This window comes from Heliomarina sp. (assembly GCF_052826185.1).
On the sequence record NZ_JBRBUI010000054.1, the window covers coordinates 901,114 to 958,784 of the forward strand.

At 60.8% G+C, this 57,671-nt stretch carries 51 protein-coding genes (2 of these 51 only partly in view); 32 read left to right on the forward strand and 19 right to left on the reverse strand.

All coding sequences use genetic code 11. The annotated features are described in order from the left end of the window. The 3 genes in view from ACU0FH_RS22430 to ccmI are tightly spaced (each overlapping or abutting the next) and all read right to left on the reverse strand, a layout consistent with a single transcriptional unit that may run on beyond the window. A protein-coding gene (locus ACU0FH_RS22430) for a DUF1289 domain-containing protein (RefSeq protein WP_420485426.1) crosses the window boundary here: on the reverse strand, positions 1-190 show its 5' portion. The gene continues 44 nt to the left of window position 1, outside the view; only the first 190 of its 234 coding nucleotides appear in the window; it begins with the start codon at positions 188-190; its stop codon lies beyond the left edge, outside the window. Next, complete coding sequence (gene ruvX / locus ACU0FH_RS22435) at positions 184-666, reverse strand: Holliday junction resolvase RuvX (protein ID WP_088632703.1); 483 nt, start codon at positions 664-666, stop codon at positions 184-186. The genes ACU0FH_RS22430 and ruvX overlap by 7 nt, the downstream gene beginning before the upstream one ends. Beyond that, positions 663-1,910, reverse strand: a complete 1,248-nt coding sequence (ccmI, locus tag ACU0FH_RS22440; protein WP_446196894.1) for a c-type cytochrome biogenesis protein CcmI — start codon at positions 1,908-1,910, stop codon at positions 663-665. The genes ruvX and ccmI overlap by 4 nt, the downstream gene beginning before the upstream one ends. 204 nt (positions 1,911-2,114) lie before the next feature. Between ccmI and ACU0FH_RS22445 the strand changes: the two genes are divergently transcribed. The 9 genes from ACU0FH_RS22445 to rarD all read left to right on the forward strand — a co-directional run bounded on the left by ACU0FH_RS22445 (position 2,115) and on the right by rarD (position 12,960). Continuing rightward, positions 2,115-3,359, forward strand: a complete 1,245-nt coding sequence (locus tag ACU0FH_RS22445) for a sarcosine oxidase subunit beta family protein (RefSeq protein ID WP_446196895.1) — start codon at positions 2,115-2,117, stop codon at positions 3,357-3,359. Between the two features lie 442 nt (positions 3,360-3,801). Continuing rightward, the gene (locus ACU0FH_RS22450; protein WP_238370417.1) at positions 3,802-3,993 is read left to right on the forward strand and encodes a hypothetical protein; all 192 of its coding nucleotides are present in this window, start codon (positions 3,802-3,804) and stop codon (positions 3,991-3,993) included. A gap of 369 nt (positions 3,994-4,362) precedes the next feature. Beyond that, positions 4,363-4,692, forward strand: coding sequence for a sarcosine oxidase subunit delta (locus ACU0FH_RS22455; protein ID WP_446196896.1), 330 nt, complete (start codon positions 4,363-4,365; stop codon positions 4,690-4,692). 40 nt (positions 4,693-4,732) lie between these two features. Then, the gene (locus ACU0FH_RS22460; protein ID WP_446196897.1) at positions 4,733-7,744 is read left to right on the forward strand and encodes a sarcosine oxidase subunit alpha family protein; all 3,012 of its coding nucleotides are present in this window, start codon (positions 4,733-4,735) and stop codon (positions 7,742-7,744) included. After that, positions 7,737-8,321: a sarcosine oxidase subunit gamma gene (locus ACU0FH_RS22465; protein WP_446196898.1), complete on the forward strand. Its 585-nt coding sequence runs from the start codon at positions 7,737-7,739 to the stop codon at positions 8,319-8,321. Before ACU0FH_RS22460 ends, ACU0FH_RS22465 begins: the two co-directional genes overlap by 8 nt. A gap of 193 nt (positions 8,322-8,514) precedes the next feature. Beyond that, positions 8,515-9,114: a superoxide dismutase gene (locus tag ACU0FH_RS22470; protein ID WP_088632696.1), complete on the forward strand. Its 600-nt coding sequence runs from the start codon at positions 8,515-8,517 to the stop codon at positions 9,112-9,114. A gap of 366 nt (positions 9,115-9,480) precedes the next feature. Then, positions 9,481-10,824: a sensor histidine kinase gene (locus ACU0FH_RS22475; protein ID WP_446196899.1), complete on the forward strand. Its 1,344-nt coding sequence runs from the start codon at positions 9,481-9,483 to the stop codon at positions 10,822-10,824. Positions 10,825-11,037: 213 nt separating this feature from the next. Continuing rightward, complete coding sequence (locus ACU0FH_RS22480; RefSeq protein WP_446196900.1) at positions 11,038-11,877, forward strand: bestrophin-like domain; 840 nt, start codon at positions 11,038-11,040, stop codon at positions 11,875-11,877. Between the two features lie 162 nt (positions 11,878-12,039). After that, positions 12,040-12,960 carry an EamA family transporter RarD gene (rarD, locus tag ACU0FH_RS22485; RefSeq protein ID WP_446196901.1) on the forward strand — a complete coding sequence of 307 codons (921 nt, stop codon included), beginning with the start codon at positions 12,040-12,042 and terminating at the stop codon, positions 12,958-12,960. On the opposite strand, the gene ACU0FH_RS22490 is transcribed toward rarD, so the two are convergent. After that, positions 12,897-13,448 (reverse strand): LOG family protein, encoded by a 552-nt coding sequence (locus ACU0FH_RS22490; protein ID WP_446196902.1) that lies wholly within the window; start codon positions 13,446-13,448, stop codon positions 12,897-12,899. The two genes, rarD and ACU0FH_RS22490, sit on opposite strands and share 64 nt — an antisense overlap. A gap of 138 nt (positions 13,449-13,586) precedes the next feature. On the opposite strand from ACU0FH_RS22490, the gene ACU0FH_RS22495 reads away from it, so the two are divergent. After that, positions 13,587-15,380 (forward strand): LysM peptidoglycan-binding domain-containing protein, encoded by a 1,794-nt coding sequence (locus tag ACU0FH_RS22495; RefSeq protein WP_446196903.1) that lies wholly within the window; start codon positions 13,587-13,589, stop codon positions 15,378-15,380. 299 nt (positions 15,381-15,679) lie between these two features. After that, positions 15,680-17,488: an ABCB family ABC transporter ATP-binding protein/permease gene (locus ACU0FH_RS22500; RefSeq protein WP_446196904.1), complete on the forward strand. Its 1,809-nt coding sequence runs from the start codon at positions 15,680-15,682 to the stop codon at positions 17,486-17,488. A gap of 9 nt (positions 17,489-17,497) precedes the next feature. On the opposite strand, the gene ACU0FH_RS22505 is transcribed toward ACU0FH_RS22500, so the two are convergent. Both ACU0FH_RS22505 and ACU0FH_RS22510 read right to left on the reverse strand, forming a co-directional pair. Next, positions 17,498-21,289, reverse strand: a complete 3,792-nt coding sequence (locus tag ACU0FH_RS22505) for an efflux RND transporter permease subunit (protein WP_446196905.1) — start codon at positions 21,287-21,289, stop codon at positions 17,498-17,500. Beyond that, positions 21,289-22,536, reverse strand: a complete 1,248-nt coding sequence (locus ACU0FH_RS22510) for an efflux RND transporter periplasmic adaptor subunit (RefSeq protein ID WP_446196906.1) — start codon at positions 22,534-22,536, stop codon at positions 21,289-21,291. Before ACU0FH_RS22510 ends, ACU0FH_RS22505 begins: the two co-directional genes overlap by 1 nt. A 310-nt stretch (positions 22,537-22,846) precedes the next feature. On the opposite strand from ACU0FH_RS22510, the gene ACU0FH_RS22515 reads away from it, so the two are divergent. The 3 genes from ACU0FH_RS22515 (at position 22,847) to der (ending at position 26,512) form a co-directional block, all read left to right on the forward strand. Continuing rightward, complete coding sequence (locus ACU0FH_RS22515) at positions 22,847-23,521, forward strand: tetratricopeptide repeat protein (protein ID WP_238370429.1); 675 nt, start codon at positions 22,847-22,849, stop codon at positions 23,519-23,521. 74 nt (positions 23,522-23,595) lie between these two features. Further along, the gene (locus ACU0FH_RS22520) at positions 23,596-24,993 is read left to right on the forward strand and encodes an outer membrane protein assembly factor BamB family protein (protein WP_446196907.1); all 1,398 of its coding nucleotides are present in this window, start codon (positions 23,596-23,598) and stop codon (positions 24,991-24,993) included. A gap of 52 nt (positions 24,994-25,045) precedes the next feature. Next, complete coding sequence (gene der, locus ACU0FH_RS22525) at positions 25,046-26,512, forward strand: ribosome biogenesis GTPase Der (protein ID WP_446196908.1); 1,467 nt, start codon at positions 25,046-25,048, stop codon at positions 26,510-26,512. Between the two features lie 148 nt (positions 26,513-26,660). Here the strand turns inward: der and ACU0FH_RS22530 are convergent, their stop codons facing one another. Next, complete coding sequence (locus tag ACU0FH_RS22530; protein WP_446196909.1) at positions 26,661-27,110, reverse strand: MarR family winged helix-turn-helix transcriptional regulator; 450 nt, start codon at positions 27,108-27,110, stop codon at positions 26,661-26,663. Positions 27,111-27,175: 65 nt separating this feature from the next. Between ACU0FH_RS22530 and ACU0FH_RS22535 the strand changes: the two genes are divergently transcribed. The 5 genes from ACU0FH_RS22535 (at position 27,176) to ACU0FH_RS22555 (ending at position 30,871) form a co-directional block, all read left to right on the forward strand. Further along, positions 27,176-27,550 carry a VOC family protein gene (locus ACU0FH_RS22535; protein ID WP_446196910.1) on the forward strand — a complete coding sequence of 125 codons (375 nt, stop codon included), beginning with the start codon at positions 27,176-27,178 and terminating at the stop codon, positions 27,548-27,550. A gap of 4 nt (positions 27,551-27,554) precedes the next feature. Beyond that, entirely contained in the window at positions 27,555-28,001 is a 447-nt protein-coding gene (locus ACU0FH_RS22540) for an EVE domain-containing protein (protein ID WP_446196911.1), read from the forward strand. 212 nt (positions 28,002-28,213) lie between these two features. Beyond that, complete coding sequence (locus ACU0FH_RS22545; RefSeq protein ID WP_446196912.1) at positions 28,214-28,843, forward strand: MarC family protein; 630 nt, start codon at positions 28,214-28,216, stop codon at positions 28,841-28,843. A 121-nt stretch (positions 28,844-28,964) separates the two neighbouring features. After that, the gene (locus tag ACU0FH_RS22550; protein ID WP_446196913.1) at positions 28,965-29,945 is read left to right on the forward strand and encodes a fatty acid desaturase; all 981 of its coding nucleotides are present in this window, start codon (positions 28,965-28,967) and stop codon (positions 29,943-29,945) included. Positions 29,946-30,205: 260 nt separating this feature from the next. Then, positions 30,206-30,871: a helix-hairpin-helix domain-containing protein gene (locus ACU0FH_RS22555; protein WP_446196914.1), complete on the forward strand. Its 666-nt coding sequence runs from the start codon at positions 30,206-30,208 to the stop codon at positions 30,869-30,871. A gap of 48 nt (positions 30,872-30,919) precedes the next feature. On the opposite strand, the gene ACU0FH_RS22560 is transcribed toward ACU0FH_RS22555, so the two are convergent. From ACU0FH_RS22560 to ACU0FH_RS22580, 5 genes are all read right to left on the reverse strand, one after another. Beyond that, positions 30,920-31,276 carry a VOC family protein gene (locus ACU0FH_RS22560; RefSeq protein WP_446196915.1) on the reverse strand — a complete coding sequence of 119 codons (357 nt, stop codon included), beginning with the start codon at positions 31,274-31,276 and terminating at the stop codon, positions 30,920-30,922. A gap of 4 nt (positions 31,277-31,280) precedes the next feature. Beyond that, on the reverse strand, positions 31,281-31,991 hold the full coding sequence (locus ACU0FH_RS22565) for a hypothetical protein (protein WP_446196916.1): 711 nt from the start codon (positions 31,989-31,991) through the stop codon (positions 31,281-31,283). Continuing rightward, positions 31,988-33,280 (reverse strand): serine--tRNA ligase, encoded by a 1,293-nt coding sequence (gene serS, locus ACU0FH_RS22570; RefSeq protein ID WP_446196917.1) that lies wholly within the window; start codon positions 33,278-33,280, stop codon positions 31,988-31,990. The genes ACU0FH_RS22565 and serS overlap by 4 nt, the downstream gene beginning before the upstream one ends. Before the next feature lie 73 nt (positions 33,281-33,353). Further along, positions 33,354-35,126: a pentapeptide repeat-containing protein gene (locus ACU0FH_RS22575; RefSeq protein ID WP_446196918.1), complete on the reverse strand. Its 1,773-nt coding sequence runs from the start codon at positions 35,124-35,126 to the stop codon at positions 33,354-33,356. Between the two features lie 81 nt (positions 35,127-35,207). Then, the gene (locus ACU0FH_RS22580; RefSeq protein ID WP_446196919.1) at positions 35,208-36,482 is read right to left on the reverse strand and encodes an arylsulfotransferase family protein; all 1,275 of its coding nucleotides are present in this window, start codon (positions 36,480-36,482) and stop codon (positions 35,208-35,210) included. 437 nt (positions 36,483-36,919) lie between these two features. Here ACU0FH_RS22580 and yajC point away from each other — a divergent pair, with 437 nt between their 5' ends. From yajC to ACU0FH_RS22630, 10 genes are read left to right on the forward strand one after another with little or no spacing between them, the layout of a single operon-like run. Further along, on the forward strand, positions 36,920-37,204 hold the full coding sequence (yajC, locus tag ACU0FH_RS22585) for a preprotein translocase subunit YajC (protein ID WP_088632677.1): 285 nt from the start codon (positions 36,920-36,922) through the stop codon (positions 37,202-37,204). A 33-nt stretch (positions 37,205-37,237) separates the two neighbouring features. Next, complete coding sequence (gene secD / locus ACU0FH_RS22590; protein ID WP_446196920.1) at positions 37,238-38,899, forward strand: protein translocase subunit SecD; 1,662 nt, start codon at positions 37,238-37,240, stop codon at positions 38,897-38,899. Between the two features lies 1 nt (position 38,900). Continuing rightward, positions 38,901-39,869, forward strand: a complete 969-nt coding sequence (secF, locus tag ACU0FH_RS22595; RefSeq protein ID WP_446196921.1) for a protein translocase subunit SecF — start codon at positions 38,901-38,903, stop codon at positions 39,867-39,869. After that, a complete protein-coding gene (locus tag ACU0FH_RS22600; protein WP_446196922.1) occupies positions 39,862-40,614 on the forward strand; it encodes a sulfite exporter TauE/SafE family protein in 753 nt (250 codons plus the stop codon). Before secF ends, ACU0FH_RS22600 begins: the two co-directional genes overlap by 8 nt. Before the next feature lie 28 nt (positions 40,615-40,642). Further along, positions 40,643-40,996 (forward strand): Mth938-like domain-containing protein, encoded by a 354-nt coding sequence (locus ACU0FH_RS22605; protein ID WP_446196923.1) that lies wholly within the window; start codon positions 40,643-40,645, stop codon positions 40,994-40,996. Between the two features lie 46 nt (positions 40,997-41,042). Further along, positions 41,043-41,657 (forward strand): heme ABC exporter ATP-binding protein CcmA, encoded by a 615-nt coding sequence (gene ccmA, locus ACU0FH_RS22610; RefSeq protein WP_446196924.1) that lies wholly within the window; start codon positions 41,043-41,045, stop codon positions 41,655-41,657. Beyond that, positions 41,654-42,310 (forward strand): heme exporter protein CcmB, encoded by a 657-nt coding sequence (ccmB, locus tag ACU0FH_RS22615; protein WP_446196925.1) that lies wholly within the window; start codon positions 41,654-41,656, stop codon positions 42,308-42,310. Before ccmA ends, ccmB begins: the two co-directional genes overlap by 4 nt. A 45-nt stretch (positions 42,311-42,355) precedes the next feature. Beyond that, positions 42,356-43,108, forward strand: coding sequence for a heme ABC transporter permease (locus ACU0FH_RS22620; protein ID WP_446196926.1), 753 nt, complete (start codon positions 42,356-42,358; stop codon positions 43,106-43,108). Beyond that, positions 43,105-43,275, forward strand: a complete 171-nt coding sequence (ccmD, locus tag ACU0FH_RS22625; protein WP_198952229.1) for a heme exporter protein CcmD — start codon at positions 43,105-43,107, stop codon at positions 43,273-43,275. Before ACU0FH_RS22620 ends, ccmD begins: the two co-directional genes overlap by 4 nt. Next, entirely contained in the window at positions 43,268-43,801 is a 534-nt protein-coding gene (locus tag ACU0FH_RS22630) for a DsbE family thiol:disulfide interchange protein (protein ID WP_446196927.1), read from the forward strand. The genes ccmD and ACU0FH_RS22630 overlap by 8 nt, the downstream gene beginning before the upstream one ends. Before the next feature lie 3 nt (positions 43,802-43,804). Here ACU0FH_RS22630 and ACU0FH_RS22635 read toward each other — a convergent pair whose 3' ends face one another. Continuing rightward, positions 43,805-45,835 (reverse strand): oxidoreductase, encoded by a 2,031-nt coding sequence (locus ACU0FH_RS22635; RefSeq protein ID WP_446196928.1) that lies wholly within the window; start codon positions 45,833-45,835, stop codon positions 43,805-43,807. Between the two features lie 228 nt (positions 45,836-46,063). Between ACU0FH_RS22635 and ACU0FH_RS22640 the strand changes: the two genes are divergently transcribed. After that, positions 46,064-46,585, forward strand: coding sequence for a winged helix DNA-binding protein (locus ACU0FH_RS22640; RefSeq protein WP_088632667.1), 522 nt, complete (start codon positions 46,064-46,066; stop codon positions 46,583-46,585). Here ACU0FH_RS22640 and ACU0FH_RS22645 read toward each other — a convergent pair. The 3 genes from ACU0FH_RS22645 to ACU0FH_RS22655 form a co-directional block, all read right to left on the reverse strand. After that, positions 46,582-47,883, reverse strand: a complete 1,302-nt coding sequence (locus ACU0FH_RS22645; RefSeq protein ID WP_446196929.1) for a TRAP transporter large permease — start codon at positions 47,881-47,883, stop codon at positions 46,582-46,584. The genes ACU0FH_RS22640 and ACU0FH_RS22645 overlap by 4 nt on opposite strands. 3 nt (positions 47,884-47,886) lie before the next feature. Beyond that, on the reverse strand, positions 47,887-48,411 hold the full coding sequence (locus ACU0FH_RS22650; RefSeq protein ID WP_446196930.1) for a TRAP transporter small permease: 525 nt from the start codon (positions 48,409-48,411) through the stop codon (positions 47,887-47,889). Between the two features lie 84 nt (positions 48,412-48,495). Continuing rightward, a complete protein-coding gene (locus ACU0FH_RS22655) occupies positions 48,496-49,461 on the reverse strand; it encodes a TRAP transporter substrate-binding protein (RefSeq protein WP_446196931.1) in 966 nt (321 codons plus the stop codon). A 120-nt stretch (positions 49,462-49,581) separates the two neighbouring features. On the opposite strand from ACU0FH_RS22655, the gene ACU0FH_RS22660 reads away from it, so the two are divergent. Continuing rightward, positions 49,582-53,178 carry a hydantoinase B/oxoprolinase family protein gene (locus ACU0FH_RS22660; protein WP_446196932.1) on the forward strand — a complete coding sequence of 1,199 codons (3,597 nt, stop codon included), beginning with the start codon at positions 49,582-49,584 and terminating at the stop codon, positions 53,176-53,178. Between the two features lie 41 nt (positions 53,179-53,219). On the opposite strand, the gene ACU0FH_RS22665 is transcribed toward ACU0FH_RS22660, so the two are convergent. Then, positions 53,220-54,077 carry an SDR family oxidoreductase gene (locus ACU0FH_RS22665; protein ID WP_446196933.1) on the reverse strand — a complete coding sequence of 286 codons (858 nt, stop codon included), beginning with the start codon at positions 54,075-54,077 and terminating at the stop codon, positions 53,220-53,222. Positions 54,078-54,186: 109 nt separating this feature from the next. On the opposite strand from ACU0FH_RS22665, the gene ACU0FH_RS22670 reads away from it, so the two are divergent. Next, entirely contained in the window at positions 54,187-54,576 is a 390-nt protein-coding gene (locus tag ACU0FH_RS22670; protein WP_446196934.1) for a winged helix-turn-helix transcriptional regulator, read from the forward strand. Between the two features lie 73 nt (positions 54,577-54,649). On the opposite strand, the gene katG is transcribed toward ACU0FH_RS22670, so the two are convergent. Both katG and ACU0FH_RS22680 read right to left on the reverse strand, forming a co-directional pair. Beyond that, the gene (katG, locus tag ACU0FH_RS22675; RefSeq protein ID WP_446196935.1) at positions 54,650-56,839 is read right to left on the reverse strand and encodes a catalase/peroxidase HPI; all 2,190 of its coding nucleotides are present in this window, start codon (positions 56,837-56,839) and stop codon (positions 54,650-54,652) included. Positions 56,840-57,171: 332 nt separating this feature from the next. Then, positions 57,172-57,671, reverse strand: partial view of a glycosyltransferase family 87 protein gene (locus tag ACU0FH_RS22680; RefSeq protein ID WP_446196936.1) — the end only. Its footprint extends 715 nt past the window's final position; only the last 500 of its 1,215 coding nucleotides appear in the window; the start codon falls outside the window, past its right edge — the gene reads right to left on this strand; the stop codon is at positions 57,172-57,174.

Genomic DNA, 57,671 nt, shown 5'->3' on the forward strand with positions numbered 1-57,671 from the left:
GCTTTGGCGCGCGTGACGGCAATTCCTGCATGATCGTCCGGCGTTCTTCCGGTTCCATCCGCGACCAGCGAGCGATTTCGTCAATCGTGCGATAGCAGCCGGTGCAAATCCGCTCTGCCGGATGGATGACGCAGATCTGCACGCAGGGGCTTTCGATCTCGTTGCGTGTCCAGACCGGCGGTTTCACGATGCATTCTCCCGCTTCAGATGCCCGATCCGGTCCAGCGCGCCCTGCAGGATATAGCTGGCGGCGACGTGATCGATAACCTCGGCCCGGCGCTTTCGAGACGTATCCGCCTCGAGCAGCGCGCGCTCGGCTGCCACTGTGCTCAGACGTTCATCCCAAAAGCCGATGGGCATCTCGATCAACCGCACGAGGTTGCGGGCAAAGGCGCGGGTCGACTGGCAGCGCGGCCCCTCGGTGCCATCCATGTTGCGGGGTAGGCCAAGCACGATGGCGCCTATCTGCCGTGCCTCGACCAGTTCGACAAGCCGGGCGGCGTCCAGCGTGAACTTGCGCCGCTTCACCGTCTCAAGCGGCGTCGCGACGGAGCCGAACAGATCGGACACCGCAACACCGATGGTCTTGTCGCCAAGGTCCAGACCCATCAGCCCGCGCATCTGCGGGCAGGCGGCAGCGAATTCCTCGAACTCGTCATAGATCATTCGGCAATCCCCGCTCTTTCCGCCGCAGCTTCGATCTGTGCAAGCGCCGCATCTTCTCCGGCAAAGGCCGACCGGGCATTATCATAGATCGCCCGCGCCTGATCGAGATCGCCCAGAACGCCAAGGGCTGAAATCAGCCGCGCCCATTCCTCGGGCGGTCCGCCCTCATCGGCAAGCCGCGTGGCCAGACCCTGCACCATGCCTTCGATCATCGCCTGACGGTCTTCGGGCGTCATATCTTTTGTCGCCTCGACATCTTCCGCGCTGGGGCCGCGCAGTTGGGTGCCGCCTGTCTGCGGCTCGGGCGGCAGGGTAAAGTTCACACCCGCTTCTCGCGCAACGCGGGTGATCTGCTCGCGGATCGGCGGGATCCAAGGCGCATCTGACGGGCTCTGTGTGAGCAGGTTGTTCCAGATACGGAAGGCCTGATCGGGACGGCCGGTCTGCACCATCATCAGACCCCAGTAATACTGAGCCGCGCCATTTCGCGGGGCAAGCGAGAGCGCCTTTTTCAACGCGTCTTCCGCCTCGGGTGACACGTAACCGCCCGCCGCGAGGATCAGCATATCCGCAAGATAGGTGAAATCCTCCGACCTGGCATCTTCGCCTTTAAGCGCGATGACACGCTTTTGCGCCGCATAGGCTGCTTCAAAATTTCCGCTGGCGGCCTCGTGACGCGCCAAAAGGGACTGCCCGGTCAGGTCGTCGGGGCGGGTCGCAACGGTTTCGCGCAGCTCTGCCACAAGGTTCTTGTATTCCTCGGTCAGGTTCGCAGGCGCAGGCTGGTCGGGCACACTCGCTTCGGCGGTGGCCTGATCGGGCCGCGATGCGCGCAACTCCTCGGCCATGGCAACGCGGCGCTCAAGGCTCAGGTCTCCATATCCCGGCGCGCCAAGATCGCTGTAAAGGAAAAAGCTCCCCGCCACGACAACCGCCACCAGCACCGCCGCCATGGCCCACGACAGGGTCGGCGCGGCCTCGCTTTCCGCAGGCTCGCCCCGTTTCTCGGCATCGGCAGCAAGAATGCGCCGGGATACCTCGGTGCGGACGCGCTCTGCATCCTCGGGACCGATCACGCCGCGCGCCAGGTCGCGTTCCACCTCGGCCAGCTGATCGCGATAGACCTGCACGTCATAGCCTTCGCTCTCCGCGGCCGACCGTATCCGCGATCCGCGCAGCAAGGCCAAAGCCAGTAAAAGCGAGACGCTCAGCGCCAGCAACAAGGTGATGATCCAGAATGTCATGCGTTCTCCTGCTCTGACGTCTATCTAGACCCCTGACGACCGGCGAAAAAGGGACAAAGCGGCACATGTTCCAATTGATCACGCCGAATTATGCTTGGCAAAGTGTCGCTCCGGCAAATTTGCGTGACCTCGGGTCTTTCGTTCCCGGCCCGCAGACGCAAGAATGGAGCGACCAGCATTCGAATCCAGTCCGGGAGCTTCTGAATGAAACGTTACTCTGCTTTTGCCATCGCCCGCGAAGCTCTTCGATTTCATTCCGGTTGGGAACGCGCCTGGAAAAGCCCGGAACCTCGCCGCCGGTACGATGTGGTCATCATCGGGGCAGGGGGACACGGGCTGGCAACGGCCTATTATCTTGGCAAGAATTTCGGCATCACCAATGTCGCGGTGATTGAAAAGGGCTGGCTCGGCGGCGGTAACACCGGGCGCAACACGACGATCATCCGCTCGAATTACCTTCAGGATCCTTCGGCTGCGATCTATGAAAAGTCGCGCAGCCTCTATGAAACGCTCAGCCAGGATCTGAACTACAACGTCATGTTCAGCCCGCGCGGCGTGATGATGCTGGCGCAGACCCAGCACGAGATACGCGGCTACCAAAGAACCGCCCACGCCAACGCGCTGCAAGGCGTGGATACGCGGTTTATCTCCGCCCGCGAGGTTAAAGAGCTCTGCCCGATCATGAATATCGACGGGCCGCGCTATCCTGTTCTGGGCGCGCTCTGGCAGCCGCGCGGGGGGACCGCGCGCCACGACGCGGTCGCCTGGGGATATGCCCGCGCCTGTTCCGACATGGGCATGGACATCATCCAGAAATGTGAAGTGACCGGCATCCGTCAGGAAGAAGGGCAGGTGCGCGGGGTCGACACATCGAAAGGCCCCATCGACTGTTCCAAGCTGGGCATCGTCGTCGCGGGCCATTCCGGTCGTCTGGCGGACATGGCCGGTTTCAGACTGCCGCTGGAATCCGTCGCCCTTCAGGCGCTGGTCTCCGAACCGATTAAGCCCTGCATGGACGTGGTTGTAATGGCCAACACCGTGCATGGCTACATGAGCCAGTCCGACAAGGGCGAAATGGTGATCGGCGGCGGCACCGACAGTTTCAACAACTACACGCAGCGCGGCAGTTTCCATCATATCGAGGAAACCGTCCGTGCCCTCATCGAAACCTTCCCCATGATCTCCCGGCTCAAGATGCTGCGCCAGTGGGGCGGGATCGTTGATGTGACCGGCGACCGTTCTCCGATCATTTCCAAAACACCGCTTCACGGATGTTTCATCAATTGCGGATGGGGCACCGGGGGATTCAAAGCCATTCCCGGCTCCGGCTGGGCCATGGCTGAACTCATGGCTGCAGGACAGTCCACGCTGGCGGAAGAATTCTCTCTCGACAGGTTCCGCGTCGGGAAGTTCATTGACGAAAGCGTTGCCGCCGGAGTGGCCCATTGATGCCTCAGCACGCATATTCCGCCTGCGGGATTGGCGCTTCTGATGCGGAACAATGGAACTTTGCTATCGAAACTCACGTTAGCTCGTCGGGGCGAAGCAATAGGACAAGCAAATGTTTGGACCGATACTGCTCAAAAAGGTCAATCCGTACCGTCGCGGACCCCAGTGGAGAGCGCGACAGTACAGTCGTTCGATCGCCAACAAGGCTATGTGGCTACTCCTGTCAGAATTCGTGTTCGTCGCGGTCCTCGCATACCTCTTGCACACGTTCTGAAAACGGGGAAATCCCTCAACTCGCGAATTTCGCCAAGTGCCGCATCCAACAGAGGCACTCGGCGCCGCACTTTTCCGCCAAGCACGGCCGCATAAATTTTGAAGCTTCCGGGAACCGGACGAATTCAAAAATCGTTATGCTAGCGAAAACAAGCACAGGAGGGCCGAAATGGCTCATTCATCAGAAACGGGACGGTCGTCGAACGGCGCGCTCGCATTCATTCTTGGCGGCGTCGTGGTGGCGCTGGGTGTTCTCGGCTGGATCGTATTTGGCGGCGGTATTCCTACCGCGGATCAGCCCGACGTCCGGATCGAACTGCCCAACGGGCAAGCGATCGAAGGAGAGGTCTCAGGAGACTGAGTACTGCCGCGCTGATGCGGCTCTGGTAATATTAAAGAGTTTAAGATGGGCTTGCCTCGTGCCCATCTTTTTTCATGTCAGGGGTGCAGAAGCCGACGCCCGACACAGCTTAGGGTGGCATTTCGCCGGGTTTCTGCGTCTGTGGATAAAATTTCGCAGCTTCGTTAACTTCTCGTTTCAAACGGTTGACAAATCAATCGAAACCGGAGTTTTTCCCGTTTCCATTTTGAAACGTTGGGCCTTGTTCGGCCCCTTTCCCCATTCCTACCCGTACAAGGTACCCACTGATCGCTGCTGGTTCTCCGGATCAGCATTCAGTCGCGCTATCGGTTCTCTTGTCCGCGGCCGTCAAAGTCAGGAGATACGCCTATGCTGATCCTTCAATGTCCCTATTGCGGCGTTCAGGCCGATGAGACGGAACTGAGTGCTGGCGGCGAGACGCATATTGAACGGCACGGTCCCGGTTCTTCGGACGAGGCGTTTGAAGAATATCTGTTCGCGCGGGAGAATCCCTTTGGCGTACACTTCGAGCGCTGGCGGCACTCCTATGGCTGCGGCAAGTGGTTTCATGCCGCGCGCAATACCGTGACGCTTGAAGTCTATGGTACCTATCCCGCGCAGACCACCGAACCCCCGGCGGACATCCGCAAGCGGATTTCCGGGGTCGCGCCGGGCTGGACATGGAGGTTCCTGGGATGAACCGGACCGTCAAAATATCTGAACCGGAAAGGAGTTCCTCATGAGTCACCGCCACTCCAAATCCGGTCGCCTGATTGACGAGAACAGGGAAATATCCTTTACTTTCAATGGTAAGACCCTGCGCGGCTTTAAGGGCGACACGCTCGCCTCGGCCTTGCTTGCCAATGACCAGATGTTGGTCGGACGGTCGTTTAAATATCATCGTCCGCGCGGCATCGTGGCCAGCGGGACCGAGGAACCCAACGCTCTTGTAAACATGGGCGAGGGCACCCGGTTCGAGCCGAACCAGCGCGCCACGACGACCGAACTTTTCGACGGGCTGGTGGCACGTTCGCAGAACCATTGGCCGACGCTCGACTTTGACGTGGGCGGGATCAATGCCAGCCTTTCGCGGCTGCTCCCGGCGGGGTTCTACTATAAGATGTTCATGTATCCACGGGCCTTCTGGAAACATGTCTACGAACCCTTCATCCGCCAGTCGGCCGGTCTGGGTCAGGCCCCCAAAGAGGCCGACGCGGATACATACGAGCATTTCCACGCCTTCACCGATGTACTGGTGATCGGCGGCGGTGTGGCGGGCTTGGTCGCGGCCCGCGCAGCTGCCGAAACCGGCGCCCGGGTGCTGGTTCTGGAACAATCCGCTCATTGGGGGGGCAGGGGCCCGGTTGACGGCGGCCGTATCGACGACCGTCCTGTGGATAACTTCGTGGAAACTTTGGTAAGCGATCTAAGCGCGCGCGCCAATGTCACGCTGCGCACGCGCTGTATGGGCGCGGGCGTCTACGATCACGGCTATGCACTGGGATATGAGCGGCTCAGCGATCATGCGCCCGACAGCAACGGACCGCGTCACCGGCTTTGGCGGATCCGCGCCAAGCAGATCATCACCGCAACCGGGGCCATCGAACGCCCCCTTGCCTTTGCGGGAAATGACGTGCCAGGCGTGATGCTCGCCTCAGCGATGCGCGACTATCTCGTGAATTACGGCGTCGCCCCCGGCCAGCGCATCATCGTCGCCACCAATAACGACGATGCGTATCGCACAGCCATCGAACTGAAAAAGGCCGGGATGGATGTGCTGCGTATCCTCGATGCACGCGAAACAGGCGGCGGCGCCCTTATGAATCAGGCCCGTCAGCTTGGTATCCGCATTGATTGCGGACGCGCGATTGCCAAGGTGTCCGGCGGCAAACGGGTCCGCAAGGTGCAGATATGCGCCCAGATCGGCGCAGGCGGCGCGCTAGAAGAGGTCGGCTGTGATGCGGTCGCGATGTCCGGTGGCTGGTCTCCCGCGGTTCATCTCTGGTCCCATTGTGGCGGCAAGCTGCTGTGGGATGATACCCATGCACATTTCCGCCCCGATCCCGAGCGTCCGCCGACCGGCGCGGATGGCAAGGGGTTCGTCCTGCCTGCAGGCAGTGCCAATGGCATCCTGTCCCTCGACGGTATCGTGCCGGATGCGATCCAGACCGGGCGCGAGGCCGCCAAAGCGGCCGGGTTCCGGCTCCGCAAAGCGCCGGAGTTTTCCGTTGTTCAAAACTCCGAAGCCCCGCTCGAACCGGTCTGGCTTATGCCGCAAGAGGCCCGCGTCGGTCTGAGAACAAAAGCGTGGTTGGATTTCCAGAACGACGTCAAGGTCAGCGATGTGCAACTGGCCGCGCAGGAAGGTTATGAAAGCGTCGAACATACCAAGCGCTACACGACCCTTGGCATGGCGACAGATCAGGGCAAGCTGAGCAATATCAACGGTCTCGCCACGCTGGCCAATGCGCTCGGCGCGCCGATCCCGGCCGTCGGAACGACCACCTTTCGCCCGCCCTATGCGCCGATCTCCATGGGCGCCATCGCGGGCGAGGCGCGCGGATCGGTCTTCCAGCCCCTGCGCCGCACGCCGATGCATGAATGGCACCGCCAACATAACGCCGAATGGGAACCGGTCGGCCACTGGCGTCGTCCCTATGCCTATCCGCGCACGGGCGAGACGACCCATGACGCGGTGATGCGCGAGGTCAGCAATACCCGGCAGAATGTCGGCCTGCTCGATGCGTCGACGCTTGGCAAGATCCTCGTCAAGGGGCCGGACGCGGGCAAATTCCTCGACATGCTCTACACGAACATGATCTCGACCCTGAAACCGGGCAAATGCCGATATGGGCTGATGTGCTCCGAAAACGGCTTTCTCATAGACGACGGCGTGGTTGCCCGCATCGACGATGACACATTCCTCTGCCATACGACCACCGGCGGCGCCGATCGCATCCACGCGCATATGGAGGAATGGCTGCAGACCGAATGGTGGGACTGGAAAGTCTATACCGCGAACCTGACCGAACAATTCGCACAAATCGCCGTGGTAGGCCCCAAGGCGCGCGAGCTTCTCGACAAGATGGGCGGCATGGATCTCTCTGCGGATAGCCTCAAGTTCATGGAATGGCAGGATGGCCAGATCGGCGATTTCAGCGCGCGCGTCTACCGTATCTCCTTCTCGGGCGAGCTGAGTTTCGAAATTGCCGTTCCGGCCTCGCAGGGGCTGGCCTTCTGGTCGGAACTCATGAAAGCGGGGCAGGGGCTTGGTGTCATGCCTTATGGCACTGAGGCGTTGCATATCATGCGGGCCGAAAAGGGATTTATCATGATCGGCGACGAAACCGACGGCACCGTGATTCCGCAAGATCTTGGCCTGAACTGGGCGATATCCAAGAAGAAAGAGGACTATCTTGGCAAACGCGCACAGCAGCGCGACCATATGACGGACCCGACGCGATGGAAGCTCGTCGGTCTCGAAACGCTCGACGGATCGGTGCTGCCCGACGGGGCCTATGCCGTGGCCGAGGGCACGAATGCCAACGGCCAGCGCAACACGCAGGGCCGGGTGACCTCGACCTATCATTCGCCAACCCTGTCCAAGGGCATCGCGATGGGGCTGGTCCTGCACGGGCCAGACCGCATGGACGAGGTGCTGGAATTCCCCGGCACCGACGGCAAGACCTATCAGGCCCGGATCGTCGATCCAGTCTTCTATGACAAGGACGGGGAGAAGCAGAATGTCTGAGACGATCAGCGCCCTGAACAACGCGGGCTATTCCGGACTCGTCCGCATCGATGAAACCGGCCTGCAGGGCATGATAACCCTGCGCGGGGACCTGTCGCTGACCACCGTCAAGAAGGTGGCGACAACCGCTTCCGGCGCGACCTTCCCGGGACAGCGCCAGATCACCGTCTCCGACACCGGTGCGCTCGCATGGATGTCGCCGGATGAGCTGCTCATTCTCTGCCCGTATGAGGAAGTCTCCGACCGGCTGGCCAAGATGACCAAGTCTCTTGGCAATACGAATGCACTGGCGGTCGATGTTTCGGACGCCCGGGCGATATTCGCAATCTCGGGCGAGGATGCCCGCGACGTGATGGCCAAGCTCTGCCCGGTCGATCTCCACCCCGAGGTGTTCAAACCCGGAGAGATCCGCCGCACCCGACTTGCACAGATCGCTGCCGCTATCTGGATGGAGGATGACGACACCTTCCGCCTGATCTGTTTCCGCTCGGTCGCGCAATATGCCTATGACGTGCTCAAGGTGGCCGCAGCCGCCGGTTCCGCTGTCGGGTTTCATAAGGCCGATGATCCGGCTTGATACCAACACCTCCGGCGCGCACCCATTCGGGCTGACTTCCATTTGGCCGGAACATTAAATGCGCGTATTGCAAGGGCTTGGCGCGAATCCGGAACCTAGAGGGTTGCCTCGCGTTTTAGATTGAGCCTTGACGATAGGGGCCAACGCGCTCAGTTACGTCTCAGGACATTCACCATGACCAAGGGAGGCCGAAATGGCTTTTGAACTACCTGATCTTCCATATGCTCACGACGCACTTGCATCGAACGGCATGTCCGCTGAAACCCTCGAATTCCACCACGACATCCACCACAAGGCCTATGTCGACAACGGCAACAAGGCGATTGCCGGGACCGAGTGGGAAGGCAAGAGCCTCGAAGAGATCATCAAGGGCACCTATGACAGCTCTGCCGTGGCTCAGTCGGGTATCTTCAACAACATCAGCCAGCTCTGGAACCACAACCAGTTCTGGGAAATGATGGGCCCGGGCGAAAGCAAGATGCCGGGCGACCTTGAAAAAGCGCTCACCGAAGCGTTTGGCTCGGTCGACAAGTTCAAGGAAGACTTCTCGGCAGCCGGTGCCGGTCAGTTCGGCTCAGGCTGGGCATGGCTCGTCAAGGACACCGACGGTTCGCTCAAGGTCACCAAGACCGAAAACGGCGTGAACCCCGTCTGCTTCGGCCAGACCGCGTTGCTGGGCTGCGACGTGTGGGAACATTCCTACTACATCGACTTCCGCAACAAGCGTCCGGCCTACCTGACCAACTTCCTCGACAACTTGGTCAACTGGGAAAACGTCGCTTCGCGCATGTGATCCGCTACGGATATCTCGTAAGAAGGCGTCCCTCGGGGCGCCTTTTTTCATGGGTGGAGTTTGCGGCTCAATCAGGCGAAATTTGATTGCCAGTGTAAAACAGACCGGATTGTTCTGGAAAACTGCTGCAAAGGTCGAACTGAGCCCAATATATCGACCTTCCACGGGCACGCGACTGTCCGGAATCGATAAGGTGGACCACAAAGGTAGTGGTGCCCCTTAACTACTTAGGTTGCTTTTGATAGGTGTGGCTATCTGATGCGGGACGTCGAAACGTTTCGCCCTTAAGGAGCGAGTATCATTCACGTTGACACGCTAGGCCAGATTGATCCTGCAGAAATTGTTGCGAGCCTGAGAGAAAGCCTTTTGGTTCTGACCGAGGATTTGGTGGTTGAGTACGCCAATGACCGGTTCTTCGCTACCTTCGAGGTCGACCGCGATGAAACGATCGGAGCAAACCTGTCGTCGCTTGGCAATGGGCAGTGGAATATTCCGACGCTGATCGGCGCGCTGGACCGCATTCTGGACGAAGGTCACAAAGTTGAAGATGTTGAGGTGGATCACGTCTTCCCGCACATCGGTCGTCGTGTCATGCGGCTCAACGCGCGCAAGACGATCCGTCCCGGCAATGGGTCGCGGCGTATTCTCCTGGCCATAGAGGACGTGACGGCCGAAAGCGACGCGGCCGCAGCGCTCGAGCGGGAGCGATTGTTATCCAAGGGTATTGTCGATACTGTCCGCGAACCTCTCTTGGTTCTTGATGAGCAGCTCGGAATTATCAGTGCCAGTCGAGCTTTTTACGCCACGTTTCATGTAGAACCTGGTGAAACCGTCGGGCGCAAATTGGACGATTTGGGCAACGGACAATGGGCAATCCCCGCTCTCCTTGAACTGCTCACCGACGTCGTGCCACGAAATACCTCCGTCGAAGACTTCGAGGTCAAGCACGTCTTTCCCAAGATCGGCGAAAGGAACATTCTGCTAAACGCGCGCAAAGTCCATCGTGAGGGCAACCACACCCATATGTTGCTGCTGGCCATGCAGGACATTACCGAACGTCGCCGCCTGGAGGCAGAGCGTGCAGCGGCACTGGATCACGCTGAACGCCTTCTGGAAGAGCTCAACCACCGTGTCATGAACAGCTTGTCCATGATCGGGGGCATCATAGCGATGGAAGCGCGCAACCTTAGCGATGAGGATTGCAAAGCAGCCTTCACACGCATGAGAGCACGAGTGGACGCTGTTGGTAAGCTCTACAAGACGTTATCCCGTGCCGGAGCCGTCGATCAGGTGAATACGCGGCAATATCTATCTTCGCTGATTGAGGACCTTATCATATCCTCGGGTCATGCGAAGCCGCCGGAATTAAAGGTCGACATTGTTGAACTGCCCCTGTCAACACGGGTCGCCATTCCCTTGGGGCTTATCGTGAACGAGCTTGCCACGAATAGCCTGAAATATGCATTCAGCGAAGAGGGGGGTGGTCATTTGTCCGTTCTCCTTGGGGTCGAAAACGACATGTTCCAGCTGTCAATCTCTGACAACGGTGGCGGCATTGATCCCAACGCACGCGTGGATTCCGGGTTGGGCCAGAAACTCACCGAAGCCTTTACCACTCAGCTTGGTGGAAAGATGACAACGCATAGTGATGAAACGGGCACCCGCCACAGGCTGGTTTTTCCGCATAATTTCGCGGAAGCAAAAACTTAGGTGCCGTTCTTCCCAGTGGTTCGGATTGGAAAACGCTGTCCTCCCTGCTCGGGCCGTGAATGTCGGGAAAGGTCCGCAAGGGACTAACACGGTTTGCCGACCCCCAAAAAATGGGTCTATCCTGCTAAGACTTGTTCGAAAATTGGTGCAAGTACATAATTTCTGGTCTTAACTGGAGCATCAGTTCTCGTTTTCCCTTTGCGGTACAAAGCGATGCAACCCACAGCGGCAGCGGAATACACCGACGTCACCCTCGCGACGTTCAGCCTCACCAGCATCGCGATTATTGTCGTCATCGGTCTACCTATTGCGCTTGTCGGGGGATACTGGCTTGGCGTTACCGGGCGGCGTCGTCTGATGGCAAAGGGACAGCAGGTGGAAAGCCACCTTGGCGAAACCACGCAGGGCGCGTTCCTGGCGCTCCTTGGCCTTCTGCTTGCCTTCACCTTTGGCAACGCGCTGTCCATATCGCAATCGATGAAAGCCGCCGCCACCGACGAAGCCGCCGCCATCGGCACCGCTTTTCTCAGGGCGGACTATCTGGCTGACCCCGGCCGGACAGAGCTGAAGACCGCGATTTTCGACTATGCAAATACGCGCATCGTGCCTGCCCATCAGCAGATCGACACCCGCGAAAAATTCGATACGTGGCTCGAGGCCAGCCTGATCGCGCAGTCCCGGCTCTGGCCCGCCACCCTCGAGGCCACGAAAGAACCGACGCCACCACCCATTCAGGCATTCGTGGCAAGCGCGGTCAACGACGCGCTCGATGCGCATCTCTACCGCGTCGCGACACAGGCTGTACCCATCGCGCCGTTTTCACAGATGGTTGTGCTGATCGCGACGATCACGGCGGTGTTCCTGCTTGCCAACCGCACTGGCATGCTGGGGCGGTCCCTGACATGGCGCACTTTCGCCTTTTCAATGCTGACGGGGCTCGTGCTCTACATGGTTGCAGACATCCGCAGGGGCTATCAGGGCTTTATCAGGGTCGAACAAAGCGAGCTGTTCGCAACGATCTTTGAGATGGAGCAGGCGCTGCGGGCAGAATAACCTGACAGCGGAAACGGTCGCCTCCGACTGGCTGAACTCATGCCGTCTCCCCGGTCAGTAACCGGATCATCATTAACTTGATATGTATTTTCCCACATCGTTCCGCCCGCCTCTTGCAACCGTCCCGGTTCAAGCGCAGGAGTGTCGGACGAGGGGATCGGGATGAGCGAGACATACAAGGGACTTCTGGCGATGGTCGCCGCCTGCTCCATCTGGGGGCTGTCTCCGATTTATTACAAACCCCTGAGCCACGTGCCCGCGACCGAGGTGCTCTGTCACCGCCTGTTATGGTCGCTGGTGTTCTTCGTCGGCATTCTCGCGATACAGGGACGGCTGCGCGCTATACCAGAGGCGCTGAGTTCACCGCGCCGGGTGGGGATCATCGCCATCGCCTCGGGGATGATCTCGGTCAACTGGTTCCTCTTCATCTACGCCACCCAGATCAACCGCAACGCCGAAACCAGCCTTGGCTATTACATGTTCCCGCTGATGGCTGTCCTCTGCGGGCGGTTCGTGTTCGGAGAAAAGCTCGGTAGATCGCAGATCGTCGCCATCGCGATGGCGATACTGGCGGTCTCGATCCTGACATGGGCGCTGGGCGCGGTGCCGTGGATCTCGCTTGCGCTGGCGATTTCCTTTGCGATCTACGGTGCGATCAAGAAAACACTACCGGTCGGCCCGATGGTATCGGTCACCTGCGAAGTGTTACTCTTCATGCCCATCGTGATCGCGATCCTGTTGTCCATCTACACTCAGCGTCCGGGCGCGTTCGGGCAGTCGTGGCAGGATACTCTTCTGCTAATTTTCGCAGGCCCGCTTACCGGCATGCCGCTGATCTTTTTCAGCTACGCGGCCCGGCGCATCTCGATGTCGACTGTGGGCGTGATGCAATACATCAACCCGACGCTCCAGTTCATCTGCGCCTTCGTGCTCTTCAGTGAACCGTTCACATCGGTGCACGCGGTCGCTTTCGCGCTGATCTGGTCGGCGCTCATCATCTATTCGGTCGCGGCTATCCGTCAGGACAGGGCAGCGCGCAGGTCTTCCATGGCTGCCGCCGGAGAATCCACGACCCTGATGTGATCGCGCAGCGAGGAATCGGCAAATCCCTGTTCGATCACATGGTCGATCAGCACCAGCAGCGGGTCCCAATACCCGGCGGTGTTCAGCAGCAGGATCGGTTTCTCGTGCAACCCAAGCTGCGCCCAGGTGAGCACCTCGAACAGCTCGTCCAGCGACCCGGCACCGCCCGGCAGCACAACCACCGCATTGGCGTTCATGAACATGACCTTCTTGCGCTCGTGCATCGTCTCGGTGACGATATAGCGGGTCAGATCGGTTTTGCCGACTTCCCATGCCACAAGATGGGTAGGAATAACGCCAAAGGTATCGCCCCCCGCGCTTTGCGTGGCGCGGGCCACTTCACCCATCAGCCCCACGTCCCCGGCGCCATAAACCAGCCGCCAATCAGCCGCTGCAATGGCGGTTCCCAGCTCGCGCGCGTGCTCGGCATACACGGGAATTGCGCCGGAGCGTGATCCGCAATACACACAAACTGACTTTACCGACATGAATGAACCTTTCAGGAGGGGAACCGATATTCGGGTTTTGACCCCTGATATCCCGGTTGCTAGGCTTGCTCAATGCAGCGGCGCAATTTGCCGCATCTGGGACGATGGCGTGCGGGGGCACGCTTTTGGGGATACAAGATGACTGAAACGAGCGGGCCGACCGGCCGCAGGGTAATGATCGTGCTGGGCTGCGTTCTGATCGCCGCCTGTGGCGGTGGCTTGTACTATCTGCTTTTTGAACAGCCACGCCGTGGTGAATTTGCAGCGGTTGTCGGAACCTCCGAACCCGCGGACCAAGCCGACCCCAAAACGACAACTGCCGTTCAGACGCAACCTGATACCGGTGAGAGCACTGACGCAGCCGCAGCGCCGGAAACCGCGTCGGCAGAGCCTGCCACTCCTGATCCAAATCAGGACACAGCAGAACGCGATAACGCTGAAACCACAGAGACCGCCACGGTCGAAGAGGCTCCATCCACACCGGAACCAACCGCGCCCGCCGTCGATATCGCCCGTGTCGAACCCGATGGCAGCGCCCTGATTGCCGGATCAGCAGAGCCGGGGGCCGAAGTAATCGTTCGTCTCGATGGAGAAGAGGTAGGGCGAACCACCGCCGGGGCAGATGGCAAATTCGCGGCCTTTCTCGATCTCGACCTCGGTAGCGCACCGCGCCTGCTGACCCTGATGTCCGAAGTCGACGAGCAGGAGGTCGCATCTACCGACCGCCTGATCCTCGCCCCGACCACCCTAGCAACAAACGAAACAGACAAAACGCCGGAATCCGGCAACGCAGCTCCGGAAGCAGGAGATGCGCAGGTTTCGTCGGGCGAAAACGGGTCCGATGACGGAGAGGCAACCACCACAACCGCAGAGGCCGAAACTTCCCGAGACACACCAGCCGATGACGCCGCTTCGACCGAGGTGGCAATTGCGGAGAATGCGCAGACCAACAACCCGGCAAGCGAACCAACGGCAAGTGAGGAAGCACCCTCTGCCGCCGGGCAACCGGACGCGAGCGCAGCGCCGGGCGAAGGCGCCTCGCAGGATACTACGCAGCAGGTCGCAACGGCACACCCGACCCCTTCCGAAACGGCCTCGACCGAAACGGGCGGAACGCAAACCGCTGCGCCAGCCACCGCGGACGTAAATCCGGCCCCCGAGGCAATCCCAACGACCACGACTGATACGGTCACCGCAGAGACTGTCCCGGCGGTAGAGCCAAGGGTCGAAGAGCAAACCGCTAGTGTCGATGCCAGCACCGTGTCAGAATCCGCCACGGCAAGCACCAGCACGACTAAGCAGAGCGCCGCAGTGGACACTGAGAATGCGGAAGGCAACCCGGTATCGGCGGTCCCGGTGGTGGAAGCTCCATCAGGCGCAGTGGCGGTTCTGCGGGCGGGGAGTGACGGGATCGAACTGCTGCAACCGGCAATCCCGGACCGGTCCGATGCCATGACAACCATGGCACTGGATACGATCAGCTATTCCGCAGCGGGGGATGTACAGCTGAGCGGGCGTGCCCGCGATTCCTCCGTCGTCCGGGTCTATCTCGACAACCGAGCGGTCGCCGATATCGATACCGACACACAAGGGGCGTGGCGCGGCGAATTGCAGGACATCCGTCCGGGGGTCTACACGTTGCGCCTTGACGAACTGACCCGCGAAGGTCGTGTGCTCAGCCGCGTGGAGACGCCGTTCAAGCGGGAACCGCCTGCCGTGCTCAACCCGCCCGCGCGCGACAGTTCTGAAACCGGCGCCCCGCAGCCGCCGATCCGCGCGGTTACCGTTCAGCAGGGCGATACCCTCTGGGCGATTTCCGAGGACCGCTATGGCGAGGGTACGCTCTATGTGCGGGTTTTCGAGGCAAACCGCGACTCGATCCGTGATCCTGATCTCATCTATCCGGGGCAGATTTTTACCATTCCAGACTAGGGCACGGGACGAAAACCTGATCGTTGGGGTGTGGTGACCGCCGTGGAGAAAGGGGGCCAGCCCCCTCTTGGCCCTTCGGGCCAATTCACCCCCGGGATATTTTTGACCCAAAGAAGATATTCTGACCCGAAGAAGGTGATAAGCGATTTCCTGTCGCTGGGCGGCGTCTGTTGATCGCTTTGCGGTCTGCTTTCTGCGAAAGCTGTGAACCTCTGTGGCGGGACCAAGCGTAATTGGTAGACGCTATGGTCATTTACGGCCCGAGATCCTATTTTCGGGCCAGCTGACAAGGATCGTTCATGTCTCAAGCCAATTCGGGTGCGCCCAACGAAACCCGGCGTTCGGGAATTCGCATCATCCGGGCCGTCGCCCCTTATCTCTGGCCCGCGGATGACCGGACCCTGCGCATCCGGGTTGTGCTGGCGATGGTCATGCTGGTCAGTGCCAAGCTGATCGCCGTGTCCACGCCGGTTCTGTACAAAGGAGCCGTGGATGCGCTTGCAGGGGAAGGTGTGCCACCGCTTGCGCTTGGGGCGGTCGGTCTGACCGTTGCCTATGGCGTCGCGCGGGCGTTGAATGTCGGGTTTCAGCAGCTGCGGGATGCGCTTTTCGCGCCGGTTGCCCAGCGGGCCCTGCGGCGGCTGGCGCTCGAGACATTCCGGCATATGCACCAGCTCTCGCTGCGCTATCACCTGACGCGCAAGACCGGGGGGCTTTCTCGGATCATCGAGCGCGGGGTCAAGGGCGTCGATTTCCTGCTGCGTTTTCTGTTGTTCAGCATCGGGCCCTTGCTTCTTGAGCTGATCCTGATCGCCATCATCCTGACGGTAATGTTCGACTGGTGGTATCTGGTGATCGTCGTCGGGGTGCTGGTATCCTATGTCTGGTTCACCTTTGCCGTCACCGAATGGCGCGTCAAACTGCGCCGCGAGATGAACACGCAGGATACGGATGCCAACCAGAAGGCCATCGACAGCCTGCTGAATTTCGAGACCGTCAAATATTTCGGCGCCGAAGAGCGCGAGGCGCAGCGCTATGACGGGGCGATGCGGGGGTACGAGCGGGCGGCGCTCAAGACCTCTTACTCTTTGTCCTTCCTGAATTTCGGCCAGTCGGTCCTGATCACTTCTGGTCTGGTCGGTGTCATGGTGCTTGCGGCCATCGGGGTGCAGGCCGGTACCCTGACCGTGGGCGATTTCGTCATGGTGAACGCCTATATGATTCAGATCACCGTGCCCCTGAATTTCCTTGGCACTGTCTATCGCGAGATCCGGCAGGCGCTGATTGATATGGGAGAGATGTTCGACCTGTTGGAACAGCCGCCCGAGGTGGAGGACAAGCCCGGCGCGTCCGATTTGCAGGTTTCCGGTGGCGAGATCACCTTTGACAAGGTGAGTTTCAGCTATGACCCGGCGCGCGAGATCCTGCGCGGCGTGTCGCTGAGCGTCGGTGCGGGGCAGCGTGTTGCCATTGTCGGGGCGACCGGATCGGGCAAATCTACCGTGGGGCGGTTGTTGTTCCGGTTCTACGATGTGACCGGCGGGGCGATCCGGATCGACGGTCAGGATATCCGCGAGGTCACGCAGGAAAGCCTGCACAGCGCCATTGGCGTGGTGCCGCAGGATACGGTGCTGTTCAACGACACGATCCGCTACAACATTGCCTACGGGCTGGACGACGCGACGCAGGAGCAGATCGAAGAGGTCGCCCGCGCTGCCCAGATCCACGACTTCATCCGCTCGCTGCCGGAAGGATATGAGACGCAGGTGGGGGAACGGGGGCTCAAGCTCTCGGGCGGTGAGAAACAGCGCGTTGGCATTGCGCGTACCCTGTTGAAAGACCCGCCGATCCTGCTGCTGGACGAGGCCACAAGCGCGCTGGATACGGATACCGAGCAGGAAATCAAATACGCGCTCGACCGGGCCGGGCAGGGGCGCACGGTGATTACCATCGCGCACCGGCTCTCGACCATCGCTGAATCCGACCTGATCGTGGTGCTCGAGGCGGGCGAGATCGTCGAGCAGGGCAGCCATGCTATGCTGCTGGCGCGTCGCGGTCGCTATGCGCAGCTCTGGAACCGGCAACTGGCAGACGAAAGCGCGGCCTGAGAGGCCGCGCTATTCGGCGGCCCGCATCGGCTTGCTCAGATCGGGGGGCGCGCGCTCGGCATCATCGGAGACCGGGGCAAAGTTGCTTTTCATATCGTCCCAGATCAGGTCGCCCACCGGCATCTTGCGGGCGGTCTTGCGTAGCCGCATGTCGCGGGCGATCCGGCTTGACCGGCCAAGGGTAAGCCGCGCCAGCAACTGGCCGATCCAGCGCGCATAGGTCGAAATCCAGACTCGCAGCGCAAGGAAGGACGGGGTGACCACCAGCGTCAGCACCGTGGCGATCCCAAGGCCGAACACCACCGCGGTCGCGAGCTGCTTCCACCAGAGCGAGGTTGGCGAGTTGATCGAATAGCCGCCACCGATGAAATCGAGGCTGAGACCGAACATCATCGGTGCCAGACCCGCCATTGTCGTGATGGTGGTCAGCAGAACCGGTCGAATGCGATCCTCGGCCGTGCGGATGATCGCCTCTACACGGGGCATGAACTGCGCGTATTCCTGATAGGTATCGATCAGGACGATGTTGTTGTTCACCACGATCCCGGCCAGCGCGACGATCCCGGTCCCGGTCATGATGATCGAGAACGGCTGGTTCATAACCATCATCCCGATCAGCACGCCGGTGGTGGAGAGCACCACCGCCAAGAGCACCAGTACCGAGTTGTAAAAGCTGTTGAACTGCGCCAGCAGGATGATGAACATCAGCCCCAGTGCACCCAGAAAGGCGTTTTGCAGGAAGGCACCAGATTCCGCCTGTTCTTCCTGATCGCCGGTCCACTGGGTGCTGACCGAAGAGGGCAGCGGATTGGTCTCCAGCCATTCGGTCAGCGCCGCGATCCGTTCGTTGGGATTGATCGGTACAAAGCGGGCCTCACCCGAGGCCAGCGCTTCGCGCACCGCGTCCAGACTGCCTGCCTCGCCCAGCGACACCAGCGTAAAGCTGTTGCCACCGGCATTTTCGAGAGTGGGGCGGTCGGTCGTGGTGCCTTCGGGAACCTCGTGTACCACCGCCAGCACGGCATTGTCCGTGCCGGTAATCCGCGACAGACCCGGCGCGACATCGGCTTTGACATCGAAATAGCGCTGCTGGTCAAAACGGCTGATCGAGGCCAGCTTGGCCACCGGTTTGCGCGTGATAAAGTTCGACAGCGGCACAAGACCGTCGCTGGTACGCACCTTGAGCGTATCCAGCGTGGACAGCACCCGGTCCTGCTGGGGCAGGCGCAGGCGGATCTCGATCTCTTCGTCCGAGGTGTCGCTTGGCATCGTGTCAAGCAGCAGACCCCGCGTGATCAGCTGTACCATCGCGCCCACGGTCGCCACGTCGGCGCCGAACCGGCCTGCCTTTTCCACGTCCACGTCGATCTGCCAGTCGATACCGGGCAGGGGCAGCGTGTCTTCGATCTGGATCAGGCCGGGCGTGCCCTCAAACTGCGCCCGCGCCATCTTGGCCGCTTCGGTCAGCTCGTCCCAATTATCGCCCATCAGGCGCAGATGCACCGGCTTGCCCGAGCCCGGACCCTGTTCCAGCGGTTTGATCTCGGCCTCGAACCCCGGCAGCTTGGCCAGTTGCGCGTTCAACTCTTCGATCACGGTGTTGCCGTCAAATTCGGGCGCGGTGACATGTTTCTCGAACCGCCCGCCAAGGATCGGTTCGTTGACGGTGGGGCGGTCTTCCCACGGGACGATCTCGAACTGGACCTGACCCACGGTGTCCGCAGGCTGCTGGCCCGCCGCCGGTCCGCCCACGTTCAACCCGCCATCCCCGGCAAAGGAAAACACGTTGGTGACCGCCGGATGCGCCTTGATGACGTCCTCGACCTGCCGCACCAGCGCGTCCGATTCCGACAGCGAGATATTGCCGCGCGCGCGGACATAAACCGAGGCCTGCTCCGGCTCGGTTTCGACAAAGAACTCGACGCCGCGCGAATTGGCCGGGAACAGCACGAAGGCGACATAGATCACCCCCGCAAATACCGATCCGATGGCGACGATCGGCATGATCGGGTTGCCCGCGATCAGCTTGATGACCCAGCCGAAGGGCGAAAGCCGGTGACCCGAGCGCACGCGTTTCTCGCGCCGCTCTATCCGCGCCGCCCCCAGCGTGACCGAGGCCGCGAACGCTCCGAACAGGAAGACCGCGGCGCCGAAAAGCGACCCCGCCACATCTGGCGTACCGGCAGGCAAAAGATAGGTGGGGTTCAGCACCTGCATCGCGCCCAGGAACATCAGGTAAAGCGAGGGCGGCACCAGCAGCGCCCGCACGACCCAAGGCAGTTTCGCCCGAAGAAACTCGGATATACCGTTGAAAACACGCGACATCCGCCCCGTGACGCCCCCCATCACCGGCAGATAGATCAGCGCCACGATCAGCGAGGCAGACAGGACGAATATCAGTGTCACCGGCAACATGCCCATGAACTCTCCCGGTACACCGGGCCAGAACAGCATCGGCAGAAAGGCGCAAAGCGTCGTCGCGGTCGAGGACACCACCGGCCAGAACATCCGCTGCGCCGCCTCGACATAGGCATGCATCGGGCCGATCCCGTCCTTGATGCGCTTGTCCGCGTATTCGACGATCACGATGGCCCCGTCGACCAGCATCCCCACCGCAAGGATCAGGCCGAACATCACGATGTTCGAAATCGACACGCCCATCACGGCAAGGAAGGCAAAGCAGAGCAGGAACGACGTGGGGATCGCGAACCCGACTAGCAGCGCCGCCCGGCTGCCAAGCGCGGCGAGCACCACGATCATCACCAGCGCGACCGCCGTCAGAACCGAACCTTCCAGCTGCGCGACCATGGACCCGACTACGCGGCTCTGGTCGTTCGATGTGCCGATGTCGATGGCTGCCTGCAATTCCGCCGGCCATTTCGCCCGTGACGCCTCCAGCGTTTCCTTCACCAGATCCACCGTGTCGATCAGGTTGAACCCCTTGCGCTTTACCACCTGCAACGCAACTGTGCTCTCGCCGTCGAAACGCGCCGTGCCAATGCGGTCCTCGAAGGTGAAATTGATCTCGGCCAGATCGCCCAGCGTCACAACTCGGTTGCCATTCGTCTTGACTGGCAGCGCATAAACATCGCGCGGCTCATCGAAGGAAGATGGGATCTTGACGCTGAAAGTACCTTGCGCGGTTTCGACCTCGCCGGCCGCGATCAGCTGGTTGTTGTTCTGCACCGTGTTGATCAGCTCGATGGCCGTCACATTGTAGGATTCCAGCCGCAGCGGATCGATGATGACCTCGAGCATCTCGTCACGGTTGCCCGCGATCCCGGCCTCAAGCACCGGCTCGAGCGCTTCAAGGTCGTCTTGCAACTCCTTGGCGACACGCGCCATCGTGCGTTCCGGCACTTCGCCCGTCAGGCTGACGATGACGATGGGGAATTCGGAAAAGTTGATCTCGGCGATGGAATACTGCTCGGCGCCTTCGGGGAACTTGGCCTGCGCCGCGTTCATCGCATCGCGCACGTCGGCCATGATCGCCGTCTTGTCCCAGCCGAACTCGAACTCCATGACGACGTTGGCGTAATTCTCCGCCGCGGTGGATGTCATCTTGTCGAGCCCGTCCAGATCGGCCAGCTCGGTCTCCATCGGCTTGACCAGCATCTTCTCGCTGTCTTCCGCCGAGATGCCCGGGAACTGCACCGACACGATCAGCGCAGGGATTTCGATATCGGGCTCGCCCTCCTTGGGCAGGCTCCAATAGGCAAACCCGCCGATTACCAGCGACAGGACGATAAAGGCGATGACCATGCGGGCACGGTCAGCCGCCCAGTTGACGACCCCGATCATCAAAGCGGCTCCTGAAAGCTCGGCTGCACGTGAACACCATCCGTGACAAAATCCGTTCCCACGGTGATCACGTCGGTCTCCTCCGGCAGGCCCGACACCCAGGCGCCGCCGGTTTCGTCGCGCAACAACTTTACAGGCACAAAGGCGACAATATCGCCCTCGTTCACAACGCGCACACCAAGCTGGCCGTCATTGTTCAGCGTCAGTGCCGATTGCGGCAGCTTGTGTGCCTTTGCCCCCTTTGCGGCAATGGCGATGGTCGCCGTTTGACCGTCACGAATGCTCAGCTCTTCGTTGGGCAGGGTGATCTCGGTCAGAAAGGTCCGAGTCGTCGGATCGGCGGAACGGCTCAGAAAGGTGACCTTGCCGGTCACCTGCCGTCCGTCGATCAGCTCGGCCCCGGCCTGCGCGCCAACCGACACCCGGTCGACCTCGGTTTCGGGCACGTATCCGACCAGCTTGATCGGGTCGAGCTGGATGACGCTCGCACAAAGCGACCCGGCCTGCATCAAGCTGCCCAGCTCTGCGGTATCCGATTCCAGCACACCGGCAAAGGGCGCCTTGATCGTCAGCCGATCAATCTCGCGTTCCGCTGCGGCAACCGCGGCGGCCGCGGATTCGATACCCGCCTGCGTGGTTTCCTGCGCCGTGGTGGCACTTGCGATTCCCGCTTCGGCCGACCGGACTGAGGCACGGGCGGATTTCAGTTTCGTTTCAGACGCATATCCCTCGGTGCTGAGCTTTTCTGACGCGCGATAGTTGATCATCGCCTCGTCCAGCCGGGCGCGGGCTTCTTCCAACCGCGCATCGGTTTCGGGCACTCTTGCGCGGGCCTCCTTCAACCGGGCGCGCGCCTCACCAAGCGCCGCCTCCCGCGTGCCGGGATCAAGCTCGCAAAGCACATCTCCCGCCTCGACAAACGTCCCCTTGCGCAGAGGTTCCGAAATCACCGTCGCGGCGGTTTCCGCACGCACCTCGACCTCGCGTACCGCCGCCGTCTCGCCACGCAGAATCACCGCGTTGTCGATGGTCTTGGCTGTGGAATGCTGAACCACAACCCGGATACGCTTTTCTTGTGTCTCGGACGCGGCCTCGCTCTCTGCTGCCGTTTTCTCTCCGGCTTCCGGGCTCGCGGCCTCAGTCGATTCCGATCCGCGCGCAAAAGCCAGCAGCGCGTCCCGCTCGAATACGATCGCATAAAGCGCAAAGGTCACCAGCAGCGCTGTAAGAACCGGAATGAGGCGCATCTAGGTCTTCCTCAAGATACTTGCGCGACAGAGGCTCTTCCTGTGACGCGGCTATGATTGCTTTTAAGAGATATACGGCGGACTAAACTGATCGGTTCACTTTACGATTTTTCCCTTACGTTCGCAAGGGCAGGCACGCCCGTTGCCCCGCATGCACTTGGCTTGCGCGTTCATGCAGGTTAATAGGGGGCAATCTGCTCGGAGCATAGGCACTTTCTGCGGCCGCCGGGATTGGGAAAACAAGGGGTTGGCCGCCATTGTCGCAGCTTTGACAGCGGCGGGATGAACGGCACAGGAAAAGCGAACAGGCATGAGCGATACCGACAGTTTCATCGACGAAGTGAACGAAGAGGTCCGCCGCGACCGTCTTTATGCGTATTTCCGCCGCTATGGCTGGATTGCGCTGGTCGTGATCATCGCCGTCGTCGGGGGCGCCGCCTGGAACGAATACCGCAAGAACGAAGCCGAAGCGCAGGCACAGGCGCTTGGCGATGACCTGCTGAACGCGATGCGCCAGAACGAGGCCGAGCAACGCGCCGCCGACCTGTCGCTGATTACCGCCGACACGCCCGGTGGCAACGCGATCGTGGAATTCTCGCTGGCGGCGGCCCAAGCCGAGTCGGGCCAGACCGATGCGGCCGTTGCCGCGCTCAACAATATCGCGACGCAGGGCGATCTTCCCGAAATCTACCGCCAGATCGCGGCCTTCAAGGCGCTGACGCTGCAGACGGAAACGCTCCCGGTCGAAGAACGCCGGATCGGATTCGAAGCTCTCGCCGTGGCCGGTGCGCCGCTGCGGCTTCTCGCCGAGGAACAACTGGCGCTACTCTCGGTTGAATCCGGGGATGCGCAGGCCGCAATTGACCGGTTCCAGTCGATTCTTCAGGACGCCGAGGCGACTGCCGACTTGCAACAACGCGCCGCGCAAGCAATTGTGGCGCTCGGCGGCACGCCGGAACGCCGCCCCGAGACGCAACAGGGTTAACGCACATTGAAGGCAGACGCCCGGGTCAGACTGACCCTATCGGCGGATGGAAGTGACAGGACAGGCAAGACGTTATGATTGGACCGTTTAATTTCTCGCGGGCGCTGCATTCTTCCATCGCGATTCCGCCTCGCCAGAACCGCAGGCTCGCGCAGCGCGGTCTTGGTCTCTGTGCGGTTGCCCTGCTGACCCTGTCGGCTTGCGGCGAAAAGGAAGTCATCCTGCCCGGTGAGCGTGAAACCATCCGCCCCGAGGTTCAGGACGGTCCGCTCACCCCGAAGCCCGATGAAATCGACAATGTTTCGCGTGCCATCTCCATTCCGGGGCAGGTGGGCAATGCAAGCTGGCAGCAGGCGGTCGGCACCCAGTCGAACCGAGTTTCCAACGCGCGTCTGCGCGTTGCGCCGCAGCAGGTCTGGTCTACCAGCATCGGCTCGGGTGACGGTCGTCGCGTGCGCATCACCGCCGACCCTGTGGTCGCGGGCGGTCTGATCTACACGCTCGACAGCGGCGCGCTGGTTTCCGGCGTGACGCCCTCGGGGCAGGTGGCATGGCAGACCAACCTGATTCCTGCCACCGACAAGGAAGAGCAGGGCACTGGCGGCGGCATCGCTTATGACAACGGTACACTCTATGTTTCTTCCGGCTATGGCCGCCTGACCGCGCTCGATGCCAAAACGGGCGCGATCCGCTGGCAGCAGAAACTCGGCGCCACCGGCAGCGGCACGCCGCTGATCGACGGTGGGCTGATCTATCTGGTGGCAGGCGACGACACCGGCATGGCAATCCGTACCTCGGATGGCAGAATTGCATGGGAAATCAAGGCCGTGCCCAGCGTGGCGAACGTTCTCGGCGCCCCCGCACCCGTCATAGCGGGGCCCTACGTGGTCTTCGGGTTCGGCTCGGGCGAACTGATCGCCGCCTTCCGCAAGGGTGGCACCCAGCGCTGGAGCGCCACCGTCGCCGGGAAACGCATCGGCAGCGCCGCGAGCCGTATCGGCGACATCACCGGTGCGCCGGTCGTTTCGGGCAACACACTTTACGCGGGCAACAAATCGGGCCGTACCGCAGCCATCGACATTAACAGCGGCGCGATCCGCTGGACTGCCCGTCAGGGCGCGATGAGCCCGGTCTGGCCGGTAGGTGGCAGCGTCTTCGCGGTGACCGACCTCAACCAGCTTGCGCGGCTCGACGCCAACAGCGGCGACACGATCTGGGTCCGTGACCTGCCTGCCAACGTCAAGGAAAGACCCAAGAAACGCGGCCCCGTCTACGGCAACTACGGCCCCGTCCTCGCGGGCGGACGGCTTGTCGTGGCCTCGGGTGACGGCTACCTGCGCTTCTACGCACCCGACAACGGCGCGCTTGTCGCAACCGTGCCGATCGAAGGCGGGGCCACCACCGGACCGGTCGTTGCGGGCAATACGCTCTACGTGGTCAGCTCCGACGGAAAATTGCACGCTTTCCGTTAGGCTCGATATGCGCTAAAGGGCGCATTCGTCTTACTCGAAAGTGCTCAAGGCCATGTCCTTTACTCTCGCCATCGTGGGCCGTCCCAACGTGGGCAAGTCCACCCTTTTCAACCGCCTCGTCGGCAAGCGTCTTGCGCTGGTCGATGACCAGCCCGGTGTGACCCGCGACCTGCGCGAAGGCGCGGCGCGTCTTGGTGACCTCAAGTTCACGGTGATCGACACCGCCGGTCTTGAAGAGGTCAACGACGACAGTCTTCAGGGCCGGATGCGCCGTCTGACCGAACGCGCGGTTGATATGGCCGATATCTGCCTTTTCATGATCGACGCCCGCGCCGGGGTGACGCCGACCGACCAGATGTTCGCGGAAATCCTGCGCAAGCGCTCGGCCCACGTCATTCTTGCCGCCAACAAGGCCGAAGGGTCCGCCGCCGACGCGGGCGTTATCGACGCCTGGGGCCTTGGCCTTGGCGAACCGATCCGGCTCTCCGCCGAGCATAACGAAGGTCTGAACGACCTCTATGCCCAGTTGATGCCGCTGGCCGACGCCTTCGAGGAACAGGCCGAGCAGGACGCGCCCGAAACCGACGTGACCCTCTCGGACGAAGTGGACGAGGACGAGGCCGCCATCGGCGCGCCCAAGCCCACCAAGACCAAGCCGCTGCAAGTGGCCGTAGTGGGACGTCCCAACGCGGGTAAATCCACGCTCATCAACAAGATCATCGGCGAAGATCGCCTGCTCACAGGTCCCGAGGCGGGCATCACCCGCGACTCGATCTCGCTTCAGGTCGACTGGAACGGCACCCACATCCGCCTGTTCGACACGGCTGGCATGCGCCGCAAGGCCAAGGTGCAGGAAAAGCTCGAAAAACTCTCCGTCTCCGATGGTCTGCGCGCAGTGAAATTCGCCGAAGTCGTCGTGGTTCTCCTTGACGCCGCGATCCCCTTCGAACAGCAGGATCTCCGCATCGCCGACCTTGCCGAGCGCGAAGGCCGCGCGGTGATCATCGCCGTCAACAAATGGGACATCGAAGAGGAAAAGCAGGAAAAACTGCGCGACCTCAAGGAAAGCTTCGAACGCCTGCTGCCGCAGCTGCGCGGTGCCCCGCTGATCACGGTCTCGGCCAAGACGGGCAGGGGGCTCGACCGCCTGCACGATGCGATCCTGCGCGCCTATGATGTCTGGAACCGCCGCGTGACCACCGCACAGCTAAACCGCTGGCTAACGGGTATGCTCGAGCAGCACCCGCCCCCGGCCCCGCAAGGCAAACGGATCAAGCTGCGCTACATGACACAGGCCAAGACAAGGCCACCGGGATTCGTTGTCATGTGCTCGCACCCAGACAAGATGCCGGAAAGCTATTCGCGCTATCTGGTCAACGGGTTGCGGCAGGACTTTGACATGCCGGGCACCCCGATCCGCCTGCACATCCGCTCGCAGAACGACAAGAACCCCTACAAAGGCCGCAAAAAAGCCGCGCCCAGCAAGCTGCGCAAGCATACCGAAGGGCGGCGCAAGTAGCGCTGCGCCTGATACTTTGCTTGCCATGTGTTGGTAATCGCGGCTGACTTTGCCGCGATCACCAACGATGAACCTTGGCCGCCATAAATTCGGTCAAGCCACCGGTTTGCGGCTGAAATTAACTGCGATGCAGCCCGGTATCCATGATCTAGGATAGCGCATCGGCGATCCTCAGCAGCATCGCGGCGGCGTCCGGCGATGCCGCTTCGCGGGCGATCTTCTCCGTTTCAAGAACCGAGCGATGCGCCTTTGACAGCACGTCCTGTCCTTTTTCCGTAAGCTGCGTGCGCTGGATACGGCCATGCTCCGCATCCGGGCTCCGCTCGATAAGGCCCGATCTGTCAAGTTTGACCAGCATCGATTGCATGGTCTGCGGAGTAACGAAAGCCCGCCGCGCCAGACGCGCGTTCGAGGCGCCCGGCTCGTCCTCGAGGCTGCACAGAACATTATATTGCGGCGCCGTGAGACCAAAACCCTTTAGCTGCCGGTCCATATGCAGGCGCAGCGCCTGTTGCGCCCGCTTGATCGCATAGCCGAGCGACTCCTGTGGTACGAATGGGGTGTCTTCTGGCGATGTTGGTGTTTTGGCGCTTTTCATATCAGCAGGCTTATATTATATCAGGTCCCTGATACTAGCGTTCCCCCCCGAGAAAGACAATCCACATGCCCCATCTCATCGGCCCTGACTTCATCGGCTTGCAGGTCGCAGATCTCGACTCCGCTCGCGCCTTTTACACCGATACTGTCGGTCTCACTCCCGCATCTTTCGCGCCTCCGGGTGCGGTTGTGTTCGACACCAGGCCGATCCCTTTCGCCGTCCGCACCCCGGTGGTTGAACTCGAGGCAACGCGCCCTCTCGGTCACGGGATTTCCCTGTGGTTCGGCTGCGATGACGCCGATACGCTGCATGATCATCTCGAGGCAAAGGGCGTGACAATTGCCTTCGCGCCCAAGGACGGTCCCTTTGGTCGCTACTTCGCGTTCGAGGATCCGTTCGGATATACGATCACTGCCCACACCGTTGCGCAGGAAGGTTGAACCCATGACCTGCTGGATCGGTGTTGCCTCCGCGGATCACGTCAGCGCAGGTGTCGAAGGTGGCTTTGCGCAACTGGGACACGGCAGGCACGATGCCGTCAAGGCGCTGCACCGGGGCGACTGGCTCGTCTACTATTCTCCGCGCGAGGGCATGCGAAAAGGCGCGCCTGTCCAGGCGTTCACGGCCATCGGCCGCGTCACATCGGACGAGCCCTATCACGCGGCTCAGTCAATGGACTTCAACCCTTATCGAGTGAATGTCGATTACTTCCCCGGCGTGACGCCCGCCCCGATCCGCCCCCTGCTTGGTGTCCTGAGCCTGACGCGCGATCATATCGATAACTGGGGGCTTCTGATGCGCGGCCCCAAGCGGAAGATCACACCCGAGGACATGCGCTGCATTGCGAAAGCCATGGGCCTCCCGCCCGATAATCTGGCCCGTATCGAGTAATCGCTATTCCCCAATGGGTGGCGTCTGGGATCACAGCGCCGCAAGCCACCCCACTCGAAACTCAGGCAACCAAGCACGCTTCGCCGTGCCAAAACGCCGCGACCAACCCCGGTCTCGACTGTTCCGCGCCTGTGCCGCCTTGCATCCAGCACAAACCCTTGGCAAGACAGGGTCAACGTCCCCTAAACTATTATGTCAGGCACAAAAATCCGGTGAACTGGACCGATATCATACGCGAATTCATCACGCTTTTCGTGGTCATCGACCCCATCGGGTCGATTCCGGTCTTTCTCTACGCCACCGCCAATGTGCCCCATCGGCTGCATCGTGCCTATGCGCTGCGCGCCATCCTGATCGCCATGCTGGTACTGCTCGGCTTCCTCGTCGGCGGGCAGTTCCTGTTCGAGGCGCTTGGCCTGCGGCTTGGCACGTTCCAGATCGCGGGCGGCATCGTGCTGATGCTCTTCGCGCTGACCATGATCTTTGGCGAGTCCAAGGCCGCGCGGGAAATCGACGAGGCGGCCCATGACGACCTGTCCGGCGCGGTATTCCCGCTCGCCATTCCCTCGATCGCCTCGCCCGGCGCCATGCTCGCCGTCGTGATCCTGACCGACAATCACCGTCAGCCGCTCGAGGATCAGGCAATCACTGCCGGTCTGCTGATCCTCATTCTCGCCTTCACCTTCGTGCTGTTGCTTTTGGCCACCAGAATCCAGAAACTGATCGGCTCCACCGGCTCCAGCGTCATAAGCCGCGTGATGGGCATTATCCTTGCCACGGTGGCCGTCGATTCAATCCTGAGCGGGCTCGAAACCATGGGTGTCCTGAATCTAAGCGCCTGATCGCCGCGCCACGCAATTTTAAGTCCGATCAAATTGAAAAATATTAAGAAAGTGTTAAGTTGCGCGCATAGGTATAGTCGCGGCAAATTTCTGCGCGCAGATGCGACAGGCAAAGCAAGACATGAATCTCCGAGAGCACACCCGCAAGTATTGTGACAAGGACAACCGGCTGGCATCGCTAAGCTATTTCGGCACATTCGCGGTCTATTTCACCTCGCTCTATTTCGCGATCACGCAGATCGAGGTCTGGTATATCGCCGCGCCGATGATCCTGATCCATGCGTTTTCGGCCGTGCGGCTTTACGTTTTGCAGCATGACTGCGGCCACCATTCCCTGTTCGAAACCCGCCAGCAAAACGAATGGGCCGGGCACAGCCTGTCGCCGTTTACCTTTGCGCCGTTCGAAGTGATGAAGCAGAACCACAACCTGCACCATGCCAATATCGGCAATCTCGAACATCGCGAAACCGGGGAAATCCACACGATGACCTTGCGTGAATGGAACGACGCCGGGTTCTGGCAACGCCTGCAATATCGGCTCTATCGCAATCCCTTCGTGCTGGTGCCGCTGGGCTCGCTCTTTACCTATTTCATCCGCTACCGCTGGCCCAAGAACACCACCCTTTTCGGTGTCCAAGGTGTGCTGCTTCATAACCTCGTCATCGCGGCCTATATCGGCTCGCTCTACGCTCTTTTCGGGTGGACCGGCGTGCTGGTCTGGCTGGGGGCGAGCTTTCTTGGTGGCATGATCGGCGTCTTCCTCGTCTATCTCCAGCATAATTTCGAGGACACCTATTGGGATCGCCGTCCTGATCTCGACCCGCAAGTCGCGGCGTTACAGGGGTCTTCCTGTCTCGATTTCGGCTGGGCCTTTGACCATATCGTCGCCTGCATCACGCTGCACGATATCCACCACTTCAACGCGCGGATCCCCAGCTATCGCCTGCGCGCCTGCCACTATGCCTTGCCTAACGACATCGCGCCCCGCCGCATCAAGTTCCCCGAGGCGGTGCGTGCGCTCAACCTCAAGCTATGGGACGAGGATCAGCAGCGCCTGGTGCCTTTCCCGTCCTCGGGTCAGGCCGCGCCGCTGAACGCCTGAGGAGCGGGGCTCAGAAATCCGCTCAGAAAAGTATAACTTTTGTATATACAATAGATAGCTTTGTGATACATGTGCCTTTGCCGCACAGCAGATGGCTGTTGGCATGAAACTGAAATTTAAGGAACATACGCATGGCGAAGAAAGCTAAGATCAAGGAACTGAAGGCCGAGGTCAAAAAGCGCGAGAAGAAGGTTGCCCGCCAAGAGAGCAAGCTCAAGTCCGCCAAGAAAGCGCTTAAGAAAGCGGCCTGATCGGCGCGATTGCGGGGCGGCGCAGGGCTCACTTGTCCGCCCCACAGAAAAGGACTGAACATGACAGCATTGAATGAAGTTAACGGAATTGGCCCCTCTCTTGCGGAGGCACTGGTAAAGCACGGCTTTGACAGCGCCGAAAGCATCGCCGCCGCCACGCCCGAAGCACTGGTCGCTGTACCGGGCATCGGCGCCGCCAGCGCGCCACGTCTGATCGAAGCCGCCAAAGAGGTTGCAGGTGGCACCGACGCCCCCGCGCTCGATCCCGCACCCGAGCCGGAACTCGTGACGCCCGTTCCCGATCCTGTCGTTCTTGCCGAACCGGCCAAAGACAATGGCGAGCCAAAGGCCGAGCCGGAACCGGAGATTCCGACAGCAGCGAAACCCGCGAAAAAGAAACCGGTCAAAAAGTCGAAAAAGACCGACGACAAGAAAAGCAAAAAGACCAAGTCGGACAAGAAATCGAAGCCAGAACCCAAAAAGTCTGACGTAAAGAAGTCTGACGTAAAGAAGTCGGAAAAGAAGAAGTCGGAGAAAGAAAAATCCGACAATAAAAAAGACGCCAAGAAGAAACTGGAAAAAGCGGCGAAAAGGATGTCGGACAAGCTCAAGGCTCTTAAAAAGAAACTCTCAAAGAAATCCAAACCGTCGAAGAAGAAAAAAACCTCGAAGTAATCGGGCAAATGGCACTGGTCCGTTCGTCAGGACGCACGGACCGCTTCTCTACCGAAACGCCCGTCCGGAAATCGACAGAGCATTGCCGCTCGGGTCTTTCAGATTGGCAAAGACGTAACCATTCGCATGGTGCAGAGGCCCGACCTCGACACCGCTCTCAATAAGTGTAGCGCGCATCGCCGACACGTCCGCTACGTCAAAGACCAGCTTGAGTTGCACCTGACCCTGTTTTTGCCCCTTGCCAGCGGGGTGCAAGAGCAGAACCAACCCATCGCCGGGAGGGCGCAATTCCACGATCCGATCCGTCGGATCGTTCAACACCTGATACCCGAAATGGCTCTCGTAAAAGGCAGCGGTCTTCTCAACCTGACGGCAATAAAGAATTGCGCGGTCCAATGTCGTCACCGGCTCAGCCCGTCAGCCGCCAGAGCGTTGGCACAGCGATCACCAGCGCGCCAATAGCCGCCAGCCAGAACACCGCCGGATTGCCGCCCCAGTTCGACACCGCCACCCCGATCAGCGCCCAGACCACGGCGACCCCGTAGGCGGGTGAACTTCCCGTGCGCCGCAGCACAAAGATGGCGATGACCAACGCCAGCAGGAGGGCGACAATCGCCGCCTCCCGCTCGCTCGTCAGTCCATAGCCCGCCAGCACGATCCCCAGCGCCACGCAGGACGCGGCAGTCAGCCATCCTGCGTAAAGCCCAAGCGGCGCACGCGCCCAGCCGATATCAAGCAGCGGCGCCCGGCGCAGCGCCACCAGCGCGGTGCCCAGCATGATCCAGATCAGCACCGTCGCGGGCAGGGGAGCGACCTCTGCCACCGGTAGCCAGACGGCACCCACCCCGACCGAGGCTGCGAGGGCAGGCCGCATCGCCAGCCAGTCCGGCGCATTGCCGCGCCAGATCAGCCCAAAGACCGCGCTGATCAGCAGCCAGGCATAGATCACGCCCCAGATCGAAAACGCATAGCCCGAGGGCTGCACCATCGGATCGACCTGCGGCACCGGGAACTGCCCGGACTCGAACCCGCGAAACCCGGGCGTCAGCAGCGGCGAGGCGACAAATGCCAGCGTGGCCGCCGCGACCACCCATGCCATCGGCTCGGGCAGGCGTCTCATGACAGGGTGCCCTCGGCGCTCAGCATGGTCTTGCCGCCCAGATAGGGCGCAAGAACCTCGGGCAGCTTGACCGAGCCATCCGCCTGCTGGCCGTTTTCCAGCACCGCGATCAGGCAGCGCCCGACGGCAAGGCCGGACCCGTTCAGTGTATGCACGAACTCGGGCTTGCCACCGCCCTCGGGACGGAACCGCGCGTTCATCCGCCGCGCCTGGAAATCGCCCGTCGTCGAGACCGAGGAGATCTCGCGATAGGCATCCTGACCCGGCAGCCACGCCTCGATATCATAGGTCCGCTTGGCGCCGAACCCCATGTCGCCGGTGCAGAGGATCACCGTGCGGTAAGGAATGCCAAGCTTCTCCAGCAGACCCTCGGCACAGCCCAGCATCCGCTTCTGCTCGGCGTCACTCTCGTCTGGATGGGTCACCGACACCATCTCGACCTTCTCGAACTGGTGCTGGCGCAGCATCCCCGCCGTATCCTTGCCCGCGCTCCCCGCCTCAGACCGGAAGCACAGCGTATGCGCCGTCATCCGTACCGGCAGCGCGCCAGCATCGACGATATCGCCCGCCACGGTATAGGTCAGCGGCACCTCGGAGGTCGGCACCAGCCACCAGCCATTCGTCGTCTGATAGCTGTCCTCCCCGAATTTTGGCAGCTTGTCCGTGCCATACATCGCCTCGTCGCGCACCAGCACGGGCGAGTTCATCTCGACCAGCCCGTTCTCATCCACATGCGTGTCGATCATGAACTGCGCAAGCGCCCGGTGAATCCGCGCCACCGCCCCCTTGAGCATCACGAAACGCGAGCCGGAAATCTTCGCCGCCAGCTCGAAATCCATCGAGGCCGCGACGCCCGCGATCTCGTAATGCTCCTTGGGCGTGAAATCGAACGCAGGCTGGTCGCCCCAGCGCTTTACCTCGACATTATCCTCTTCGCCGCCGCCATCGGGCACATCGCTCGCGGGGAGGTTGGCGATGCGCGCCAGCATATCGCTCAGCCTGGCATCCAGCTCCTTGGCCTCGGCCTGCATCTCCGCCACTTGCGATTTCTTCTCGGAGACCAGCGCGCGCAGCCGCTCGAACTCGGCCTCGTCCCCCTTGGCCTTGGCCGCCCCTACCAGTTTCGAGGCCCGGTTCTGCTCGGCCTGCGCCTCTTCGGCCGCCTGTATCCGCGCCCGGCGCTCGCCATCAAGCGCAAGCAGCTCCGACGACACCCCCGCATCCCCCCGCCGCGCCAGAGCGGCGTCGAAAGCTTCGGGGTTTTCGCGAATGGCACGAATGTCATGCATGTCTTGGTCCTCGGATCCATGAGTCGGTTCGCCGCCTTATGCCTCATGTTGAAAGAGGAGGGTAGGGGGAGGCTCAGTCCTTGCGCTTGTCCCATGTAGACGGGTCGTCCGGGTCAAACCCAATCTCTTTCTGGAAGGCGTGCCAGGCGGCTATGAATTCTTTTTCGGTTTTGTAAGAGCGATGGAAATGCTCTGGCACTTCGACGCCTTCCGGAAATTTTACGGTTGAGTCACCAAAAACCTCGCTGAGGTCGACCGTAAAATCAGGTATCATGGTAAAATCAACATCTCTTAACGACGCTCCTCGGAGATTGGCGGCTTTGAAAGATGATGATTTGTTGAATTGTGCTCCGCTGAGGTCAGCACCACTGAGTTGTGTCTCACTTAAGTTTGCGCCTTGCAATTGTGCTTCTCTGAGATCTGTGTTCTGCATTCCAGCGCCAGTGAGGTTCGCTCCTTGCAACTGAGTTTCCCAAAGACGCGCGCCTTGTAACTGCGCCCACTTGAGATCTGCTCCCTGCATCTGAGCAAGCAACAGATCAGCTCCCTGTAGTTGCGCCTCTCTCATGTAGCTTCGCTGCAGATGGGCGAAAATAATGCTAGCACCCTGTAGTTCTGCTTCCCTGAAATCGACTCTTTGCAGTTGCGATGACCGAAGGTTTGCATACTTCAAATCTGCAGATGCAAAGTTGAACGGCGAAATATGGTTGAGTTTTATATCCCATTGCTTTTGCCAATTGGATGCGAACTCTTCTTCTTGTTCTCTAAAAAAAGTGTAGCAATCTACACCCTGAGTTCTGCCAATTTCCATGTTTTCGCAATACTGTTTGCGTTCAATCGTCAGAACTAAAGAAGTCTCGTTGTCGTCTGAAGTAGCCTCACCGCAGACACTTGGGTTCATGCTTCTACTGCCGCACCATCGGGAGCGATAGGAAATTCGATCTAATTCTGGAGTCAGCCAAGTTGACGGCACATTTGAGAAATTTGCGCCTTCTAAGTTGGCAGTACTTACGAGCCAGGGAAAGGGTTTTTGAAATAGTTTCTGGGAGTTTATTTTCTGATTTAATGCGCCGATAGAGAATGCGTATTGGGTCAGTGTATCATCCGTTCGCAACCATCCCCACAATGGGAACGCGAGCAGCGCGATAATATTTAGGAGTTTTAGTAAAGATATCGAAACGCTATAGGCGGTGCTACGGCGTTTCATAAGATGGACAAATCGCATCCAGCTCACTAACCCAAACTGTATTGAAAAAATAAGAGGAATTAAATTGCAGAGGTGAGTAAGAGTTCCAGAATGAAACACCGCAGAGCGATACCAAAAAACGAACAATATCGCTGGTGTGCCGAAAAACGCGAGGATAATATTAACCCAATTACATAAAATATGTAACCGGTCTTGCGGCAGGTGTGTTGTTTTAGGTTTTGCCAACGCAAAATCGCTAACTAGCCAGGGTGTTATGCGGTCAGAAGCCGAATCGCCTTCATATCTATGCGGTAATTTTGCCAACGCTTCCCAATGTTTCATGAGGTGCATATGAAGATACACATAAATAAGCGCTCCCAGACATGGCGCGATTGCCATGAATAGAAATGTCGGCACAGTGACGTTTACTAATGGTAGAGTAGTCTGGCGCTCGGGGACGAAGAAATCAACGTCCTCGATACCCACCAATGTGACACCAACAAACGCCATGTAGGCGAGCAACCCAACCCAGATACCTCTTGAGGCGCGTGTCGTTTCATTGACCCGCTTGATGCTGATTTCTTGCCGAGAGTGGTCTAATCGGTGCGAATCCAAACGAACGCGAAGCCTCTCCCTTTGTTTTTCGAGCGCCTTTGACATTTAACGATAATTCCCCCTAACTAGTAACATGACGCCAAGCCGCATCACTGCCAAGCCCGGAATGTCAGGAGTCCGCCCCGTTCACTCTGCTACACAATTCGGTACCGTTTCGTAATAATCCTCCGGCAGCCACACCGCGTTGAACACGCTCGCGTTCACCCCGTCGCCCGCGATATTGTTGAACTCGAACACGATCTCCCCGTTCTTGGAAATCTCCACCACACGGCCCTGCGTCGGGACGGTGATCAGGTGCGCGCCCGAGGGGAGGCGCTGCTGTTTTCCCTGCCACGGGCTGTACCACGCGGAATCCGGCGGCGTATGGAAACGCCGGATATCGCCGCTTGCCGGGTCGACCGAGATGATCCCCGACCGCCCGCGCCCGGTCGCATTGTCATAGACCTCGATCCGGCCTAAGGCGGTGAAATCCGGATCGTGCTGGCGGATCCACGGCCCGTAGGCGGCCCATTTGAAGGCAAGGCTTTCGGGGTCGAGCACGGCGACGAGGTCCAGCTCGCGCAGGCTGATCAGCAGATCGCCCGGGCTGAAATCCGGGAAGGCCGGTGCAAATTCACGGCGCAGCGGCTCGACGTCATTGGGGTGAAAAATATCGTCCTCCAGCCCGCGCCGGATCTCACGGACCGGAGACAGCCTGTAACCGTCGGGCAGGGCGAGCATGACCGCGTTGCGCTGGGACGCGGCCTGTACCTCCTCCATCGAAATCTCGCTCAAGTGTTCGCCGGTGTCCGCGTCCATCTGCAGAATGCTCTGCAGCGGGCTGCTGACGGTATCCGGGCTGAACCATGTCCAGAGAGTCCCGTCATCGTCGATGTCGATGGAATGATGATAGACCCCCTCGCGCGTCCAGAGCGGTTCTCCGCAGGCATCGATCCGCGCCATCAGGGGCCCACCCTTGGCGAAATTCACCACGATGCTGCCATCGGGCATCATCTGCATGCCATGCGGGTTGATTTCATGCGTGGCTTCGGTGTCGCCCGAAAGCGCGCGGTAGCTCGTCGGCCAGACATGGACCTGTTCTCCGGACGGGTCGAGCAGCCGCACGGAATAGGTATCAAGCGCGACGTCAAAACCCATGATTGCGCGATAGCCCGGCATGACCTCACCGGCGTCCTTGATGACGGCCCGGGGATCGCCGCTGGTGACATTCGCTTTCATGAACTGGTTCTCGCGGCCCCAATGTCCGAAGCGGCGGTAAAACTCCACCTGCTGGCGCAGCAAAAGAAGATCACGGGTGGGCCAGATGTGGTAATGGCGAAAGGCGAACCCGCTCAAAAAGACCAATAACGTAACGAGGAGCGCAAGGCTCGCTAGAGGGATGATCTTCTCCCGTTTGGACACTGTTCAATTCCTTTCCGGATCAGGGCAGGGCCAAGTGCACCGCCGGTCAAATTCTTGCGCAGGGAAATCGTTCAATATGTAACAGGTGTAGGGCCTGCCTTTGCCTCCCATCAAGGTTTTTCGAGATCGCACAAGCGCTCGGACAGCCGTTGCGCGATGAAAAGCGTCAATCCGTCGGGACTTGCTGAGGCGGGTTTTATGCAGAGAAATGGAGTCGCGTTCTGGGCTGGCGAATGATGTTCCCCCAGGTCAAAAGGGGACGTAATCGCGCGTATTTCGCCGCACCGCGGCGGTGTACAGGGGGTGTACGGGGTGTGTACAGTTGTCACCCCTCTGTTTTCCCGGTTTCCCCGCCTTGCATTGCCCCCCCTCAACGCATAGGTTCCGGCCAAATTCGCGGGGGGAGTCCCCGGCCCAGACAACAAAAGGAAGACCCCATGGAAGGTGGCGCAATCGCCCAGTTTCTCCCGCTGATCCTGATTTTCGCGATCATGTATTTCCTGCTGATCCGTCCTCAGCAGAAGAAGGTGAAAGAGCATCAGGCCATGGTCGAAGCCGTGCGCCGGGGCGACCAGATCATCACGCAAGGTGGGATCATCGGCAAGGTCACCAAGGTCAAGGAAGACGGTGAAGTCGAAGTCGAAATCGCCGAGGGCGTGAAAGTGCGCGTGGTGAAATCGACCATCGCCAACGTGACCTCCAAGACCGAACCGGCGAAGTAACGCGGCTCTGTAACCATCTGAAAAGGCAGGGCAATGCTCTACATCGATCTCTGGAAGCGGGTACTGATCTGGCTGGTCTGTGCCGCCGGTCTGATATTCGCTCTGCCCAACGCGTTCTATACGCGCGTCGAAACCCATAATGACGCGGTTGCCGCCATCGAGGTGCGCGGCGAGAACCCCGATCTGCTTGCGGCAGAGGCCCAGTGGCCGTCATGGGCGCCGACGGACCTAGTGAACCTCGGGCTCGACCTGCGCGGCGGTGCGCATCTGCTTGCCGAGGTTCAGGTCGCCGAAGTTTACGCAACCCGGCTTGAAGGGTTCTGGCCCAGCCTGCGCGATGCCCTGCGCCCGGAACGCGATACGGTGGGCGGTGTGCGTCGTGTGCCATCGCCGCCGGAAGAGCTTCGCGTGCGCATCGGCAACCCTGACGGGATGGCCCGTGCGCTTGAAGTCGTTCGTGGACTTACCCAGCCTATTCAGTCGCTTAGCGGTGTCGGGTCGACAGATTACGTGGTCAGCGGGCAGGGCGATATCATGGTCGTGACCCTGTCCGAGGCCGAACAGCGCGCCTCGGACGACCGCACCGTGCGTCAGGCACTGGAAATCATTCGCCGCCGGATCGACGCGGTTGGCACCCGCGAGCCCACGATCCAGCGGCAGGGCGCGGACCGGATCCTGATCCAGGTGCCCGGCATCGGCAGCGCGAGCGAGCTGAAAGAGATCATCGGTACAACCGCACGCCTGACCTTTAACCCGGTTATTTCGCGGGGCGGAGACCCGGAGGCCAATGCCAGCCCCGGTGAGATGGTCGTGCCTTCGCTTGACGAGGAGGGCCAGTATTACACGATCGAAACCGCGCCCGTCGTTTCCGGCGACGAACTGGTCGACGCGCAGCCGTCGTTCGATCAGAACGGCCGCCCGGCGGTGAATTTCCGTTTCAATACGACTGGCGCACGCAAATTCGGTGACTACACGCTTGAAAACATCGGCCAGCCCTTTGCCATCGTCCTCGATGATGAGGTGATCAGCGCCCCGGTCATTCAAAGCCATATCCCCGGCGGTTCGGGTATCATCACCGGTCGCTTTACGGTCGAGGAAAGCACCAATCTTGCCGTGCTGCTGCGCGCCGGTGCCCTGCCGGCCGAGCTGACCTTCCTCGAAGAGCGGACCATCGGCCCGGAACTCGGGCAGGACAGCATCGACGCGGGCAAGATCGCCACGGCGGTCGCCTTTGCTGCCGTGCTTGTCTTCATGGTGCTCAGCTACGGGCTTTTCGGGATTTTTGCCAATATTGCGCTGATCCTCAACATCGTGATCCTTTTCGCGGCGCTGTCGCTCATGGGGGCCACGCTGACCCTGCCGGGCATCGCCGGGATCGTGCTGACGGTGGGTATGGCGGTGGACGCCAACGTGCTGATTTTCGAGCGTATCCGCGAAGAACTCAAGACCGCGCGCGGTCCGGCTCGAGCCATCGAGCTGGGCTATGAAAAGGCGCTGTCGGCGATCCTTGACGCGAACATCACCACCTTCATCACGGCCGTGATCCTTTTCGTCATGGGCTCGGGCCCGGTGCGGGGATTCGCGATCACACTGGGCCTTGGCATCCTGACCTCGGTCTTTACGGCGATCTTTGTCACGCGGCTGCTGATCGTCATGTGGTTCGAACGCCGCCGTCCCAAGACAATCGAGGTTTGATATGCGGCTAAGACTGATCCCCGACGATACGCAGATCGATTTCTTCAAACGCTGGAAACTCTGGTTCGGCATCTCGATGGTGCTGATCGTACTGGCGGCTGTCTCCTTTGGTGTGCGTGGCCTTAACTACGGCATCGACTTTCGCGGTGGCACGACCATCCGGACCGAAAGCAGCACCGATCTTGATATTGCCAGCTATCGGGAAGCGCTGAACGCGCTGAACCTTGGCGACATCACCATCTCCGAGGTGTTCGACCCGACCTTTGACGCCGATCAGCACGTGGCGATGATCCGTATCCAGGCGCAGGACGATCAGGAAGCGGTCAGCGCCGAGCTGATCCAGTCGGTCGAGGACGCGCTCTCGGCCATCGTGCCGGATATCGAATTCGTGTCGGTCGAATCCGTTGGTCCGAAAGTCTCTGGAGAGCTGATCTGGACGGCGGTTCAGGCGGTGACGCTGGCGATCGGGGCGGTGCTTATCTATGTCTGGCTGCGGTTCGAATGGCAGTTCGCGGTCGGGGCGGTGATTGCGCTGATCCATGACGTCATCCTGACCATTGGTGTGTTTTCGGAACTTCAGATCAAGTTCGATCTGGCAATCATCGCGGCGCTGCTGACCATCGTCGGCTATTCGCTGAACGACACGGTGGTGGTCTTTGACCGGGTTCGTGAAAACCTGCGCAAGTACAAGAACCGTCCGCTGAAAGAGGTCCTGAATATCTCGATCAACGAAACGCTCAGCCGTACGATGATGACCTCGCTGACCACGCTTCTGGCGCTATTTGCGCTGATTGCGCTTGGCGGTGACGTGATCCGCGGATTCGTTTTCGCGATGATCTGGGGCATTGTCGTCGGGACCTATTCCTCGATTTTCATCGCGGCGGCGATACTGCTGTACATCGGGGTCAAGCGCGACTGGACCAAGCCGGACAACAACACCGGCAATCAATACGCCAATATCGATGCCTGACTGGATCTCCGGCGTTCTCGCAACGCCGGGGCTTGGCTGGCTCTTCCTGACCGTGGTGGTCGGGGGGCTGGTGCGCGGATTTGCCGGGTTCGGCACGGCGCTCATCATCATGCCGGTGGCCAGCTCGGTGCTGACCCCGGCCGGGGCGCTCACCGTGCTGGTGGTCGTCGATCTGCTGGGACCGATCCCGAACCTGCCGGGGGCCTATCGCACCTGCAACAGAACCGATGTGATGCGCCTTGGGCTTGGCACGCTGATCGCGCTGCCCGTCGGGCTGTATGGCCTGTCCCATATGCCCGAAGAAGTCTTTGGTTGGCTGGTGTCGGTCCTAGTGCTCGCGACCCTGATGGCGCTGATGATCGGCTGGCGCTATCACGGCAAACTGACCCCGCCGCTGATCCTTGGCACCGGCGCGACCGCCGGTGTGCTGGGCGGGGCCACCGGGCTGGCCGGTCCGCCAGTCATCATGCTCTACATGGCCAGCACGCTGCCGGGGGCGGTGGTACGCGCGACATTGCTGCTTTACCTCTTTGTCCTCGATTCCATGATGATCCTTATGCTAGCGGCCTTTGGCATGTTGGATCCCGCAATGGTTCTCATCGGCCTAGTGTTGCTGCTCCCCTTTGTTGCGGCAAACGTAATCGGCGGGCAGCTTTTTAAATTCGGGAGCGAGCGTCAATTCCGCGCGGTGGCCTACACAATCATTGCCGGATCGGCCATTCTGGGACTGCCGCTCTGGCACTGACGGCCAGAGAGAGGCGAAAGGAGAACCCATGCGTCTGAACGAAGTCACTTTCAACGACTCCAAGCCCGTCGACGGCTATGGGCCGGGCTTTTTCCGCATCGGCGGCGAAGTTTATCATGGCACCGTGCTGACCGGTCCCGAGGGTACCGGGTTGTGGGGGGGATATGCCGACCCCGAACCGCTGCTGGCGCTGGCCGGGAAGGTCGATGTGCTCTTTGTCGGGACCGGCGCGGAAATCGCGCATCTGCCCCGCGAGCTGCGCAGCACGCTGGACGAGGCCGGTCTCGGGGTCGAGGTGATGAACTCACCCGCTGCCTGCCGGACCTACAATGTTCTGCTCTCGGAAGGGCGCCGCGTCGCGATGGCGCTGGTCCCGGTCTGACCGCTTTGCTCTTTTGTGCGGCGGGTCAATCGGTTATCGCACATTCATGACGCTGACAGTATCCGATCTTTCGATTGCGCGGGGCGGCCTTCCGGTGCTGCAGGGGGTCTCCTTTGCCCTTGTCCGCGGTGAGGCGCTGGTCTTGCGCGGCCCGAACGGGATCGGAAAGACGACACTGTTGCGCACGCTGGCCGGACTGCAGCCGCCGGTTACCGGTCAGATCGACGGAAACGACGAAACCATCGCCTATGCGGGCCATGCGGACGGGTTGAAACCCACGCTCTCCGTCGAAGAGAACCTGCATTTCTGGGCCGAGATATTTGGCACCAGGGGAATCGAAACGGCGATTGACGCCTATGAGCTGAACAACCTCCGCTCACGCCCCGCTGGTGCTCTTTCCGCCGGACAGAAACGCCGTCTGGGGCTGGCGCGGATGCTGGTCACCGGGCGACCGATCTGGGTGCTGGACGAACCGACCGTGTCGCTCGACACCGGGGCGGTGGCCATGTTCGCGGATGCCGTGCGGGCCCATCTGGGGCAGGGCGGCTCGGCCCTGATCGCCACCCATATCGAGCTTGGTCTCGACGCGCGGGTGCTTGACCTTGGGACCTATCGCGCCAGCCTTCCGGCGCTGGACGATTTCGACGGGTCCTTCGTATGAAGGCGCTGCTGATCAGGGATCTGAAACTCGCGATGCGGGCAGGCGGCGGTTTTGGCCTTGGCCTTGCGTTTTTTCTGATCGTCACCGTTCTGATCCCGTTCAGCGTCGGGCCGCAATCGGTGCTGCTTGCGACCATCGCGCCGGGGGTGCTCTGGCTTGGGGCGTTGTTGGCCTGCCTGCTGTCACTCGACCGGCTGCTGGCGCTCGACTGGGAGGACGGCACGCTCGACCTGCTTGCCACCGCACCGCTGCCGCTCGAATCCGTCGTGACGATCAAGGCACTGGCGCATTGGCTCACGACCGGCCTGCCGCTGGTGCTGATCGCGCCCGGCCTTGGCGTGCTGCTGAGCCTGCCTGCGCCGGGCTACTTCTGGTTGGTGATCTCGCTGCTGGTGGGCACCCCGGCGCTCTCGGTCATCGGCACCTTTGGCGCTGCGCTGACCGTGGGGCTGAAACGCGGCGGTCTGTTATTGTCGCTGCTGGTGCTGCCGCTTTACGTGCCGACGCTGATCTTTGGGGCCGAGGTCGCACGGCGTGGCGCGACGGACATGGAAGCCACCACGCCGCTTTTGCTTCTGGCCGGGATCACCGCCGGCGTTACCGCGCTATTGCCCTTTGCAAGCGCCGCCGTGCTGCGCGTCAATCTGCGCTAGGTTATGTGAATTGTCCCCCTTGCAAAGAGTGGATAGATAAGAGCCATGTCACTGTGGGAATACGCCAATCCTAAGAAATTCCTGACAACGTCAGAGCGGGTTCTGCCCGTGTTCTGGTGGTTGTCGGGGGCCTGTATCGTGATCGGGCTGATCTGGGGATTTTTCTTTACGCCCGACGATTACCGGCAGGGATCGACGGTCAAGATCATCTACCTTCACGTGCCTTCGGCGCTGATGGCGATCAACGCCTGGCTGATGATGCTGGTGGCCGCGCTGATCTGGCTGATCCGCCGCCACCACGTCAGCGCGCTTGCCGCCCGTGCCGCTGCGCCCGTGGGCGCGACGATGACTATTATCGCGCTGGTGACCGGGGCGATCTGGGGCCAGCCGATGTGGGGCACATGGTGGGCCTGGGATCCGCGCCTGACCTCGTTTCTGATCCTGTTCCTGTTCTACCTTGGCTATATCGCGCTCTGGTCCGCGATCGAGGATCCGGATACCGCCGCCGACCTGACTAGCGTGCTCTGTCTAGTGGGCTCGGTCTTTGCGATCCTGTCGCGCTATGCGGTGAACTTCTGGAACCAAGGGCTGCATCAGGGCGCGTCGGTCATGCGGGCTGGGGCGATCACCGGCACCGATACCGAGGAGAAGGTCAGCAATATCTTCTTCTTCCCGCTGCTGGTCTGCATGGTCGGGTTCGTGCTGCTTTTCATCGCGCTTGTACTTTACCGCACCGGCACGGAAATCCGCGCCCGGCGCATCCGTGCCCTGCTGGCGCGCGAAAGGATGGCGGCATGATCCCCGATCTTGGCAAATACGCCGCGACGGTCCTGTCGTCCTATGGCGCGTCGCTTGTTCTGCTGGCGCTGCTGGTTGCAGTGACGCTGTGGCGCGGCCGCAAGGTGCGCGCCGACATGGCCGAGCTTGAAAACCGCCTGAAAACAAAGGCCAATCGCGATGGCTAAAATCTCGCCCCTGATGGTTATTCCGCCGCTCGTCTTCCTCGGACTGGCCAGCCTGTTCCTTGTGGGCATGTTCCGCGACGACCCCGAGGCGTTGCCCTCGGCCCGGATCGGCCAGCAGGCCCCAGCCTTGCAGATCACCGAATTGCCGGGCAAGGCGCTGTTTGACGATGAAACGCTGCGCGATGGCAATCTCAAGCTGGTGAACTACTGGGCCAGCTGGTGCGCCCCGTGCCGTGTCGAACATCCCAATCTTGAAAAGCTGCGGGCCGAGGGGCTGCCGATCTATGGGATCAATTACAAGGATGACCCGGACAACGCGCTGGACTTCCTTGCGGAACTTGGCGACCCTTACGAGGCCGTTGGGGCAGATAATTCGGGGCGCGCGGCGCTTGACTGGGGCGTCTACGGTGTGCCGGAAACCTATTTGATAGACGGCGACGGCAATATCCTGCTGCGCGTCGCCGGGCCACTGGTGCAACGAGTCATCGACAGCCAGCTGCGCCCGGCGCTTGAAAAGGCGCGCTGAGGCTCAGATCGCCCGGCACAGGCGAAACGCCTCTAGCACGGCCGCGTGGATATCCCGCGACGACACCGCATCGCCAATCCGGAAGAGGTGATAGCCCTCAGAATCCGCGTCCACTACCGTCTCGCCCGCGGTCAGTCGCGCCATGTCGAATGCGCCCTTGTTGGCTGAAGCCTCGCGCAGGGCAAGATAGGTGTCATCTACCGGGATCGTCCCGTTTTCGATCACCAGACGGTCGGTCACGCGGGTTTCCGTCTTTCCCGTATAGATATTCGCGAAAGTCGCCGCGATCCGGTTGTCCGCACGCGCGACCGAGACAAGCTGCATGTCCGGCAGCAGGCTGACCCCCGCCTGATAGAACTGCCGCATCGACAGCGGACGCTCGATATTGGTCGCTTCTTCGCCAGCGTTGCGGTCGGGCGTGACAAAGCTCACCCTGGCGCCACGCAGTGCAAGCGTCGTCGCGCCATGCAGACCGGCGATGGTGCCGATCCCGTCGTAAAGCAGCACTTCGCCCTCGGGAGCCTGTCCGCTTTCGAGGACTTCCCACAGCGTATCGGCAAGCTCGGCACCGGGGATCATGTCCTCCATACGGTCGGGCAGGCCGCCGGTTGCGATGATGACGACATCCGGGTTGGACGCCGCGATCTCTTCCTCTCCGGCAAGGCAATTATAGGTGATCGCAACGCCCAGCCGTTCCAGTTCGCTCAGCCGCCAGTCGACGATGCCGATCAGATCGCGCCGTTTGTGCAGTTGCGCGGCCAGCAGCACCTGTCCGCCTGCCTGCGGCGCGGCCTCGAATACCGTCACCGCATGGCCGCGTTCGGCGGCGACCCGTGCGGCCTCAAGCCCGCCGACACCCGCGCCGACAATGGTGACGCGGCGTTTCACAGGGGCAGGTTCAATCGCGTGGGGCAGGACCTTTTCCCGCCCGATAGAGGGGTTGTGGATGCAGCTTCCATGCGCCGAGCAATAGGTCGCGCCCACACAGGGCCTGATCTCGGCCTCGCGCCCTTCGCTCAGCTTTTCCACGATATGCGGATCGGCGATATGGGCGCGGGTCATGCCGATCAGGTCGACCAGACCCTCGGAGATCGCGTAGCGCGCCGTCGCAAGGTCATTGATGCGCGCTGCGTGAAAGGTCGGCAGGCCCACCTGTTTGCGGAAATCCGCGACAAAGGGCAGTTGCGGGGCCAGTTTCACCGCCATGCCGGGCATGTATTCCGATAATCCTACAGCGGTATCGATGCGCCCGTAGGTGAGGTTGAAGAAATCGATCAGGCCAGAGGCTTCGTAAAGATGCGCCATCTCGAGATAATCCGCGTCGGACATGCCGGCGTCCTCGCCTTCGCCCACGGCCATGCGGATGCCGATGATGAAATCCGGCCCACACAGTCGACGCATCTCTTCCAGCGCCTCAAGCCCGAAACGCGCGCGGTTTTCGACCGATCCGCCATAGGCATCGGTGCGCTTGTTCATATGAGGCGACCAGAACTGCCCGACCAGATGGTGATGCACATGCAGTTCCACCCCGTCGAGCCCGGCCTCCTTGCAGCGCCGCGCGGCTTCACCGAATTCCTGCGTGATGCGGCGGATGTCATGGGGCTCGATTTCCTTGGCAAAGCCCCGGTGCAAAGGTTCGCGAAACCGCGAGGGTGCGACCGTTGGCAGCCAATCCTCAGCCCGCCAATGGCTGCGCCCGCCCAGATGGGTCAGCTGGCACATGATCGCGGTGCCGTGTTGGTGAACCCGGTCGGCGAATTGCGCCAGCACCGGGATCACGCTGTCGTCGCGCAGGTTCAGCGCCCCAAAGACCGACCCGGAATCGGGAGAGACATTGGAAGATCCGCCGAACATGGTCAGCCCGATCCCGCCCTTGGCCTTTTCCTCGTGATAGCGCTGGTAGCGGTCCTGCGGCAGACCGTCGACGCCGAAACGGATCGCATGGCTGGTTGAAAAGATGCGGTTTTTCAGCGTCAGTTTCTTGAGGTGCAACGGTTGAAGCAGGGGATCGGCGGCAAGGGCGGGCTGGTACATTCTGGCTCCTGTAGTCGCGGCCATCATGTGCCTCTGATCCGTGCAGTCAATACGCGGCCCCAGCCCAAGCAACGCGAAAAGCGGGATTTGCCGATTCGCTGAACCGGGCAATCGCCTTGCAGAGGCGAAAATGCCCCATCAAAGCGCCTCAAAAAGGCTTTGGGCTTGGCGTGATCCTGCACATTTCGTATGCTTTACGCTGACAAAATACAAAGGTTACGCAGATACATGACAGAGCAGCCCAATCCCAAGCGCCGCATCGTTTCCTCGCGACACCTCGCCGAAGGGGAAAGCTGGGAAACCTCGGAAATCGAATATGGCATGATCATCGCCTATAACGCCTTTTCGCGCTGGATGACCAAGTGCATGTCAGCGGCGGGCAATACGGACCTGACGCCATTGGAAATTCTCGTGCTGCATAACACGAACCATCGCAGCCGTGAAAAACGTCTGGCCGATATCTGTTTCCTGCTGAACATCGAGGACACGCATACGGTCAACTACGCCCTGCGCAAGCTGATGAAGATGGAACTGCTAAGCTCGGAAAAGCGCGGCAAGGAAGTGTTCTATACGACATCGGACAAGGGCGCGGCGCTTTGCGAGGAATATCGCATCGTGCGCGAGCGCTGTTTTCTCGACGGGCTGTCCCGGCTTGATATGACCGGCGACGAAATGCGCGAAATCGCCGCCAGTCTTCGCACGCTTTCCGGCCAGTACGATCAGGCCAGCCGCGCCGCCGCCTCGCTCTAACTGCCCATCATGTTGGGCAGCACGGTCACGATCTGGGGAAAGATCGTGATCAGCAAGACGCCCAGCAAAAGCAGCAGAAAGAACGGAAAGGCCGCTTTTGCGATGCGCAGGATGTCGATGCCCGTCAGCCCCTGAATGACGAACAGGTTAAAGCCCACGGGCGGTGTGATCTGGCTCATCTCGACCACGATCACGAGGTAGATGCCGAACCAAAGCGGGTCGATCCCGACCGCGCTGACCATCGGCATGATGATCGAGGTCGTGAGCACGATCACCGAAATCCCGTCGAGAAAACAGCCCAGCACGATGAAGAAGATCGTCAGCGCGAAAAGCAGCATCGGCACTGAAAGGTCCATCGCGCCGATCCATGCGGCAAGGTTGCGGGGCAGGCCTGTAAAGCCCATCGCCACCGACAGGAACGCCGCGCCCAGCAGGATCAGCGCGATCATGCAAGAGGTCCGCACCGCCGACATCACGGCTTCGCCGAATAGCTTCCAGCTGAAGGAGCCGGACAGCCACGCCAGCAGTGCCGCCAGCACAACGCCAAGCGCCGCCGCGTCCGTGGGAGAGGCCAGCCCCGCATAGATCGACCCGATAACCCCGATGATCAGAAACGCCACCGGAATCAGCCGACGCGAGGCCGCGAATTTCTCGCGCAGCGAATACCGTTCCTCGATGGGCGGGATCAGCGAGGGATTCATCCAGGTGCGCACGGCCACGTAGCCTGCAAACAGCGTGATCAGCATCAGCCCCGGCAGGATACCGGCGATGAACAGGCGGGCGATGGATTGCTCGGTCGCGACGCCGTAGACGATGAGTATGATCGATGGCGGGATAAGCAGGCCCAGCGTCGCTGATCCGGCCAGGGTGCCAAGGATCAGGCTTTCGGGATAGCCGCGCTTTGTCAGCTCTGGCACCGACATGCGCCCGATGGTGGCGGCGGTGGCGGCGGATGATCCCGACACGGCGGCAAAGATCGCGCAGCCAAAGACGTTCACATGCAAAAGCCGCCCCGGCGCCCGGCTGAGCCATGGCACCAGACCGGTGAACATGTCGTCGCTCATCCGCGAGCGGAGCAATATCTCTCCCATCAGGATGAACAGGGGCAGGGCGGTCAGCGCCCAGCTATGGGAATGGCCCCAGAACGTGGTTGCGATGATGAGGCCCACCGGCGCGTTCGAAAAGAATACCAGCGCCACGACACCGACCAGTGTGAGCGCAAGGGCGACCCAGACGCCCATGGCGAGCAGGCCAATCAGCAGGGTAAGGAGGATAACGGCAATGATCGGATCAGACATCGCTTATACCTCGTCCGGGGTCGACAGAACGGGGCGACCGTTACGGACCAAATCGACCAGCGTGTGCAGGATCGCGATCAGCAACAGGATAATGCCGAACCCGGCGATGCTCTGCGGGATCCAGAGCGCCACGGGGATGATCCCGGTCGAGACGTCGCCGTAGTGTTTGCTTTCCAGCACAAGGCTGATCATGAACCAGCCGAGGAAGCCAACCAGCGCGGCTGCAATTATCAGCACCATCGCCTCCATCGCGACCTGGGCGTGCTGCGGCAGCCGGTCGGCCACAAGGTTGACGCGGATATGCCCGCCCGCGCGCAGGGTATGGGCCAGCGCGAGGAACGTCGCCGCGGCCAGCATGAAACCCGAGAAATCCGCGTAAGAGGGGATTGTCGAGGGAAGCTGGTCGAACCCCAGTCGTCCGGCCGCGTTCAGCAGGATCTGCGCGCTGACCAGCAGGCAGATGCACAACGTCAGCCCTCCGGCAATCGCGCCGCAAATGTCATATAACCGTTGAAGAATGCGCCCCATGTCGCCTGGCCCCTTTAAGTCTGACCGCGTTGGATATGAAAAGGCCGACAACACGGGATGCTGTCGGCCTGTACGATCAGAGCTTTAGTTCTGATAGGCGTCAAGGATGGCAAGCGCGCTATCCGAGGCGCTGCTCTTCCAGTTCTCGAGCATCTGGTCTCCGATGCCCTGCAACCCTTCGACCAGTTCGGCGCTTGGCTCGTAGACGGTGACACCGTTCTCGGCCAGTTCCTTGGTCTTGCTGTCGGCCTCCTCGGCGGACATTTCCCAGCCGCGGGTTTCAGCGGCGGCGGCGGCTTCCATCACGGCGGCCTTGGTTTCCTCGTCCAGACCGTCGAACATGCGCTGGTTCACCACGACGATGTTCTTTGGCACCCATGCGTTGATCGGGCTGTAATGCGACACGAAATCCCACGCGGTGGAATTCACGCCGGTGGAGGGCGAGGTGATCATCGCTTCGACCTGACCGGTGGCAAAGGCCTGCGGAATGTCCGAGGCTTCGACCTGTACCGGTGCGGCACCGGCGAGCGTCGCGAATTCTTCCAGCGCGGCGTTATAAGCGCGGAAACGCAGGCCGTTCAGATCGTCCACGGTGGCGATTTCGCCGTTGGTATAAAGACCCTGCGCCGGCCACGGCACCGAGAACAGCGGGATCAGGCCCTGTTCGGCCAGCAGCTCGGTGATGACGGGTTTCTGCGCGTCCCAGAGTTTCTTGGCATCATCATAGCTGGTGGCGACAAAGGGCTGGCTGTCGAGACCAAAGGCCAGATCCTCGTTCGACAGGGTCGAGAGGAAGAATTCGCCAATCGGCACCTGACGCGAGCGCACGGCGTTCTTGATCTCGGGGTGGGGAAACAGCGAACCCGCCGAATGGATGGTGATGTCGAGCCCGCCATCGGTGGCTTCGCGCACGTCATCCGCGAACTCCATGATGTTCTGGGTGTGGAAGGTCGCATCGCCATAGGGCGTGGGCATGTCCCAGCTTTCGGCATAGGCGGGTGCGGACAGGCTGACAGCGGTGGCAGCCGCGAAGAGCATCGCGTGTTTCATATGGGTCGTCTCCCGTGTTGATGTGCGGATCCTGTTTCGAATCCGCTTGCTTTCATAACGTTGACAAATTGTCAGCGTTATAACCATAAAGCAACAATATTTTGGATTCGGGGATCGACAATGAGCATCGCAAGCAAAGAAAAGTGGCAGTTCTGGGTGGATCGGGGTGGCACTTTTACCGATATCGTCGCCCGCAAGCCCGACGGTAGCCTGCAAACGCACAAGCTTTTGTCGGAAAATCCCGAAGCCTATGCGGACGCCGCCGTGCATGGAATAAAGTCCATGCTGGATCTGGATGCCAAGGCCGAGGTGCCTTCGGGTCGGATCTCCGCCGTCAAGATGGGCACCACCGTCGCCACCAATGCGCTTCTCGAACGCAAGGGTGAGCGCACGCTGTTGCTGATGACTCGAGGGCTGGGGGATCTGCTGCGAATCGGCTATCAGAACCGGCCGCGCCTGTTCGATCTCAACATCGAACTGCCCGAGCAACTCTATGAAAACGTGGTGGAAATCGAGGAACGTCTGGCCGCCGACGGTACGGTGGTGACACCGCTCAACCTCGACCATGCCCGCACCGCGCTGACCTCGGCGCATGAGCAGGGATTTCGCTCTGTCGCCATCGCGCTGATGCATGGCTATCGCTTTACCGACCACGAAAAGCAGCTGGGCGATCTGGCCCGCGAGATCGGATTCACGCAGGTCTCGCTCTCGCATGAGGCCAGCCCGCTGATCAAGCTCGTCGCGCGTGGCGATACGGCGGTGGTCGATGCCTATCTCTCGCCGATCCTGCGTCGTTACGTGGATCAGGTGGCCGATGCGCTGAACGCGGCCAAGGGCGGCTGTGACAGCCTGATGTTCATGCAATCCAATGGTGGGCTGACCGATGCGCGCCTGTTTCAGGGCAAGGACGCGATTCTCTCCGGTCCGGCGGGCGGGGTCGTCGGCATGGTGCGCAGCGCCGAGGAACACGGGTTCGACAAGCTGATCGGTTTCGACATGGGCGGCACCTCGACCGATGTCTGTCATTACGCGGGCAGCTACGAACGCTCGTTTGAGACCGAGGTCGCAGGCGTGCGGATGCGCGCGCCGATGATGTCGATCCACACGGTTGCGGCGGGGGGCGGTTCGATCCTGTCCTATCGCGACGGGCGGATGCAAGTCGGTCCCGAAAGCGCGGGCGCAAATCCCGGACCGGCCGCCTATCGGCGTGGCGGTCCACTGACCGTGACCGATTGCAACGTTGTTCTGGGCAAACTGCAACCCGATCAATTCCCCGCCGTTTTCGGCCCCGATGGCGATCAGCCGCTCGATGCCAAGGTCGTCCGCGAGAAATTCGCCGCACTCGCTGAGGAAATCGGCACCGGCATGTCGGTCGAGGAAATCGCCGAGGGCTTTCTTCGTATCGCGGTCGAAAACATGGCCAACGCGATCAAGAAAATCAGCGTTCAGCGCGGCTATGACGTTACCAAGTACACGATGAACTGCTTTGGCGGGGCCGGGGGCCAGCACGCCTGTCTCGTCGCTGACGCGCTGGGCATGGAGAGTATTTTCATTCACCCCTTCGCCGGGGTGCTTTCTGCCTTTGGTATGGGGCTGGCCGACATCCGCGCGATTCGCGAACACCAGCTGGCCCAACCGATCAGTGACACAGAAGCGGCGGATGAGGCGGTGAAGCGCCTGATTGAAGAAGCCAGCGCCGAAGTGGCCGGGCAGGGCGTTGACCACGCCGATATCACGACACGGCCCATCGCCCATATCCGCACCGGCGGCGCGCATCAGACACTTGAGGTCCCTTATGGCAGCCCGGATGAGATGACCGCCGCCTTTGAAGAGGCGCATCGACAGCGCTTTGGCTTTGTCCCGGACTATGCCGAACTGATCATCGACCTGCTGACGGCCGAGGCAGTTGGCACCACCGGGGAACAGGTCACGCTGCCCGATACCTCGCCTGCGGGGTCAGAGACGCAGACCGTCCGCATGTTCAGCCAGGGCGATTGGCGCAAAGTGCCGCTGGTCGACCGGGCCAGCCTTGCGCCGGGTGAAAAGCTCGACGGCCCTGCGATCCTGACCGAACCCACTGGCACCAATATCCTCGAGGACGGCTGGCAGGCCGAGTGCGTCTCGGGCGGCAATCTTGTGCTGCGCCGTGTCGTTCCGCTGGCCCGGCAAGAGGCCATCGGCACCTCGGTCGATCCGGTCATGCTCGAAGTGTTCAACAACCTCTTCATGTCGATTGCCGAGCAAATGGGCGCGACGCTCGCCAACACCGCCTATTCGGTGAACATCAAGGAGCGCTACGATTTCTCCTGTGCGATCTTTGACGCGGCGGGCGATCTGGTCGCGAATGCGCCGCATGTGCCGGTGCACCTTGGGTCTATGTCCGACAGCGTGCGCACGGCCCTGCGCGAAAACGCAGGCAAGATCCGTCCCGGCGACGTGTTCATGATGAACAACCCCTATAACGGCGGCACCCATCTGCCCGATGTGACTGTCATCACGCCGGTCTTTGACGAGGCGGGCGAAAACATCATCTATACCGTCGCTTCGCGCGGGCATCACGCCGATATCGGTGGCACCACCCCCGGTTCCGCGCCGCCCGACAGCCGCCATATCGACGAAGAGGGGGTGTTGATCGACAATTTCCACCTCGTCGATCAGGGAAATTTTCGGGAAAAGGAAACGCGCGAGCTGTTGGCCTCGGGCAAATACCCCTGCCGCAATATCGATCAGAACATGGCGGACCTTTCCGCGCAGATCGCCGCTAATGCGACCGGCGTGCAGGAGTTGACCAAGATCACAGGGCAGTTTGGGCTTGATGTGGTGCATGCCTACATGACCCACGTTCAGGACAATGCCGAGGAAAGCGTCCGCCGCGTGCTCGATGTGCTGAAGGACTGCGCGTTTACCTATCCGATGGACAGCGGGGCAGAGATCAAGGTCGCGATTTCGGTCGATAAATCCGCGCGCGAGGCGACCATCGATTTTACCGACACCTCGCCGCAGGACGAATTCAACTATAACGCGCCCAAGGCGATCTGCCATGCGGTGGTGCTCTACGTGTTCCGCACGCTGGTCGGCAGCAATATCCCGATGAACGAGGGCTGTCTCAAACCGCTGAAACTGGTGATCCCCGAGGGGTCGATGATCAACCCGACCTGTCCGGCGGCGGTGATCTCGGGCAATACCGAGGTCAGCCAGTCCATCGCAGATACGCTTTACGGGGCGCTGGGTGTGATCGCGGGCAGCCAGGGCACAATGAACAATTTCGTCTATGGTAACGCGACCTATCAGAACTACGAAACCATCTGCGGCGGCACCGGCGCGGGGGACGGTTTCAATGGCGCAAGCGCGGTGCATGCCCATATGACCAACACCCGCATGACCGATCCCGAAGTGCTGGAGACACGCTTTCCCGTGCGGCTCGACGCGTTTTCGATCCGCCGCGGCTCGGGCGGAAAGGGGCGCTATACCGGTGGTGACGGGATCATCCGCAAGCTGCGGTTTCTTGAGCCGATGACAGCGACCGTTCTGTCCTCGCACCGTATCACAGCGCCGCATGGCGTGGATGGGGGCGCGCCGGGGGCAATTGGCGAAAACAGCGTGATCCGGGCCGATGGCCGGGTCGAAGAGCTGAAAGGCAATGACGCGGTTGAAATGGCCGCCGGCGACGTTTTCGTTCTGAAATCCCCCGGCGGCGGCGGTTTCGGCAAAGCCTGAACCAACAGCGCCCCGGATATGCCGGGGCGCTGTCTTCGTCTTCAGGACACGAACGTCTTGAGCGTATCGCACATCGGTGTGGTTTGCCGCCCGATCAGCGTGGAGAGATCGCGGCTTTGCGTGGCAAGAGCGCCGTTTGCTGCCTTGGCATCGCTGTCAGCAAGGATAGCGGCGAAACCTTCGGGCAGACCGGCCTCGACCAGTGCCTTGGCATAGGCCGCTTCATCGAGGTTCACATAGGTGACCTCTTTGCCGGAAATCTCGCTCAGCACGGCGGCATATTCCGTCAGGTTGAAATCCGTGTCGCCGCCAAGCTCATAGGTTTTGCCCTCGTGCCCTTCACCGGCCAGCACGATTGCCGCCGCTTCGGCGAAATCCTTGCGCGAGGCCGTTGCAAACCGTCCATTGCCCGCCGCGCCGAAATGCTGGCCCATGCCGACCGATTGCGGCGCCGTGCCCGCGATATTCTCGGAGTACCAGCCGTTGCGCAGCAGGGTGTGGGGGATGCCGCTATCGCGCAGCGCGGCTTCGGTCACAAGATGTTCTTCCGCCAGTGCCATGCCGCCGGTTTCAGCGTTGAGGATCGAGGTATAGGCGATGAAGCCGACCCCGGCCGCCTTGGCCGCGCTCAGCACGTTTTCATGCTGGGTGGCGCGTTTACCGACCTCTGACGAAGAAATCAGCAAAAGCCGGTCTACCCCGTCGAACGCCGCTTTCAGGCTGTCCACATCTTCGTAATCGCCTTTGCGCGTGGCGATGCCCTTGTCCGCATAAGCTTTTGCCGCATCCTCGGATCGGACCAGCGCGATGATGTCCCCGGCGGGTACAAGCGTGCTCAGATGATCCACTACAAGCTGTCCAAGCTGTCCGGAGGCCCCGGTCACGAGATAGGTTGTCATTTTCTTTCCTTTCTAGTCTCGAATCGAATATAGGTCTCATTTAGAGACCTTCATTCCTTTGCGGAAGGAGGCAGTTTTTCGGAACAAGGTAACAAAAAGGGAACCGCCTATGCAGCGTCTCAGCGATGGCAAACTGGACCAGTGGAAAGCCGAGGGGTTCAACCCGGCCAATTGCCCGGTGCGGCAGGTGCTTGATCATGTGTCGGCCAAATGGCCGGTTCTGGTCCTGATGGAGCTTGAGACAGGGCCGCGTCGGTTCAACGAACTTTTGCGCGCTTTACCTGATATTTCCAAGCGGATGCTTACCCAGTCCCTGCGCGATCTTGAGCGCGACGGCATCGTTCGGCGACAGGTGTTCGACACCAAACCGCCGAGCGTCAGTTACAGCCTGACCGAGCTGGGCGAAGGCTTTCTGCCGCATCTGCTGGCGCTGGTCGACTGGGCCGAGGGCAGCATGCAGAACATCCTGACCGCGCGTAAGGAATTCGACCTGCGCTGAGAGAGCTCGACACGCTAAACGAAAAACGGCGCCCCAAACCGGGGCGCCGTTCTTTTCCTGATCAAGCTGTGGCTTATGCCAGATCGAAACGATCCAGCTCCATCACCTTGACCCATGCCTCGACAAAGTTCCTGACGAACTTTTCCTTGTTGTCGTCTTGGGCATAGGCTTCGGCCAGCGCGCGCAGCTGCGAGTTCGAACCAAAAGCCAGATCGACGCGCGAGGCGGTCCACTTGACCTCTTCAGTCGCCCGATCGCGGCCTTCAAAGTCCTGCTTGGAGCCTTCAACCGCTTTCCACGCGGTCCCCATGTCGAGCAGGTTGACGAAGAAATCGTTGCTCAACGTGCCCGGCTTGTCGGTGAAGACGCCGTTCTTGGACCCGTCGTAATTCGCGCCCAGCACACGCAGGCCACCAACCAGAACGGTCATTTCCGGCGCGGTCAGGGTCAGCAGCTGCGCCCGGTCCACCAGCAGTTTCTCGGTCGGGATATCCGCGTCGCCATTGACATAGTTGCGGAACCCGTCTGCCTGCGGCTCGAGAACGGCAAAGTTGTCGGCATCGGTCTGCTCGGCCGTTGCATCGGTCCGACCCGGCGAGAAGGGCACGCTGATGTCATAGCCACCGGCTTTGGCCGCCTGTTCAACTGCGGCGGAACCGCCCAGCACGATCAGGTCGGCCATCGACACTTTCTTGCTGCCTGCACCCGCGTTGAACTCTGACTGGATGCCTTCATAGACCGACAGCACCTTGGCCAGCTTTTCCGGCTCGTTCACCTGCCAGTTCTTCTGTGGCTCAAGACGGATGCGCGCACCATTGGCGCCGCCACGCTTGTCCGATCCACGGAAGGTCACGGCCGAGGCCCATGCGGTCGACACCAGCTCAGCCGTGCTGAGCCCGGACTCGAGGATCTTGGACTTGAGCGTCGCCACGTCCTGATCGTCGATCATGTCGTAATCGGCTTCGGGGATCGGGTCCTGCCAGATCAGATCCTCATCCGGAACCAGCGCGCCTAGCAGACGCGAACGTGGACCCATGTCGCGGTGGGTCAGCTTGTACCACGCGCGGGCAAAGGCATCGGCAAACTCTTCCGGGTTTTCGTAGAACCGGCGCGAGATCGGCTCGTAAATCGGGTCCATGCGCAGCGACAGGTCAGTAGTCAGCATGTTTGGCACGCGACGTTTGCCTTCCTCATGCGGATCTTCGACCGTTTCGACGTTGGATTCATCCTTGGGCTTCCACTGGAAAGCACCGGCCGGGCTCTTGGTCAGTTCCCATTCGTATTCGAACAGGTTCTTGAAAAAACCGTTACCCCATTGCGTGGGCGTGGTGGTCCAGATCACTTCGAGACCCGAGGTGAAGGTGTCCTTGCCGTTGCCAGCGGTCCAGCCAAAGCCCTGCTCGGCGATATCCGCGCCTTCCGGCTCGGCACCGACGGCTTCGGGGTCGCCCATGCCGTGGGTCTTGCCAAAGGTGTGACCGCCCGCGATCAGCGCCACGGTTTCCTCGTCGTTCATTGCCATACGGCCGAATGTCTCGCGGATGTCGATGGCGGCGGCCAGCGGATCGGGCTTGCCTTCGGGACCTTCGGGATTGACGTAGATCAGGCCCATCGTGGTCGCCCCCAGCGGGTTTTCCAGCTCGCGTTCGCCGGAATAGCGCTTGTCGGTGCCCATCCACTCTTCTTCAGTGCCCCAATAGATGTCTTGCTCGGGCTCCCAGATGTCTTCGCGGCCACCGGCGAAACCGAATGTCTTGAAGCCCATCGATTCCAGTGCGCAGTTGCCCGCAAGGATCATCAGATCGGCCCAGGACAGCGCGTTGCCGTATTTCTGCTTGATCGGCCACAGCAGGCGGCGCGCCTTGTCGAGGTTGGCGTTATCCGGCCAGCTGTTCAGCGGTGCGAAACGCTGTGAACCCGACGACGAACCGCCGCGCCCGTCGCCTTCACGGTACGTCCCGGCACTGTGCCATGCCATGCGGATAAAGAAGGGGCCGTAATGTCCCCAGTCCGCCGGCCACCACGGCTGCGAATCCGTCATCAGCGCGTAAAGGTCCTGACGTACCGCTTCGAGGTCGAGTTCCTTGAACGCCTTGGCATAGTTGAAATCTTCGTCCATCGGATCGGACAGCGGCGTATTCTGGTGCAGAATCCCGAGGTTCAGCTGGTTGGGCCACCAGTCACGATTGGTCCGTCCGCCGGTTTGCAGGCTGCCGTGGATTACCGGGCATTTACCTGCGCTGGCCTTGTCATTTCCGTCCATTTTTCTCTCCGATACTCGCTGGATATATGTCTGACTGTATGAGGTTTGCGGAAGCATTCGGGCGCCGGGCCTGCTTGCGTGCAAACGGGCCTTTTGCCATGCGACCGGCTCTCGATATGAGATTTAAAGGGTCGTCACGCAGCACCACGGGACAACGGCCAACCGCATGTTGGTCGCTGCGCGTGACACTGGTGTGACCCGCTGCCGATTTGGCATTGAACACTCCCCCCTCCATACGAGTCAGCGTAAGGGAAAGGGGTCATTAGTTTAAGTTGTATTTTTAAATTGTAGTCATAGGATTTGATTATGGATTGGGTGGCGGTCTTTACCGTTTACCCCTGCGAAGCCAGTGTTTCCGGGCGTGCGACCTGCTCGGTCATTTCTGTGTCGCGTGTCGTAATGCGCCACAGGCAGACACCAACTGCCGTCAGGATCAGACCCGACAGGGCAGGCGGCGTGCCATAGCCCAGCGATTCGATCTGGCTTGCGACCAGCCCGTAACCGCCGATGATCCAGAACCCGACCATGAGAAAGACCTTTTCGGCCCGGGTGGCCCGTGCCGCGATGCCTTCGCTCAGCATGGCGGCCGCAATCCCGAGCATCGCGAGGTCATAGTCGTAGTTATAGGGGCTGATCAGGCAGGACAGGAAGATACCCGCCGCCATGAACACCCGGCCCGAAACGCCGGTCCGCGCGGTCAATGCCATCGACAGCAGCGCCACCAAGGCGCTAAGCGCGACGGCCCCATGAAGGGCCAGCGCGAGTTTCGGACCCGCCCCAAGCGAGGCCGCGAGCGCATAGACCGAGCTCATCCGGTAAAGAATGAACCCGC

Excerpts from the sequence above, each read along its gene's own strand:
- ACU0FH_RS22550 (WP_446196913.1), top strand. The coding sequence starts at position 28,965 with ATGAATCTCCGAGAGCACACCCGCAAGTATTGTGACAAGGACAACCGG.
- ACU0FH_RS22445 (WP_446196895.1), top strand. The coding sequence starts at position 2,115 with ATGAAACGTTACTCTGCTTTTGCCATCGCCCGCGAAGCTCTTCGATTT.
- secF (WP_446196921.1), top strand. The coding sequence starts at position 38,901 with ATGCGGCTAAGACTGATCCCCGACGATACGCAGATCGATTTCTTCAAA.
- ACU0FH_RS22645 (WP_446196929.1), bottom strand. The coding sequence starts at position 47,883 with ATGTCTGATCCGATCATTGCCGTTATCCTCCTTACCCTGCTGATTGGC.
- rarD (WP_446196901.1), top strand. The coding sequence starts at position 12,040 with ATGAGCGAGACATACAAGGGACTTCTGGCGATGGTCGCCGCCTGCTCC.
- ACU0FH_RS22665 (WP_446196933.1), bottom strand. The coding sequence starts at position 54,077 with ATGACAACCTATCTCGTGACCGGGGCCTCCGGACAGCTTGGACAGCTT.
- yajC (WP_088632677.1), top strand. The coding sequence starts at position 36,920 with ATGGAAGGTGGCGCAATCGCCCAGTTTCTCCCGCTGATCCTGATTTTC.
- ACU0FH_RS22490 (WP_446196902.1), bottom strand. The coding sequence starts at position 13,448 with ATGTCGGTAAAGTCAGTTTGTGTGTATTGCGGATCACGCTCCGGCGCA.
- ACU0FH_RS22540 (WP_446196911.1), top strand. The coding sequence starts at position 27,555 with ATGACCTGCTGGATCGGTGTTGCCTCCGCGGATCACGTCAGCGCAGGT.
- ruvX (WP_088632703.1), bottom strand. The coding sequence starts at position 666 with ATGATCTATGACGAGTTCGAGGAATTCGCTGCCGCCTGCCCGCAGATG.
- ACU0FH_RS22495 (WP_446196903.1), top strand. The coding sequence starts at position 13,587 with ATGACTGAAACGAGCGGGCCGACCGGCCGCAGGGTAATGATCGTGCTG.
- ACU0FH_RS22520 (WP_446196907.1), top strand. The coding sequence starts at position 23,596 with ATGATTGGACCGTTTAATTTCTCGCGGGCGCTGCATTCTTCCATCGCG.
- secD (WP_446196920.1), top strand. The coding sequence starts at position 37,238 with ATGCTCTACATCGATCTCTGGAAGCGGGTACTGATCTGGCTGGTCTGT.
- ACU0FH_RS22655 (WP_446196931.1), bottom strand. The coding sequence starts at position 49,461 with ATGAAACACGCGATGCTCTTCGCGGCTGCCACCGCTGTCAGCCTGTCC.
- ACU0FH_RS22670 (WP_446196934.1), top strand. The coding sequence starts at position 54,187 with ATGCAGCGTCTCAGCGATGGCAAACTGGACCAGTGGAAAGCCGAGGGG.
- ACU0FH_RS22530 (WP_446196909.1), bottom strand. The coding sequence starts at position 27,110 with ATGAAAAGCGCCAAAACACCAACATCGCCAGAAGACACCCCATTCGTA.
- ACU0FH_RS22620 (WP_446196926.1), top strand. The coding sequence starts at position 42,356 with ATGTCACTGTGGGAATACGCCAATCCTAAGAAATTCCTGACAACGTCA.
- ccmD (WP_198952229.1), top strand. The coding sequence starts at position 43,105 with ATGATCCCCGATCTTGGCAAATACGCCGCGACGGTCCTGTCGTCCTAT.
- ccmI (WP_446196894.1), bottom strand. The coding sequence starts at position 1,910 with ATGACATTCTGGATCATCACCTTGTTGCTGGCGCTGAGCGTCTCGCTT.
- ACU0FH_RS22510 (WP_446196906.1), bottom strand. The coding sequence starts at position 22,536 with ATGCGCCTCATTCCGGTTCTTACAGCGCTGCTGGTGACCTTTGCGCTT.
- ACU0FH_RS22500 (WP_446196904.1), top strand. The coding sequence starts at position 15,680 with ATGTCTCAAGCCAATTCGGGTGCGCCCAACGAAACCCGGCGTTCGGGA.
- ACU0FH_RS22605 (WP_446196923.1), top strand. The coding sequence starts at position 40,643 with ATGCGTCTGAACGAAGTCACTTTCAACGACTCCAAGCCCGTCGACGGC.
- ACU0FH_RS22635 (WP_446196928.1), bottom strand. The coding sequence starts at position 45,835 with ATGTACCAGCCCGCCCTTGCCGCCGATCCCCTGCTTCAACCGTTGCAC.
- katG (WP_446196935.1), bottom strand. The coding sequence starts at position 56,839 with ATGGACGGAAATGACAAGGCCAGCGCAGGTAAATGCCCGGTAATCCAC.
- ACU0FH_RS22460 (WP_446196897.1), top strand. The coding sequence starts at position 4,733 with ATGAGTCACCGCCACTCCAAATCCGGTCGCCTGATTGACGAGAACAGG.
- ccmA (WP_446196924.1), top strand. The coding sequence starts at position 41,043 with ATGACGCTGACAGTATCCGATCTTTCGATTGCGCGGGGCGGCCTTCCG.
- ACU0FH_RS22535 (WP_446196910.1), top strand. The coding sequence starts at position 27,176 with ATGCCCCATCTCATCGGCCCTGACTTCATCGGCTTGCAGGTCGCAGAT.
- ACU0FH_RS22450 (WP_238370417.1), top strand. The coding sequence starts at position 3,802 with ATGGCTCATTCATCAGAAACGGGACGGTCGTCGAACGGCGCGCTCGCA.
- ACU0FH_RS22640 (WP_088632667.1), top strand. The coding sequence starts at position 46,064 with ATGACAGAGCAGCCCAATCCCAAGCGCCGCATCGTTTCCTCGCGACAC.
- ACU0FH_RS22660 (WP_446196932.1), top strand. The coding sequence starts at position 49,582 with ATGAGCATCGCAAGCAAAGAAAAGTGGCAGTTCTGGGTGGATCGGGGT.
- serS (WP_446196917.1), bottom strand. The coding sequence starts at position 33,280 with ATGCATGACATTCGTGCCATTCGCGAAAACCCCGAAGCTTTCGACGCC.
- ACU0FH_RS22465 (WP_446196898.1), top strand. The coding sequence starts at position 7,737 with ATGTCTGAGACGATCAGCGCCCTGAACAACGCGGGCTATTCCGGACTC.
- ACU0FH_RS22600 (WP_446196922.1), top strand. The coding sequence starts at position 39,862 with ATGCCTGACTGGATCTCCGGCGTTCTCGCAACGCCGGGGCTTGGCTGG.
- der (WP_446196908.1), top strand. The coding sequence starts at position 25,046 with ATGTCCTTTACTCTCGCCATCGTGGGCCGTCCCAACGTGGGCAAGTCC.
- ACU0FH_RS22470 (WP_088632696.1), top strand. The coding sequence starts at position 8,515 with ATGGCTTTTGAACTACCTGATCTTCCATATGCTCACGACGCACTTGCA.
- ACU0FH_RS22455 (WP_446196896.1), top strand. The coding sequence starts at position 4,363 with ATGCTGATCCTTCAATGTCCCTATTGCGGCGTTCAGGCCGATGAGACG.
- ACU0FH_RS22515 (WP_238370429.1), top strand. The coding sequence starts at position 22,847 with ATGAGCGATACCGACAGTTTCATCGACGAAGTGAACGAAGAGGTCCGC.
- ACU0FH_RS22505 (WP_446196905.1), bottom strand. The coding sequence starts at position 21,289 with ATGATCGGGGTCGTCAACTGGGCGGCTGACCGTGCCCGCATGGTCATC.
- ACU0FH_RS22565 (WP_446196916.1), bottom strand. The coding sequence starts at position 31,991 with ATGAGACGCCTGCCCGAGCCGATGGCATGGGTGGTCGCGGCGGCCACG.
- ACU0FH_RS22575 (WP_446196918.1), bottom strand. The coding sequence starts at position 35,126 with ATGTCAAAGGCGCTCGAAAAACAAAGGGAGAGGCTTCGCGTTCGTTTG.
- ACU0FH_RS22480 (WP_446196900.1), top strand. The coding sequence starts at position 11,038 with ATGCAACCCACAGCGGCAGCGGAATACACCGACGTCACCCTCGCGACG.
- ACU0FH_RS22630 (WP_446196927.1), top strand. The coding sequence starts at position 43,268 with ATGGCTAAAATCTCGCCCCTGATGGTTATTCCGCCGCTCGTCTTCCTC.
- ccmB (WP_446196925.1), top strand. The coding sequence starts at position 41,654 with ATGAAGGCGCTGCTGATCAGGGATCTGAAACTCGCGATGCGGGCAGGC.
- ACU0FH_RS22650 (WP_446196930.1), bottom strand. The coding sequence starts at position 48,411 with ATGGGGCGCATTCTTCAACGGTTATATGACATTTGCGGCGCGATTGCC.